The sequence below is a fragment of the Thermus sp. FJN-A genome, assembly GCF_054655095.1.
In genome coordinates this window covers 107,875-162,443 of record NZ_BAAHSC010000167.1, presented here as the reverse complement: position 1 = coordinate 162,443, position 54,569 = coordinate 107,875, and the positions used below count along the sequence as shown (strand labels likewise).

Here is a 54,569-nt window from a genome sequence, read left to right as displayed (position 1 = left end):
AGGGCCAGGCGGGCCCTCAGCACCTCCGCGTTCCCCGTGAGGTGGTAGGTGCCCTTCTCCTCGTAGAGGAAGAAGCTCTTCACGTCCAGAAGCCCCTCTTGCAGGTAGTACTGGGGGTAGTAGAGGGGGAGCCGGCCGTAGCCCGCCAGGCGCAGGGGGAAGAGGGTGCCCTGGGCCTGGGCCTCCCCCAGGCGGATCTCCACCTGGTAGCCGGGGTAGCGGAAGGCCACCTCCGCGGGGGTGGCCTCCTTGAGGCCGGGCAGGGAGACCTCCCCCCGGGCCAGGACGCGGAAGTCCTCCAAGGCGCCCTCGAGGCCCAGCCGGGCCCGCCCGGGGAAGGGGGCGGAGAGGAGGAGCTCCCCCTGGGCCTGGGCCCCCCCGTTCAGGGCCAAAAGCCCCTCGGGCAAATACCCCGCCACCGGTCCCAGGCGGAAGCGGAAGTCCCGGAAGGCCATCTGGAAGCCCTCGCCCCTGAGGCGAAGGGTCAGGCTCCCCGAGCCCTCCGGGCGGTAGGGCTTGAGGGCGGGCACCACCTGGAGCACGGGGGTGAAGACCGTGTCCTTCAGGCTCAGGTAGAGGTCGCTCCCCTCCCGGCTCCAGTACCCTCCGCCCTCCCAGGTGCCCTGCCCGGAGAGGTGGAGGTGGTCCACATGAAACCGCCCCCCTTGGAAGCGGAAGGCCGCCCGGCCCCTGAGCTCGTCCCCCGCCCCCAGGAAGCGGAGGCTTTCCCCCACCAGCACCCCCTCCCCTCCCCAGGGGTCGGCGAGGGGCAGGCGGAGCCGCACCGCCCCCGTCCAGTAGGCCTCCCCCTCCAAAGGCCCCGCCACCGCCGCGAGGAGGAGGTGGAGGGGAAAGGCGCGGGGGGTGGCGAAGAGGTCCAGCCTTCCCCCCTCCAGGTCCACCCGGAAGGGGCTCTCCCCCAGGCGCCCCTCCCCCCGGAGGAGCCCCGGGCCCAGGGCCCCCGAGAAGGCGAGGGGAAGGGAGATGCCCGCCACCTCCGCGTGGCCCTCGAGGCTCCCCCGGGCCTCCCCCCCCTCCAGGAGGAGCCGCCCCGAGACCCGCCCCTTGAGGTAGGGGGCGTAGCGGCCCACGAAGTCCTCCAGCACCGCCCGCTCCAAGAGGAGCTCGCCCCTGAGGGGAAGGAGGCTCCCCCGGGCCGCCACCCGGCCCACATCCCCCTCCAGGACCCCCTCCACCCGGTACCCCTCGCCGAAGACCCGGGCCCGGAAGCGGCTCCCCAGGGGAGGGAGGGGCAGGTCCACGCGGAGTTCCCCCGCAGGGGGGTAGGCGAGCTCCCCGGCCAGGTACGGCCCCTCCGCCCTCAGCCTGGCCTCCAAAAGCCTCCCCGAGACCTCCAGGACCTCCTCCCCCGCCCGGTACCGGGCCCAATACGCCCCGGTGAGGTCCACCTCCCCCTCCAGCCTCCCCGCCCCCGCCGCCCACCAGGGCCAGGCGGGGTGCTCCCCAAAGAGCCGGACCCCCTCCCCCGCCCCCTCCAGGCGCAGGGCGAAGCCGTGGAGGGAAAGGGAAAGCGCCCCCTCCAACCTCCTTTCGGCGTAGCGCAAGGCCCCCTCCCCTTCCGGGCTCGTGAGGGCGAGGGAAAGGTCCTTCAGGTCCACCTCCCCCTCCAGGGGAAGCCCGAGGCCCGGGACGCGGTAGGCGAGGAAGAGCCTTCCCCCTTCCCCCCGGGCCTCCACCCCCTCCGGCACCGACCGGGAAAGGAGCCGCGCCCTGCCCCCCGCCTCCCGCGCCGCCAGGTCCAGCCAAAGCCCTTCCACCTGAAGCCTGGGCCAAAGGAGACGCACCGCCTCCCCCAGGACCTCCCCCTCAAGCTCGGGAACCCCCCGCCCCGAAAGGGCCACCCACCCCTCCCGGAAGAAGAGCCTCCCCCGCCAAGCCTCCTTCCAGGCCACCTCCCCCTCGAGGTCCCCAAGGAAGGCGAGGCGGAGCCCCTCGGCGCCAAAGCTCCCCGAGAACCCGGCCTCCCGGCCGAAGGCGGCAAGCCGCCCCGAGGCCAAGACCTCCCCCCACGCCCCCTCCACCCGCCCCCAGAGAGCGAGGGGCCCGTAGCGGAACCCCTCCAGGTCCAGGGCGACCCCCTCGGGCCCCACCTCCCCCCGCACCCCTTCCCCGGAAAGGCCCACCCGGAACCCGGGAAGCCCCTCCAGGGCGAGGGCCACCTCCCCATACCGGTACGTCCCGGAAAGCCAGACCCCCGGATAGACGCCCTCCGCCTGGAGCTCCCCCAGGCCCAAAGGAAGCGCCCCCGCGTACCGGTAGGCGAGGCGGAAGGGATTTAGCTCAAGCCGCCCCGCAAGGGGAAGGCCCTCCCCCTCCAGGTCCAGGCCGAGCCCCCGCCCGAGGAGGCGCACCGCCCCGTAAGGGGTGGCAAGCCGCCCCTCCCCCACGACCTGCCCCAGGTACCCCTCGGGAGCGGTGTAGCGGTAGCTCCCCGAAAGGACAAGCTCCCCGTGGGCGAGCCTTCCCGAAGCCTCCAGGGAGAGGCCGGGGCAAGGCCCTAAGGGCGCGGGCAGGCAGAACCACCCTTCCCAAGCCCCTTCCCAGGCCCCCTCCCCAAGGAGGCGGAAGCGCCCCTCCCCCAGGTCCACCTCCCCGGCCACCGCCCCCCCGGAAAGGGGATAGCGGAGGGAAAGCCTCCCGGAAAGCCCCTCGGCGTACCGGGCCTCCCCGAAGAGGCGCGGCCCCCGGAGGCGCAGGACCACCCCTTGGGGACCGTAAGCCGCCTCCAGCCCTTCCCCCAGCACCTCCCCGGCCAGCTCCGCCCGCAAGGGGGAGAGCCAAACCGCCCCCGCAAGCCTCCCCTCCGCCCGCGCCAAGGCCAGGGGGATGGGGCCCTCCCAGGGCCCGTCCGCCCGGGCCTGGACCCGGAGGGGAAGCCCGAAGGGGGTGAGGTCCTTGTCCAGGTGTAGGAAGAGGTGCCCCCCTTCCAGGGCGAGCTCCACCCCTTCCGCCTCCGCCCGGAGGAGGAGGCCCTCGAGGTCCGGCGCCCCGCCCCGGTAGCGGTAGGCGAAGCGGAAGGGCACCTCCGCCCCCTCGCCCCGGAGGACCCCACCCCCCGCCAGGTCCAGACGGGGCAGCTCCCCATGGAAAAGGGCCGAGGCCTCCAAATGAGCTTTCCCCAAGGACCGGGCGTAGCCCGCCTCCCCCTTCAGGGCAAGCCCCTCCAAAGCCGCCCTCCCCCGGACCTCCCCCCACGCCCCCTCCCCTTCCAGGGAAAGGTGCAAGGGGCCCGCCCCCTCCCCCCGGAGGCGGAGGCCCAGGCCCTGGGCCTCCAGGGTCCCCCTATACCCTTCCGGGCCAAGGCCCAGGTCCGCCCGCACCCGGACGCCCCGGACCTCCGCCTCCCCCTGGGCCGAGACCCAAAGCCCCCCCTCGTACCGGGCGGCCAGGGCCAGGGGGGCCTCCCAGACCGCCTCCGCCCTAAGCCCCTCCCCCTGGAGGCGCAAGGGGCCCTCCTGCTCCAGGTAGGCGAGGCTCCGCAACCACCCCTCCCCCCGGTAGCGGGCCCCCCGCCAGCGGAGGGCGAGCTCCCCTTCCGCATAGGGGGAGGCGTGGCGCAAGACGCCCTCCCCCTCGAGGGCCAGGAGGTCCAGGCGCCCGGAAAGCCGGGTCTCCCCAAACCCCTCCCGGGCGTAGCGGGCCTCCAGGACCAGGTCCTCCAGGGAGCCCGCCAGCCGGGCCTCCCCTTCCCGGTAGCGGAAGGCCCCCACCACCTCCCCCTTCGGGCCCGGCCCCAGGCGCAAGGACCCCTCCCCCCTGACCTCCCCCAGGCCCCATAGCCTTCCGTCCTTGGGGGCCCAGGCCAGGCCCAGGTCCCGCGCGGGCAGATAGAGGCTCAAGGCCCCCTCCCGGTAGGCCACCTCCAGGGCCTCCCCCCCGTACCGCAACCGGGCCCAAGCCTCCCCCTCCCCGTCCAGGGAGACCCTTCCCCCGGCCTCCCCCGCCAAGGCCAGGCCGAAGCGCTCCGCCAAGGGTGCCACGTCCCAGAGGGCCAGGACCACCGTCCCCTCCTCCAGGACCACCTTCCCCCCGGGGTAACCCACGGCCAGGAAGGGCCTTCCTTCGTATCCCCCGCGGAAGGCGAGGGGAAGCCCGGCCCAAGACCCCTCCCCCTCCGCCGCCACCCCCAACCCCTCCCCCTGGAACCGGCCCCAAAGCCACCCCTCCTTGCCCCCAAGGGCGAAGGGCAGGCGGAAGCTCCCCCGGTAGCGCAACCCCTCCCCCTCCAGCCGCACCGGGCCCTCCAGGGCGTAGCGCACCCCGGCCTCATGCCACACCCGCCCCCGGAAGGGCACGGGCTCCAGGTAGGGCACCCGGGCCTCCCCCTGGAGGTCCAGGGACAAAGCGTCCCAGGGCCCGCCCCCCGCCGCGGCCAGGCGCACCGCCACGCCCCCCTCCCGGTAGGCCCCCTGGAGGGCCACCTGAAGCCCCGCCGGGGACACCCGCCCCTCCCCCTGCAGGTAGGGCCCGAGGAACCGCACCCGGGCCTCGAGAAGCCCCTCCCCGGCCAGGAGGGCCTCCCCGTAGGGGGAGATGAACCGCAGCCTCCCTCCCCGGGTGCCCCAGGTGCCCGTAGCCCTCAGGGGCAGGCCCAGGGGAGCCAGGTCAAACCCCTCCGCCCTGAGGAGGAGGGAAAGCCCCCCCTCGTAGCCCCCCAGGAGCCTGAGCCCCGGGGCCGTCCCCACGAAGCGCAAAGCCGCCCCCCGCCCCGTGAGGCCAAGCCGCAAGCCGGGCCTCTCCCAGAAGGCCTCCCCCCGGTAGGCCAGGCCCAGGAGGTCCACCCGTCCCAAGACCTGCCCCGGCCCCAAGAGGGGAAGCGCAAGGCGCCCGGAGAGGAACAGGTCCCGCCAGGCCCCCTTCCCCTCCACCGCCCCGTACGGGGTGGCAAGGCGCACCCACCCCTCCTCCACGCTTCCCCCCGCCTTAAGCCGCCCCTCCTGCCCCCGGTAGCGGAAGGGGAGGTCCAGGGAAAAGGGAAAGCCCTCCCGGAAGGCCACCCGCCCCACCCCGGCCACCTCGAGGCCCCCCCGGTCCAGGCGGAAGGCCAAGGGGGGGAGGGCCAGGCCCTCAGGCAAGGGCGGGCGCACCTCCCCCTCTAGGCGCAGGTCCGGGTAGACCTCCCCTCCCCCCTCCACCAGGCCGGTAAGGGCCAGGGAAAGCCTCTCCCCTTCCCCCCGAAAGACCCCCCGCACCCCGTAGGGGGTCTCCACCCGGGCCAGGCCGGAAAACCCCGGCCCCCAGCCCAGGTCGGCCCAGAGGCGCAGGGGGCCGAGCTCCGCCCGCCCCACCAGGCGGAGCCCCTCCCGGTAGGTGAGGCGGAGCTCCTTCGCCTCCAGGGCCAGGCCCGGGCCCGGGTCGTAAGCCCCCCGGAAGGGGAGTTCCCCCAAGGGCGTCTGGACCTTTCCCGAGATCTCCGCCCCCAGGCGGCGCAACCGGGCCTCCGCCTCCAGGTACCGCCCTTTCAGGGAGAGGCTCCCGGAAAGCCCCCCGTCCCGGTAGCGGGCCTCCCCGGAAAGCCTCAGCCGGTCCAGGGCCTGGATGGGCAGGTCCCGGAGGCGCAGGGCCAAAACCCCATCCCGGTAGCTCCCCTCCCCGTGGGGACTACGGAAGCGGAAGCCCGCCGCCTCCTGCCAGAGCTCCACGGGGAAGGAGGCGTAAGGGGAGCTATAGTGGAGCCCCGCCCGCAACCTGCCCCCGCGCAGCCGCCCCGCCCCCTCCAGGCGCCCCACCGCCAAGGGGGTGGGGGCAAGGCTCAGGCCCAGGTCGCCCCAGGTGCCCCTAAAGGCGAGGGGGCCGAGCCGCCCGGCCACCCGCTCCCCCTCCCCGGCCACCTCCCCGGAGAGGTCCAGGGGGAGGAAGGGGGGAAGCCTGACCTCCGGGCTCCTCACCTGGGCCCAAAAGCGGCTCCCCTCGCTCCGGAAGGCCACCTGGGCCAAGCCCTGGAGGGGGCTCGGCCAGGCCACCCTCCCCTCCCCCTGGGTGCGGTTCCCCTGGCCCGTGAGGTGAAGGGTGCTTCCCCGGGTGTCCCGGAGGGAAACCCGGTAGTCCTGCCCCCGGAGGTCCAAGGCCAGGCGGTAGTCCCGGTCAAAGAGCCGCCCCTCCGCCTCGGCCGCCAGGGCGAAGACCCGGTGGAAGGAAAGGGTCCCCCGGTGGCGGAAGGGCTGGGACAAAAACCGCCCCTCCCCCTGGAAGCGTCCCCAAACCCGCACCTCCCCCCAGCCTTCCCCTTCCAGGGATAAGGCCCCCTCCCCCTCCACGGGGAGGTGGAGGCCAAAGTGCCGGGCCAGGGCGGGAAGCCTGGGCCTGCCGGAGAGGGAGAAGCGGTAGCGCTCCCTCCCCAGGTCCACCTCCGCCCGGGCGGCGAGGGGCCCCTCGAGGCCCACCCCCCTAAGCGCCGCCTCCACCCTCTCCCCCCGCAGGCGGATGGGCCCCTCCACCCCCGTGAGGCGGAAGCCCACGAGCTCCACCACCCCTCCCTCCACCCGGGCCTCCCCCTCCATCCCCCCGGGCCCGAGGCGAAGGGCCCCGGCCACCTCCCCCCCCTTCAGGCCCTCATAGAAGAAGGAAAGCCCCCGCACCTCTCCCCTGAAGCCCACCTCCCAGGCGGAGAGGTCCGGGGAAAGCGCCCTCGCCTCCCCCTGGAAGCTCCCCCCGGGGAGCCTTGCGAGGAAGGCGTAGGGGTTCTCCCCCACCAGCAAAAGGCGCAAAGGGGGCAGGAAAAGCCGCCTCCCCTCTGGCAACACCACCTCCGTGTCCTCCAGGCGGAGCTGGCGGAAGACCACCTTCAGGGCGGGGGGCGGCCCTGGCCTTTCCGGGAAGAGGGCCTCCCAGGTGGGGCGGAGCCTGGCCCCCTTCAGGGCCAAGGAGAGGGGGAGCTCCCGGCGGAACAGGCCCAAAAGGTCATAGCGGAGGTCCACCGCCTCCGCCTCCAGGGCGAGGCCTTGGCCCTGAAGGCGCACCCCCTTCAGGCGGAGGCCAAAGAGGAGGTGCCCCCCCACCTCCCCCACCTGCCCCTGGAAGCCGGCGAGGCCAAGCCCCCACACCGCCGCCGCCCGGAGCAGGGGGGGCCAGGCCAACAAGAGGAGGAGGGCCAGGAGCAAGCCCAAAAGCCAAAGCCCCCGCCGCATCCCCTTCAGCATAGGCACGGGAGATGAAAAGCGCGTGGCAAGCCCCCTAGAATGGACCCATGCCGCGCCTGGTGGCCTTGGTGAAGGGAAGGGTGCAGGGGGTAGGGTACCGGGCCTTCGCCCAGAAAAAGGCCCTGGAGCTAGGGCTTTCCGGCTACGCGGAGAACCTGCCGGACGGCCGGGTGGAGGTGGTGGCCGAGGGACCGGAGGAAGACCTCCTGGCCTTCCTCCACCACCTCAAACAGGGCCCCCGTCTGGCCCGGGTGGAGGCGGTGGAGGTGCAGTGGGGGAAGGAGGCGGGGCTAAAGGGCTTTCACGTGTACTGAGCCCAGGCCTGGGGCCGGACCCCCGCCCGGAGGAGGGCCTCCGCCAGGGCCTCCTTGAGCTCCTTAAGCCCCGTGCCCTTTACCGCGGAGACCGGGATCCCGCCGAGCCGCTCCCGCAGGTAGTAGACGTCGTAGGGGGCGGCGCGGTCCGCCTTGGAAAGGGCCAGGACCCGGGGGGCCTCCACCCCGAGGTCCCGCAAGAGGGCCTCCACCACCCGGTAGCGCCCCAGGGCTCCCTCCTCCGAGGCGTCCAGGACGTGGACCAAGAGGTCCGCCTCCCGCACCTCCTCCAGGGTGGCCCGGAAGGCGGTGAGGAGTTCCTCGGGCATGTGGCGGATGAAGCCCACCGTGTCCGTGAAGAGCACCTCCCCCACCCCGGGCAGGAAGCCCCGGCGGGTCAGGGGGCGCAGGGTGGCGAAGAGCTTGTCCTCCCCCGGCTCGCCCCCCCGGGCGAGGGCGGAGAGGAGCGTGGTCTTGCCCGCGTTGGTGTAGCCCACCACGGCGATGAGGGGTATCCCCCGGCGCTTCCTTTGCCGCCTCGCCTCCTCCCGCCTCTTGGCGTACTCCTCCAGCTTGCGGGAGAGGTGGGCCACCCGGGCCAAGAGGCGCCTCCGGTCCACCTCCAGCTTGGTCTCCCCCGGGCCCCGGGTGCCGATCCCACCCCCCAGGCGGGAGAGCTCCTTGCCCTTGCCCACCAGGCGGGGCAGGAGGTACTTGAGCTGGGCCAGCTCCACCTGGGCCTGGGCCTCCGGGGTCTTGGCGTGGAGGGCGAAGATGTCCAGGATGAGCTGGGTCCGGTCCAGGACCTTGAGGCCCGTGGCCTTCTCAATCTCCCTTGCCTGGGCCGGGGAGAGCTCCAGGCCGAAGATGAGGGTGGAGGCGTTCTCGTGGTAGGCGAGGCTTTTGAGTTCCTCCAGCTTGCCCAGGCCCACCAGGTACCGGGGGTCCAGGTGCTGGCGGAAGACCAGAACCTTGCGCACCGGCACCCCCCCGGCGGTGCGGGTGAGCTCGGCGAGCTCCTCCAGGCCCGCCTCCGCCTCCGGCCCCTCCCCCAGGTCCACCCCCACCAGGATGGCCCTTTCCCCACTCCCGTCCTGAAGCTCCCGCACCCGGGCCTGGCGGGAAAGCTCCTCCTCCAAGGCCTCCACCTGGGCCCTTAGGTCCAGGTCCAGGTACTGGAAGTAGGGCTTGGGGGGAAGGATCCGCCAGTCCTCCTCCTGGGCCTGGGGCGGGGAGAGGAAGGCCAGGTGCAAGGTGGTGGGCCTCCCCTCCTCCACCTCCAGGGCCGCCAGGTTGTCCAGGCGGTTCAGGAAGAGCACGGAAAGGTCGGGCCGGGAAAGGCCGCCCTTGGCCAGGTGGGTGTGGAGGAGGCGGTAGCCGGAAAGCCGCCGCTCCGCCCTGGCCCCCTCGGGGATGGGAAGCTCCTTGGCGTCCCCCACCCCCACCCGCACCACCCGGCCCTCCCGGTCCAGAAGGAGGCTGATGGGCCTTCCCACCTCCTGGGAAAGCCCCGCCAGGGCCTGGGCCAGCTCCGGGGTGAGCACCCGCTCCTTGGGCACCCGCCTCCGGTACAGGTTGGAAAGCTTTCTGAGCTCGCTCTTCTTGAGCCCTTCCGTCCTGCCGAAGATCTTCTCCAATGCACCCCCAGTATACCCGAAAAGGGGGGCTGGGGCGTAGAGTGGAGTGCGTGCGCGGGCTGGTGCTGGCCCTCCTTCTCCTCTCCCCCGCCCTGGGCAAGGGGGGCTACGCCTGGATCGTGGTCCTGGGGGCGGCCCAGTACGGGGGCCGCCCCTCCCCCGCCCTGGAGCGGCGCCTCGAGGCGGCCCTGGCCCTGTATCGGCAGGGCGTGGCCCCGAGGATCGCCGTGGCCGGGGGGAAGGCCCCCGGGGACCGGTTCAGCGAGGGCGAGGTGGGCTGCCGCTACCTGCGGCAACGGGGGGTGCCCCAGGAGGCCCTCCTCTGCGAGACGGAAAGCCAGAACACCTACGAGAACCTCCTCTTCCTCAAGCCCCACCTCTCCGGCCCCCTCCTCCTGGTCACGGACGCCCCTCACCTGGGGCGGGCCCTCCTCCTGGCCCGGCTCCTTGGCCTTCAGGCCGAGGGACACCCCGTCCCCGGCCCCTACCCCTTGGGGTACTGGGCCCGGGAGGCCTTCTACCGCCTCTGGCTCTACCTGGGCTTGAGGCCCCTCCCCGGGGGGTACGGCCTCAAGAACCCTCCAAGCGTTTCACGGAGTCCAGATAGCCCTCCAAGAGGGCCCTGAGCTGCCCCAGGAAGAGGGCCTTCTCCTGCCTGGCCCGCTCGATCTCCCCCCGGAGGCGCTTAAGCTCCTCCGCCGCCTCCCGCAGCACCTGCTCCTTGGCGGCCAGGGCCTCCTTCTTGATGAGCTCCGCCTCCCGCTCCGCCTGCGCCTTGAGCTCCCGGGCGATCTTCTCCGCGGCCACCACCGCCCGCTTCAGCTCCCCCTCCGCCTCCTTGAGGCGGGCGTTCTCCTCCTCGAGGGCCTGCACCCGCTGGTGCAGGCCCTCGTTCTCCCGGATGAGGCCCTCCATGACCTCGGCCACCTGGGCCAGGTAAGCCCTGACCGCCTCCCTCTGGTAGCCGCGAAAGGCCCTGGGGAACTCCTGGTAGCGCACGTCTAGGGGGGTTAGGTCCATGCCGTCCCTAGTCTACAAAAAGGGCCCGGCCCACCCGCACCAAGGTGGCCCCCTCCTCCACGGCGATGGGGAAGTCGTCGGACATCCCCATGGAGCGCTCGGTGAGGCCATAGCGGTCGGCGAGCCAGGAAAGCCTCCGGAAGATGGGGCGCACCACGCCTTCAGGGCCCATGGGGGGCACGGTCATGAGGCCCAGGACCTCCAGGTGGGGCATCTCCCGGAGGCGGGCGAGGAGCTCGGGAAGCTCCTCCTCCAAGACCCCGTGCTTCTGGGGCTCCCGGCCCAGGTTCACCTCCACCAGGACCTTAAGCCGCATCCCCGCCTTCTCCCCCACCTTCTCCAGGGCCTCCGCCAGGCGCAAGGAGTCCAGGGAGTGGACGAGGGCAAAGCGGGGGGCGAACTTGGCCTTGTTGCGCTGGAGGGGGCCCACCAGGTGCCACTCCGCCCGGAGGAGCTCTATCTTCCTCAGGGCCTCCTGCACCCGGCTTTCCCCCAAGGGGAAGTCCCCGTGGGCCAAGACCTTCTCCCGGATCTCCTCCACCGTGCGCCCCTTGGTGACCGCCACCAGCCGGACCTCCTCCGGGCGCCGCCCCGCGCGGCGGCAGGCCTCTGCGATGCGCTCCAGGACCTGGGGAAGCCCCATATACCCCTATTCCAACAGCACGGGTGGCCTCAGAGGGCGGCGAGAATGCCCCGCAGGTAGCGGCGGAAGACGGGGCCCGCCTTGGCCGCCACCGCCAGCACCTCCTCCTCGGTGGCGTGGTGCTCCCGCTCCGGCACCGCCATGTCCGTGATGGTGGAAAGCCCCAGGACCCGCGCCCCCAGGTGGCGGAGGGCGATGACCTCGGGGACCGTGGACATGCCAATGGCGTCCGCCCCGAGCTCCCTTAGGAGCCTTAGCTCCGCCCGGCTGGCGAAGCTCGGCCCCATGAACCAGGCGTAGACCCCCTCGAAGAGGTGGAGGTCCTGCTTGCGGGCCACCTGGCGGGCAAGCTCAATGAGCCCTGGGTCGTAGGCCTCGAACATCACGGGGAAGCGGGGGCCCAAGCGCTCGTCGTTCGGGCCCCTTAGGGGGTTCGCCCCGGCGAAGTTGATGTAGTCCAGGTGGAGCATGATGCCCCCCGCCTGGAAGCGGGGGTTCAGCCCCCCGGCGGCGGAGGTGAGGAGGAAGGTCTTCGCCCCCAAGAAAAACCCCACCCGCACCGGGAAGACCACCTCCTCTGCGCTGTAGCCCTCGTAGTAGTGGACCCGGCCCTGGTAAACCAGGACGGGCTTGCCCTCCAGGTGCCCCAGGACGAGCCTCCCCGCATGCCCCGGGGCGGTGGAGCGGGGGAAGTGGGGAATCTCCGTATAGGGGATCTCCGCCACCTTCTCCACCTCCTCGGCCAAGGGGCCGAGCCCCGAGCCCAGCACGATGGCCACCTCGGGGAGGAAGTCGGTCCTGGAACGGATGTGGGCCACGGCCTCCTGGATCCTCTCGTAGACCTCCATGGCCGCCATTTTACTCTCACTCCCCGTTCACCCGCTTTCGGTAAGCTCTAGGCCATGAAGCGCCTTTTGGCTTTGCTCTTTCTGGGCCTTCTGGCCCTGGCCGCCCCCATCCGGGAGGTGGTGGTGGAGGGAGCGGACCCGGTCCTCCAGGCCCTGGCCCGGGCCGCCTTGCCCTTCGGGGTGGGGGACGAGCCCGGGGACCTGGAGGCGGCCCGGAAGGCCATCCTGGCCACGGGCTACTTCCGGGAGGCCCGGCTTTCCCTGGAAGGGGAGGTCCTCAGGGTGGTCCTGGTCCCCTACCCCCCCATCGCCGAGGTCCGGGTGGAGGCCAAGGCCTTCCCCCAGGACCGCCTCCTCACCTTCTTGGAGAACTTCGCCATCGGCAAGGAGGCCACCTACAACCCCTTGAGGGCCCAGGAGGCGGCGAGGGCCCTGGCCCAGGCCTTCCGGGAAAACGGCTTCCCCTTCACCCCCAAGGTGGAGGTGGAGGCCAAGGAGGAGGCGGGGAAGATCTCCCTCACCTTCCGGGTGGAGGAAGGCCCCGAGGTGAAGGAGGTCCGCCTCCTGGGGGTGAGCCTCCTCCCGGAAGACGAGGCCCTGAAGCCTCTCCAAGCCCTGAAGGGGCCCTTTGACTTCGCCAAGTACCAGGAGGCCCTGAGGGCCCTGGCCCAGCGCTATGAGCAGGCGGGCTACCGCTTTAGCGGCCCCGACCCCCAGGCCAGCGCCCTGGAAGGGGGCGTCCTCACCGTGCGGGTGCGGGAGCTCAAGGTGGTCCGGGTGGAGGGGGAGGGGCTGGACCTTTCCGCCTTCCCCTTGCGGCCGGGGGACTACCTGCGCTACGACCGCCTCCTGGAAGGGGTGCAGGCCCTCTCCCGGGCCCTTTCCCGGGTGGTGAACTTCACCCTGGTGCCGGAGGGGGAGGGGGTGGCGGTGCGCCTGCAGCCGGGCCCGGAGGGGGGGAGGATCGAGCGGGTGGAGCTTTCGGGAAACACCGCCTTCCCCACGGAGGAGCTCCTCGCCCTCCTGCGCCTGAAGCCCGGGGAGGTCTACACCCCCGCCCTCGCCCAGGAGGACGCCCGGCGCCTGGCCCAGTACTACGGGGAGAAGGGCCTCGAGGTGGCCGACGTGCGCTATGGCTTCCAGGAAGGGGTCTTCCGCCTGGAGGTGGTGGAGCTTAAGATCGGGGGCTACCGCCTGGAGTGGCAGGGAAGCCCCCGCACCCGGGAGGAGGTGATCCTGCGGGAACTTCCCAAGCCGGGAAGCCTCTTCAGCGTGCCCGAGCTCCGCCGGGCCATCGCCCGCCTCATGGCCACGGGGCTTCTCGCCGAGCCCCCGGGGGTGCGCCTGGCCCCCGGGGAGAAGGAGGACCAGGTGGTGGTGGTCCTCTCCCTGAAGGAGGCCAGGACCGGGCTCTTCCAGCCCGCCCTGGGCTGGAGCTCCCTGGAGGGCTGGTCGGGAAGCCTCTCCTTCAAGGAGACCAACCTCTTCGGCCTGGCCCACCAGGTAAGCCTGGACCTGGCCTTCGTGCAGAACGAGGCCCGGGACAACCTCTCCTTCTCCCTGGCCTACACCGTGCCCTGGCTCTACCTGGACTACCTGGACCTGAAGGAGGTGCGCACCAACCTCTCCCTGAGCCTCTTCTCCACCCCCATCGGCAACAACAAGCTCCTCCAGGGGAGCACGGACACCGGCTGGGAGTACACGGAAAGGCGCACCGGGGGGGGCTTTAGCCTCTCCCGCCCCTTGGCCCGGGACCTGGAGAACCTGCGCCTCTCCCTGGGGCTTTCGGTCAGGCGCTCCACGTATGCCCTCGAGGTCTACGACCCCAACGCCCCCTGCGACCCCGCCCAGACGGACCCCAGCGACCCCAGCTACTGCGACGGCACCGGCTACAAGAACCCCTCCCTGGCGCAAAGCCTCCTCCCCACCCCCGGCTGGACCCTGCGCCTGGACACGGGGGTGAGCTACCTGGAGGTGGACGACCCCCGCTTCCGCACCCAGGGCTACGAGGCGAGCCTGGCCACCGGCCTCGGCCTCTCCCTGCCCGACACGGGGGGCCGGAGCTTCTTCGTGCCCCTGGTGGCCACGGGCAAGACCTACCTGGGCCTGGATCAGGAAAAGCGCCAGGCCCTGGCCTTCCGCCTCTCCGCGGGCACCCTCTTGGGCTTCCCCCCGGAGAGCGAGCGCTTCTTCCTCTCCGGCGGGGGCGCGGAGGCCTTCCTCCTCCGGGGCTACGAGGACCGCAAGTACGGGGGGCTCTCCTTCGCCACGGGGAGCGTGGAGTACCGCTACAACTTCAACCTCTCCCCCCAGGGGGGCACCAACCTCTACGGCATCCTCTTCGCCGACTTAGGCCTCGCCGACAACACCGGGGGCCTCAAGTGGGGGGCGGGCCTCGGCTTCCAGCTGGACCTGGACGTCTTCGGGGCCCTCCTCCCCTCCCTAAGGCTGGACTACGCCTTCAGCCCGGAAAGCCCCACGGGGAGGCTCCACTTCCGCATCGGGCCCATGTTCTAAGTACCCCGGGACGTATACTGGCCTTAGCCGCCATGAAGGCCTACCTCGGCCTCTACACCGCCCGCCTGGAGACCCCGGCCCGGAGCCTCAAGGAAAAGCGGGCCCTCATCAAGCCGGCCCTGGAAAGGCTGAGGTCCCGCTTCCCCGTGTCCGCCGCCAGGCTTTACGGCCTGGACGCCTGGGGGTTTGAGGTGGTGGGCTTTAGCGTCTTGGGCAACGACCACGCCTGGGTGGAAGCCACCCTGCGGGAAGCCGCTCGCTTCCTGGCGCAAAACGGGAACTTCCGCGTGGCCCTGGAGGAGTTCCGCCTCGAGGCCTTTGAGCTGGACGGAATGGTCTAAACCACCTCCACCGCGAAGGCCACCGACCCCCCGGTCCCGTGGCAGATGGCGGCGAGGCCCCGCTCCTCCCCCTTCACCCGGAGGGCATTCAGGAGGGTGACCAGGATCCTGGCCCCGCTCGCCCCGATGGGGTGGCCCAGGGCCACCGCCCCCCCGAAGACGTTGAGCCTCTCGTAGGGCACCCCCAGGAGGCGGCTGAAGAGGACGTTGTTCAGGGCGAAGGCCTCGTTGTTCTCAAAGAGGCCAAAGTCGGCGACCCGCATCCCCAGGCGGTCCAGGAGCTTTTTGGCGGCGGGGACGGGGGCCTCGGGGAAGCGCCAGGGCTCCCCGGCGGCCCAGGCCCCGCCCAAAACCTTGGCCAGGGGCTTGAGGCCGTGGGCCTTCACCGCCTCCTCCGAGGCGAGGAGGAGGGCCGCCGCCCCGTCGGAGATCTGGCTAGAGTTCCCCGCCGTGAGGACCCCGTCCTTCCGGAAGGCGGGCCTCAGGGCGGCCAGGGAGTCCGGGGTGGTCTCGGGGCGGATGCCCTCGTCCTTCTCCACCGCCACGGGGCCCTTCTTCCCGGGCACCTCCAGGGGGGCGATCTCCCAGGCGAAGTGGCCCCCCTCCGTGGCCTCCGCCGCCCGCCTGTGGGAGAGGTAGGCGGCCTCGTCCACCTCCTCCCGCGTCACCCCGTAGTCCTGGGCGAGCCTCTCCGCCTGCTCCCCCATGGCCTCCCCCGTGAAGGGGTCGGAAAGCCCGTCCCGGAGGAGGATGTCCTGCAGGTTCTCCGGGGCCCCCAGGAGGAACTTGTACCCCCACCGGGCCCGGTGGCTGAGGTAGAACCCCGCCTGGCTCATGGACTCCATCCCCCCCGCCAGGACCAGGCGGGCCTCCCCCGTGCGCAGGAACTGGAAGGCGTTGAGGACCGCCATCATCCCCGAGGCGCACACCATGTCTACCTGGTACCCGTCCACCTCCTTGGGGATGCCCGCCCTTAGGGCGGCCTGCCTCGGCAGAAGCTGCCCGTGCCCGGCCCGGAGCACGTTCCCGAAGACGTAGAGGTCCAGGGCCTTCCCCTCCACCCCCGCCCGGGCTAGGGCCTCCCGCATGGCGTGGGCGCCCAGCTCCACGGGGCTTAGGTCCTTCAAGGCCCCCCCGAACCTGCCGATGGGGGTCCTGGCCGCGGCGACGATGTAGACCTCTTGCATGGCCCCATCATACCCCCCCGTTTGGGGGATGCGCACCCGGGGGGCGGACCCCTAAAGTGGTTTAGCGAAATGGCTCCTTGGGCGAGGCAGGGCTTCAGCGTGCTGGAACTTCTCGTGGTCCTGGCCGTCCTGGGCATCCTGGGCGGTCTTGCCTACACCAACTACAGCGCCGCTTACCGCCTCGGGGCGGCGGGGGCCGAGCTCAGGACCTTCCTCCTCGCCACCCGCACCGAGGCCATCCGCAGGGGGACGGGGGTGGCGGTGGTCCCGGAGGGCCGGGGGCTCGTAAGCTGCGTGGACGAAAACCGAAACCGGGCGTGCGACGCAGGGGAAGCCGTCCTGCGCCGGTTTGACCCGGGTGGGTACGGGGCGGCCCTGGATCTGAGGAGTGGCTTCTCCCCCGGCCTTCGCTTCAACGCCCTGGGGAGGCCCAACACAGGGGCGCGCCTGGCCCTGCGCCTGGGCGGACGGACCCTCACCCTGTGCGTGGGCATGGGAGGAAGAGCGCGGGAGGTGAGCGGCGATAGGTGCCCGTAAAGGCTTTACCTTGCTGGAGGTGCTCCTGGCTTTGGGGCTCCTCGCCGTGGTGGTGCTGGCCTTCGCCTCTCTGCAGGTGACGAGCCTGCGCGGGGGCCGGCAAGGCCGGGAGCTCCAGGCCGTGGTCCGGGAGATGGAAAACTTCATGGAAAGACTGAGACAGGACCCCCAGGGCGTCGCCACCCTTTGCAACGGCCCCCTGACCCTCGGGGGAAGGCGGGGCACCTGCACCGCCGTCCCCTGTGGCGTGGCCCAGGACGGCGGCCTCACCTGCCCCACCTCGGGGGACGCGCGGGCCTTCCAGGTGGTCCTGGAAGTGGAAGGAAAACGGCTGGAAACGGTGGTGTATCGGCCATGAGAAGGCACGGGTTCTCGCTCCTAGAACTCCTGCTGGCCTCCGCCCTCCTGGGGAGCCTCTTCCTGGTGGTGCTGGCCCTGGAAAACTCCAGCGCCACCCTAAGGGAGCGGGAAAGGGCGAGGGGGCGGCTCGCCGACGAGCTTAGCCTCACCGCCCTTGCCCTGGCCCGGGAGCTTTACACCGTGGGCTACCGCCTCACGGGCCAGGCCCTGGTCCTAAGCCCAAGCCCCGAGGGGGACGGGCTTACGGGCTGGTTCCTCTGCGAGGCGGGGATGGAGGAGGTCTGTGGGGAAAGCCTGGGGCAGGTCAGGGGCACGGGCTACGGGGTGAGCCAGGGGGTCCTCCGCTGGAGCGCCTGCACCGGCGAGGGGTGCACGCCCTCGCCCACCAACCCCGTCTTGGGAGGGGACGAGACCCGGGTAGAGGCCTTCCGGGTGGCCTACCTGGAAGGGGGCACCTGGAAGCGCCAGGCGCAGGCCGTGAACCTGAGGGCCGAGGGCGCAACCCCGAAGGTGAGCGCCTTGGCCCTCTACCTCCTGGCCTCCGTCCCCGTGCGGGGCGGCGCCCCCGCCTTCACCCCGGGGAGTACCCTGAGCTACCCGCCCGGGCTTTCCCCTGGCCTTCTGGCTCTGCCCCCTGCGGCAGGCGACGGCCGCCTGCGTGCGGAGAAGCTGTGGCTCGTGCAGACGCCGAACCTGGCGCGCTGAAAGGAGGTGTGGGATGAACGCAAAAGGCATAGCGCTGGTGGTGGCCCTCGTGGGAATGATGGCGGTCCTCGCCCTCTCCCTGGCCATGGTGCAAAGCGCCCTAGGCAACCTTAAGACCGGAAGCGACCTCCTGAACCGGGCCCAGGCCCGCCAGCGGGCGGAGGCGGGCGTGGACCACGCCCTGGTCTACCTCCACGGCAAAACGGCCTTAAGCGCACCCCAAACCCTCTCGGGCCAAGGCTACCAGGTCGTCCTCACCCCCCAGGGGGCCCAGGGGGACGAGATCCGGGTGGAAAGCCAGGGCCAGATGGGCCTCGCCCGGCACACCGCCGTGGCCGTGGTGCGCCTCCAGAGCGTTCCCACTCAGGCGCAAAACCCCCTGTTTGGCCAGGGATGGATCAGCGGCGAGCGCATCACCATCAACGGGGGGGTGGACCTCTGGGGAAGCCGGCTCCACGCCGACCAAGGCTACGCCAACCTCTCGGGCCAGATCCGGGTGTGCGACGAGGACGGAAGTAACTGCCGCGGGATTGACCAGGTCAACCCGCCGCCCATCACGGGGGGACAAGGGGTAACGGGCACCCAGTGCAACGCGAGCGGGAACAACGGGGTGGTCTGCAACGGCTCCGCGCCCAGGTACCAGGTCTGCCCGGTGTACCAGACCCCCTCCGACCCCAACCTTACGTGCCTGGACGCCGTCACGGGCAGAGCCGTGCGCTGGGACCAGGCGACCCGCATCCAAAGACCCGACGTGGACGCGATCAGCCAAGGGAGCCTAGGGGTCCGCGTCGCAAGCCCCTTTCAGGACGCCCAAAACAAAGGCCTTTGCCAGCACACCTTCACCTCCCTGGACCCCGGCCAAGCGGGCGAGCTGCTGGCCTTCCTTGCAAGCACGGGCGTCACACCCCTCACAAATGACGTCAACGCCCTCCTGGCCCAAGCCCTTCCCCTCTTCTCCGGAAGCAGGGTCTGCGTCCAGGGGAACGTCACCCTTCCCGCCAGCACCACGCTCCGCGACGTGACCTTCTACGTGGGGGGCACCTTCCAGGTGAACGGCGCCGCCACGCTGGAAAGGGTCAAGGTGGCGGCCCAGGGTGGGCTGGACCTGGGAAACGTGCAGGCGACGGACAGCAAGTTCTTCGCGAACGGCACCGTCAACCTCAACAACGACGCCGCCTTCAAGGGCGACTCCACCCTCGCCTCCAGGCAGTCCCTCAACTTTAACGGCGGGGCCGACCTGCTGAACAACCGCGCCCTCCTGGTGGTGAGCGAGGGGGACATCACCTTCAACGGCCGGGCGAACACCCACGCCTTCATGTGGGCGGGGGGGACCATCACCTTCAACGGTACCGGAGCCTTTATCGGCGGAGCGGTGAGCCTCGGGGGCACCATCCGAAACGGCGGGGGGCAGTTCTACATCCAAAACTCCAACGCCCTCAACAGCGACCTGCCCAACACCCAGACCGACAGCACCCCCCGGCCCGTGGTCCTGAGCCGGAGGTGATCCCCAGGCCCGCCCCAGGCGGTGGGGTGGGCCTGGCCTTCACACCGCTTTCACACCCTTCCCCCATCCTGAGAATGACCCCCCAAAAGGGGGGGTTGACAAGGAGGAGGGGCGGGCGGAAGAATGAACCCAGGGAGGAGGTGAGAGAGGGGTAAGAAGGCTGAGAAAGGCAAGGCCAGGTAAGAGGCGGGTAAGTCGGCTTCAGGCACTCATGGCCGCGCGATACATGAAAGCGCGGGAAACCCTAAGGAGAGAAGAGGTATGCGGAACGCGAAAGGCTTCACCCTGGTTGAGCTCCTGATCGTCGTCGCCATCATCGGCATCTTGGCGGCGGTGCTGGTCCCAAACCTCTTGAACGCCCGAAGGACGGCCGTGGAAAGGGCCGCCCAGGCTTACGGGCAGAACGTCTACAAGGCTGCGTTCGCCTATGTTTCTGATAACCCCAACAATACTGTACAAACAACAAACGACTGCAAGAACGGTTATAGCGCCGGTAGCTATTCCGTACCCGCTCCTGGGACTGGCGTAATTGATGACTGCAAGGTGGAAAACGCCGGCGATAACACCCCCAAGGTGACGGTTAAGAGCAAGTTCGGCACTACCTACACCTTCCCCTAAGCAGTCAAAATTAGGAACAGAGGAAGGGGGCTTAACCCTTCTTCCTCTGTTCCTTTAATGCGGATAGTGTGGACGCACCCCAAAGGGCCCACATAGCTCCTTCCGCCTCGGGAATAGAAAACCACGCAAGGAGGAAGAGGTGCAGGCCCAAAAGCCCCAGCGCTCCGGGGCTTAGGCTGGGCAAGCTCCGAAGGGCTAGGAAAAGGAGGGCACCGTACAAGGCAAGGCCCGACAATCCCCACTTGAGCCCCACTTCCAGAAACTGATTATGGGCTCGGAAGCTGTAAATTCTTAGGACCACAAGTTTCCCGTCGGGGCCTCTTAGAACAAAAACAGGATCGCCGTGGGGTGCGTTGCCCACCTTCTCAAGCCGGGCTCCGAAATACCCGAACTCCTCCTCTATAAAGTTTTCCAGGCTGGCCTTGGTCAGGTACCGAGGCCAGCGGTGCTCAAACACCCCTCCGCCCCAGCCGAAGAGGGGCCTCGCAGCGATGCCCCCCAAAGCCGCCTCCCAGTAGTAGAGCCGGGTCCAGAAGGTGTGCCCGCTCGCCAGCTCGGCCCGCACCCCCTGAGGGTTGAGGAAACGCACGGCGCCCCACCCCAGGCCCACCCCCAAAAGGCCCAGGACCAACACCCAAACCCCCGCCCGCCGCCGCCAGAGGAAGACCGCCACCCCCACCCCCAGGAGGGCCAGGACCCCAGACCGGTTGAAGGTAAGGCCCAGGGCCACCGCCATGAGGAGAAGAAGGGCCCCGGAGGCGGTGCTCCGCCTCTGAGCGAAAAACCCTGCCGCCACCCCAAACCCCAGGGCGAAGTACCCGGCCAGGTGCCCCTTGCCGGGAAAGGTCACCATGGGAAGGTTGCCGGGGCTGGTGGGGTAGTAGAGGCCCCGGTGAAGCGCCACCTCGGCCAGAGCCCCGAGGGCCAACACCACAGCCCCTCCCAGCACCCCCAGGGCCACCCTGTGGCCCAAGCCTGGGTCAAAGAGGAAGCGAAGGTAGCCCAGAACGAAAACTCCCACCATCAAAAGCCCCCACACCAGCCCATCCGAATAGTCCACCACCGAACCCGTGAGGGCCACCTGGGGCTCGGGGGAGAGGGCCGTGGAAAGGCCCATCCAAAGGGCAAGAAAAAGGGCGAGGAGCAAAGGGGGGTGGGCCCGCAGGAACCGGGGCAGGTAGCGGAGATGCGCAAGGTGCACCTGGGGATGAGCGGTGAGCTCCAGAAAGAGGCCTCCTAGCAGAAAGAGGAAGGTAAAGTAGTGCTTGGCCAGCACCACCCCGGCGTGGCTAGCCCCGAAGGGCCAGACCACAAGGGGATAGAGGAAGGCGAAAAGGGGCCACCACCAGCGGCGCAGGAAGTTCATAGGGGCATTCTATTGCATGGGACTGCGCACCCCCTTAGGGAGGCAGTGCGCCCTAGCCCTAGGCGTGGCCAGGGCGGTGTAACCCCTCACCCCGGAGGCGTACCCAGCCCCAGAGCGGGAGGCCCCGGTATCGTGGAGGGCTTCATGGCCGGGGCGGGCAACCGCTTGGCGCCGAACCCAGCCTCCCCAGGCCCGGGAGGAGGCCGCCCTTCCCCATCCCAGGCCCCCCGGCCTGTGCTAACCTGAAGGCAATGACCACGGAAGAACGCCTCTACAAGCTGGAGGGGATCGTGGAGGGGGTCATGGCCACCCTCCCAGGCCAGGTCACCTCCCTGGAGGCACGGGTGGACCTCCTCCGCCAGGAGGTCAAGGCGGAGATCGGAGGCCTGCGCCGGGAGGTGGAGGAAAAGTTCAACAGCCTGCGCCGGGAGGTGGAGGAAAAGCTCGTCGGCCTCCGCCAGGAAGTGAGGGGGGAAATCCAAAGCCTCCGCCAGGAGCTCAAAGGAGAGATCCAGAGCCTCCGCCAGGAGGTGAAAGCGGAAATCCAGGGCCTGCGGCAGGAAGTGAAGGCGGAGATCAACACCGCCTTCAACAAGCTCATGCTCTACTTCACCGCCGTGGCGGCGGCCCTGGCCGTCCTCACCTTCCTCCGCTGAACCCCCGGGCCGAGCACCCCCTCTAGCGGCCTCACGCCCTGGGAAGCCTGGCCCTGCGCGTCCGAGATGGAGCCGCCAGTTCTGATGCAGCAGGGCCTTTTCTAGCGGTAAACTCTAGTCATGGGCGCGGCCAAGGCGGTGCGGCCCCTCAGCCTGGAGGAGTACCTGGCCCTGGAGCGGGAGGCCCCGGTGAAGCACGAGCTGGTGGAGGGCTTCCCCCACGCCATGGCCGGGGCCAGCGACCGGCACAACCGGGTGGTGGTGAACCTGGTCTTGGCCCTGGGCCCCCTGGCCCGGAAGCGGGGCTGCCGCCTCTACGCCAGCGACATGCGGCTCAAGGTGGACGCGGCCACGGTCTACTACCCGGACCTCATGGTGGTCTGCCAGGAAGACCCCGGGGAATACTACAAGGAGAAGCCCTGCCTGGTGATAGAGGTGCTCTCGGACTCCACGGAGGCCACGGACCAGAGGGAAAAGCTCCGCAAGTACCTGAGCCTGCCCACCCTCCAGGCCTACCTCCTCCTGGACTCCCGCACCCCTCGGGCCTTCGGCTATTACCGGGAGGCGGAGGGCTGGGTGTACCGGGAAGCGGAGGAAGGCACGCTTCCCCTCCCCTGCCTAGGGGGACGCCTGGACCTCGCCGAGGCGTACCACGGCCTCTAGAGGGCCACCCCCTCGTAGAGGGCGGAGAGGGGAAAGCGGGCCTCCAGGCAAGGCACCTCCACCTCCCCCTCCTCCCACAGGCGGTAGAGCCAGCCCTCCCCCTGGCGGAAGTAGCCCTCCACCCGCCTCTCCCGGGAGTCCACCAGGAGGTAGGCCTCTAGGCTCGGGATCTCCCGGTAGCGCCAGAGCTTCTCCCGGCGGTCTATGGCCTCGGTGCTCTCGGAAAGCACCTCCACCACCAAACAAGGCCGCTCCTTGTAGAGGGGGTGGGGGTCCTCCCCGCACACAGCCATGAGGTCCGGGTAGTAAAAGGTGCGGGAGGAGACCCTTAGCTTCATGTCCGCCACGAAGAGCTTGCACCCTTTGGCGCGGGCAAAGGGCCAGAGGTGGGCAAACAGGTTGCCCACCACTAGGTTATGGGCCTCCGTAGCCCCCGCCATGGCGTAGGGCACGCCCTCCAAGAGCTCGTGCCGCACGGGGGACTTCTCCTCCAGGGCCAAATAGGCCTCGGCGTCCAAAAGCTCCAAGGGCCTCGCCGCCTCGCCCATGGGGCCATTGTATCCTGGCCTGGGGAGCTTAAGCGCTGCGCTCCAGGTCCCCCTCGAGGGCCCCCACGGGCTCCACGTAAAGGGGCGCGAAGGGCACCTCCTGGAAGAGGCGCACCCGGCCCAAGCGAAAGGCCTCGAGGAGGGCGGCGAAACCCACGGCCTTCTCGCTCCAGGTGGTGAGGGGAAGACTCTGGAAGGCCACCCGGCCCCGGATGGCCCCCTTAAGCCGCTCCCAGGCCTCCCGCACCCCGAAGCCCTCCCGCGCCAGGAGCAAGACCGCCTTGCGGAAGGGGCGGACCGCCTCCTGCAAAGCCTTCGGGGGAAGCCGCAGGGCGGGCCTGGGCACGGGGGGTGGGGCCACGGGGAGGAGGCGGGCCCGCCTCTGGAGGCGCTCCTCCAGGAAGGCCACGGTCTGGGAGAGGTCCACCAGGACCCGCACCAGGGGGGCCTCCTCCCCCTCCTTGGGGGCGAGGGCCTTCTCGGGGGCAAGCTTCAGGAGCAAGAGCTCGGCCAGGAGGGGCAGAAGCTCGGCCCTGGCCCTGAGGTCCTCGGGCACCTGGGCCAGGGCCTGCTCCACGATGGCGAGCACGGGCAGGCCCCGGGGGGAGAGCCGGCCCCGCCTGAGGGCCTCCCGGAGCTCTTGGGGCGTCCCGGAAAACCCGGGGAAGTCCAGGCGGATCACCGGGGGACGGGGTGCCTCTTGGGCAGGAGGAGGCCCACCTTTTCCCGCACCTCCTCCATGGTGGCCTGGGCCACAGCCCGGGCCCGCTTAGCGCCCTCCAGCAGAGCGTCCATCACGTAGTCCGGGTCCCGCTTCAGGGCCTCGGCCCTTTCTCGGATAGGGCGGAGGGTGCGCATGAGGTGCTCGAAGAGGATCTCCTTCACCACCAGGGTGCCGATCCCCGCCTTGCGGTACTCCTCCTTCAGGGCCTCCACCAGCTCCTTGGGGGCGAAGTAGGAGAGGTAGGTGAAGACGATGGTCCTCTCGGGGTTCCCGGGGTCGGAGAGGCGGATCCGCTGGGGGTCATCGGGGAGGTGGCGGATCTTCTCCCAGATGCTCGCTTCCGGCTCCAGAAGGCCGATGGTGTTCCCCAGGGACTTGCTCATCTTGGCCTTGCCGTCAATGCCGGGGACCCTCGGGGCCTCGGGGTTGAGGAGGGCCTGGGGTTCGGGGAAGGTCTCGCCGAAGAGGTGGTTGAAGCGGCGGGCGATCTCCCGGGTGAGCTCGATGTGCTGCACCTGGTCCTCCCCCACGGGGACGGTGTCCGCCTTGTAGATGAGGATGTCCGCCGCCTGCAGCACGGGGTAGAGGAGGAGGCCACTCCAGACGGTTTCCTGCTTGCTGGCCTTGTCCTTGAACTGGGTCATGCGGGTGAGGTCCCCCAAGGGGGTGAGGGTGGTGAAGACCCAGGCGAGCTCCGTGTGCTCGGGGACATGGGACTGGACGAAGAGGGTGACCCGCTCGGGGTCAAGCCCTGCCGCCATGTTCACCAGGGCCGCCTCAAAGGTGCGCTGGGCGAGGGTGGAGGGGTCGTAGGCCAGGGGGTTCGTGAGGGCGTGGTAGTCCACGATGCAGAAAAAGGCCTCCCGGCCCAGCCGCTCCCCGATCTCCACCCACTGCTTGATGGCCCCCAGGTAGTTGCCGATGTGGATCTCCCCCGAGGGCTGGATGCCGGAAAGCACCCGCTTCATGGCCCTAGTGTAGCAAAAGGCCAGGCCCCCTTGCGGGGGCCTCCTGGTGCCGGGGGCGGGACTTGAACCCGCACGTCCGCGAGGACACACGACCCTGAATCGTGCGCGTCTACCAATTCCGCCACCCCGGCAGACGCAAGGGTCATTGTAGAAGGGGCCCGGCCTTTCGTCAAGCTTGACCCGGAGGGGGAAAGCCCTTAGGCTAAGGGGCAATGCGGCGGGGCATCCTGCTAGACCTAGGCCGGGCGGGCCCGGCTTAGGGAGGCCTTTCCGCTTTCCCCCGGGCCTTGAGAACCCGGGGGCTTTTTGTAAGGGGAGGGAGAGAATGGGAAAGACGCTCTACGAGAAGGTGTGGGAGGCCCACGAGGTGAGGAAGCTCAAAAGCGGCCAGAGCCAGCTTTTCATAGACCTTCACCTCCTGCACGAGGTCACGAGCCCCCAGGCCTTCGGGATGCTCAAGGACCTTGGCCTTCGGGTACGCTACCCCCACCGCACCTTCGCCACCGTGGACCACATCGTCCCCACCCACGACCGCACCGAGCCCTTCCAGGACCCTCTGGCCCAGAGCATGCTGGAGGCCCTCAGGGCGAACACAAGGGAGCACGGCATCACCTTCTTTGACCTGGGGAGCGGCGACCAAGGCATCGTCCACGTCATCGGGCCCCAGCTCGGCCTCACCCAGCCCGGGATGACCATCGCCTGCGGGGACTCCCACACCTCCACCCACGGGGCCTTCGGGGCCGTGGCCTTCGGCATCGGCACGAGCCAGGTCCGGGACGTCCTCGCCACCCAGACCCTCGCCGCCCAAAAGCTCAAGGTGCGGCGGATCAACGTGGAGGGAAGGCTCGCCCCCGGGGTCTACGCCAAGGACGTGATCCTCCACATCATCCGCCACCTGGGGGTGAAGGGGGGCTTGGGCTACGCCTACGAGTACGGGGGAAGCGCCGTGGAGGCCATGGACATGGAAAGCCGCATGACCCTCTGCAACATGTCCATTGAGGGGGGCGCCCGCATCGGCTACGTGAACCCCGACGAGACCACCTTCCGGTACCTCGAGGGCCGCCCCTACGTCCCCAAGGGGTCCGAGTGGGAGGAGGCCAAAAGGAGGTGGCTCGCTTGGCGCTCCGACCCCGACGCCTCCTACGACGACGTGGTCACCTTCCGCGCCGAGGAGATCGCCCCCACCGTCACCTGGGGCATCACCCCGGGCCAGGCCATCCCCATTGACGGCAGGATCCCCCTCCTGGAGGAGTTGCCGGAGGAGGAGCGCCCCGTGGCCGAGGAGGCTTTGGCCTACATGGGCTTCAGTCCGGGCCAGCCCATCAAGGGGGTGCCCATCCAAGTGGCCTTCATCGGAAGCTGCACCAACGCGAGGCTTTCCGACCTCCGGGAGGTCGCCCGCTACCTCAAGGGGCACAAGGTGAAGAAGGGGGTGCGGGCCCTGGTGGTGCCGGGCTCGGAGTGGGTGGCGAGGAAGGCCGAGGAAGAGGGGATCGCCGAGGTCTTCCGCGAGGCGGGGTTTGAGTGGCGGATGCCCGGCTGCTCCATGTGCCTGGCCATGAACCCGGACCGCCTCGAGGGGGACGAGCTCGCCGCCAGCAGCTCCAACCGCAACTACAAGGGGAGGATGGGAAGCCCCAGGGGCCGCACCGTCCTCATGAGCCCCCTCATGGTGGCGGCGGCGGCCGTGGCCGGGGAGATCGCCGACGCCCGGGAGGTCTTTGGCCTCGGGAGGTAAGCCATGCTGGAGAAGTTCACCGTAATCCGCGGCAGGGCCGTGCCCTTGAGGGGCGAGGACATCGACACGGACCGCATCATCCCCGCCCGCTTCATGAAGGCCCTCACCTTTGAGGGCCTGGGCCGGTACCTCTTCTACGACGAGCGCTTTGACGAGAGGGGCAACCCCAAGCCCCACCCCCTGAACGACCCCCGCTACCAGGGGGCAAGCATCCTCCTGGTGGAGGCGGGCTTTGGCTCGGGCTCTAGCCGCGAGCACGCCCCCCAGGCCATCAAGCGGGCCGGGTTCAAGGCCCTCATCGGGGAGAGCTTCGCGGAGATCTTCTTCGGGAACGCCACCGCCATCGGCCTCCCCTGCGTCACCCTGGCCCCCGAGGACCTGGCGGCCCTCTTCCGGGCGGTGGAGGAGGACCCAGGGCTTTCGGTGGAAATAGACCTGGTGGAGAAGGAGGTGCGCTTCGGGAACCGCACCGCCCCCCTCTCCATCCCGGAGGCCGCCCGGGAGGCCCTGGTGGGGGGGCTTTGGGACCCCATCGGGGAGTTACTGGAGGCCGGGGAGCTTCTGGACCAGTTTGACCGGAGGCTCCCCTACCCCAGGAGGTCGGAATGAGGGTGGCGGTGCTCCCGGGGGACGGGATCGGCCCCGAGGTGACGGAGGCGGCCCTGAAGGTCCTTAAGGCCCTGGACGAGGCGGAGGGCCTGGGCCTCGTCTACGAGCGCTTCCCCTTTGGGGGGGCGGCCATAGACCACTTTGGCGAGCCCTTCCCCGAGGTCACGCGCAAGGGGGTGGAGGAAGCGGAAGCGGTGCTCCTGGGAAGCGTGGGCGGGCCCAAGTGGGACGGGCTTCCCCGGAAGATCCGCCCGGAGACGGGGCTTTTGGCCCTGAGGAAGAGCCAGGACCTCTTCGCCAACCTCCGCCCCGCCAAGGTCTTCCCCGGGCTGGAAAGGCTTTCCCCCCTCAAGGAGGCGGTGGCCCGGGGGGTGGACCTCCTCATCGTCCGGGAGCTCACCGGGGGGATCTACTTCGGCGAGCCCCGGGGGATGTCGGAGGCGGAGGCCTGGAACACGGAGCGCTACAGCAAGCCCGAGGTGGAGCGGGTGGCCAAGGTGGCCTTTGAGGCGGCGAGGAAGCGCCGGAAGCACGTGGTGAGCGTGGACAAGGCGAACGTCCTCGAGGTGGGGGAGTTCTGGCGCAAGACCGTGGCGGAGGTCCACGGGGGGTATCCGGACGTGGCCCTGGAGCACCAGTACGTGGACGCCATGGCCATGCACCTGGTCCGCTCCCCTGCCCGCTTTGACGTGGTGGTCACGGGGAACATCTTCGGGGACATCCTCTCGGACCTGGCGAGCGTCCTCCCGGGCTCCCTAGGCCTCCTCCCCTCCGCCTCCTTGGGGCGGGGGACCCCGGTCTTTGAGCCGGTCCACGGCTCCGCCCCGGACATCGCGGGCAAGGGCATCGCCAACCCCACCGCCGCCATCCTCTCCGCGGCCATGATGCTGGAGCACGCCTTCGGCCTGGTGGAGCTGGCGCGGAAGGTGGAAGACGCGGTGGCGAAGGCCCTCCTGGAGGCCCCGCCCCCCGACCTCGGGGGGAGCGCGGGCACGGAGGCCTTCACGGAGAGGGTTCTCCGCCACCTGGCCTAAAATGGGGCTATGATCCGGCACCGCTTCAGCGCCGAGGACTTCCACCGCATGGCCGAGGCGGGCATCCTCGGGGAGGACGACCGGGTGGAGCTCATCCGGGGGGAGGTGGTGGAGCTGAGCCCCGTAGGCAAGCGGCACGCATACGTCCTGAACGCTCTGGTGGACCTCTTGGCCCCTCTACGGGGTAAGGCCTTGCTCTCGGTGCAAAACCCCCTCCTGCTTTCCCCGGACACCGAGGTCTATCCGGACCTCGCCCTCCTCCAGCCCCCGAGAACCCGGTACCGGGACCGCCTGCCCGAGGGGAAGGATGCCCTCCTGGTGGTGGAGGTGGCGGACACCTCCCTCCGGTACGACCTCCAGGTAAAGCTTCCCCTCTACGCCCAAGCCGGAGTGCCCGAGGTGTGGGTGGTGGACCTGGAGGGGAAGCGGGCCCTCGTCCACCGGAAGCCCGAGGCGGGGGCCTACCGGGAGGCCCTGGCCTTGGGGCCTGGGGCCAGGCTTTCCTTCCTGGGCGTGGAGATCCCCCTGGAGGAGCTCCTATGAGAAGGACCCTGATCCTCACCGGGGCGAGCCGGGGCATCGGGCGGGCCCTGGCCCTGGAGCTCGCCAAGGAGGGGTATGATCTGGTGCTGAACGCCCGCTCGGAGCCATCCCTTTCGCAGGTGGCGGAGGAGGTGAGGGCCCTGGGGGCCAGGGCCGAGTGGGTGGCGGGGAGCGCCGGCAAGGCCGAGGTGGCCCAGGCCCTGGTGGAGCGGGCGGAGGCCCTGGGCGGGTTTTACGGCTACATCCACAACGCCGGGGTCCTGCACCCCGGGCCCCTGGTCTACGAGATCGCCGAACCCCTCTTCCTGGAGGTGCTGGAGGCCAACCTCCTGGCCGGCTACCAGCTCGCCCGCTTCGCCTACCCCAGGCTCCGGAAGCAGGGGGAGGGGCTCGCCGTCTACGTGGGCTCGGGGGCGGCGGAGAGCAACCTCCCCGGCATCGGGGCCTACGCAGTGGCCAAGGCCGCGGAGGAGCACCTGGCCAGGCAGCTCGCCGCGGAGGTGCCCGAGGTGGTGTGCTTCGTCTACCGCCCCGGGGTGGTGGAGACGGAGATGCAACGCCAGGCCCGGGAGGCCCAGGGAAGCGCCGCGCCCGTGCTCCACCAGGTGTTTAGGGGCTACAAGGAGGAAGGCCTTTTGCAAACCCCGGAGAAAGCCGCCAGGGCCCTGGTGCGCCTCTTGGGCCGGGCGAGGGCCTTTCACGGGAAGATCGCCAGCTGGAGGGAAGCATGAGGTCAGACCGGATCAAGAAGGGCGTGCAGCAGGCGCCCGCCCGGGCCATGCTCCGGGCGGTGGGGGTAGGGGACGAGGACTTCGGAAGGCCCTTTGTGGGGGTGGTGAACACCTTCACCGACGGCATGCCCTGCAACTTCCACCTGCGAAGCCTGGCCCTCCACCTCAAGGCCGGGCTCAAGGAGGCGGGGCTTTTCCCCTTTGAGTTCGGGGCCCCCGCCATCTCCGACGGGATCAGCATGGGCACCCCGGGCATGCGGGCGAGCCTCGTAAGCCGCGAGGTCATCGCCGACAGCGTGGAGCTCGTCGCCCAAGGCTACCTCTACGACGGCATGGTGGCCCTCTCCGCCTGCGACAAGACCATCCCGGGAACGGCCATGGGGGTGATCCGCAGCGGCGTCCCCGGCATGGTCCTCTACGGGGGGACGATCGCCCCCGGGGAGTGGCGGGGCCGGAAGCTCACCATCGTGGAGGTCTTTGAGGCGGTGGGGCAGAGGGCCGCGGGGAAGATCGGCGAGGAGGAGCTTTTGGAGATTGAACGCCGGGCCATCCCCGGCCCCGGGGCCTGCGGCGGCCAGTACACCGCCAACACCATGGCCATGGCCCTCGAGGCCTTGGGCCTCTCCCCCGTGGGCTACAACGCCATCCCCGCCGTCCACCCCGAGAAGGCCAAGGCCACCAAGGAGGCGGGAAGGGTCCTGGCCTGGGCCATAGAGAACGACTGGAAGCCCAAAGACTTCCTCACCCGGAAAAGCTTCCTCAACGCCATCGCCGCCGTGGCCGCCACGGGGGGGAGCACCAACGCCGTCCTCCACCTCCTCGCCCTGGCCAAGGAGGCGGGGGTGGAGCTCAGCCTGGACGACTTTGACCAGATCTCCCGCAAGACCCCGGTGATCGCGGACCTCCGCCCTTGGGGCACCTACACCGCCTGGGAGCTCTACGAAGCCGGGGGGACGGCCCTCGTCTTCAAGCGGCTTCTGGAGGCGGGGCTCCTCTTTGGGGAGGAGAAGACCCTCACGGGCCGCACCCTGGCGGAGGAGGTGGAAAGGGCCTACCGGGAACAAGAGGGGCAGAAGGTGGTCTTCCCCGTGGAGAAGGCCCTCAAGCCCCACGGGGGGCTCGTGGTGCTCAAGGGGAACCTCGCCCCTAAAGGCGCCGTCCTCAAGCTCGCGGGGACGGAGCGCACCTCCTTTGAGGGGCCGGCCCGGGTCTTTGACTCGGAGGAAGCGGCTATGGAGAAGGTCTTGAAGGGCGAAATCCGCCCCGGGGACGTGGTGGTCATCCGCTACGTGGGCCCCAAGGGGGCGCCGGGGATGCCCGAGATGCTCTCGGTGACGAGCGCCATCGTGGGGGAAGGCCTAGGGCCGGAGGTGGCCCTCCTCACCGACGGCCGCTTCTCCGGGGGCACCCGCGGCCTCATGATCGGCCACATCGCCCCCGAGGCCTTCGTGGGCGGGCCCATCGCCCTCCTGGAGGAGGGGGACCGCATCCGGATTGACGTGGAAGGCCGCCGCCTCGAGGTCCTCCTTCCCGAGGAGGAGCTGGAAAGGCGGAGGGCCCGCTGGCGGCCCCGACCCCCCGCCTTCACCCACGGCCTCTTCGCCCGCTACGCCGCCCTGGTGCGCCAGGCGGACGAGGGGGCGGTGCTGGAAACGCCCCACCGCGGCTAAAGCCGCGGTGGGGGCCCCAAAGGCCCCCTTTAGGGCCGCCTCACCTGGTCGGGGGTGAGGTTTAGGCCCCGCCCCCCGGCCACCTCCCCCGGGGAGATGGGCTCGCCCTTGACCTGCAAGAGGGCCTTGAGGTGGTTCAGGAGGGCGGCCAGCTCCTCGTTCTTGAGCTGGGCAAAGCCCGGCATGAGGCCTGCCTCCCCCTTCTTGCCGTAGAGGACCACCAGGACCAGGTAGCGCCGGCCCTCCGGGGTGGCGAAGAGGGGGGCCACCCCCTGGAGCCCAGGGTAGGGCCGGACCCCCTGGGCCTTCTCCCCGTGGCACACGGCGCAGGTACGGCCCCAAAGCCCCTCCGCCCCCTGGCCCAGGGCCTCGGCCAGAAGAAGCGCCACCAGGGCCAGCGCTCGCCTCATGGGCCCAGTATAGCCCGCCTTTCCCTGCCCCGCCTTTAGCGGGCCTTCACCTCGGTCCAGACCCGGTCAAAGAGGGCGATGTCGGGGCCCAGGTCCTTCAGGTACTCAAGCTTCCGCCGCACCTCCTCCGGGGGGAAGACCGTGGGGTCCTCCCGCACCGCCTGGGGCAGGAGGGGGATGGCGGCGGCCACGGGGGTGGCGTAGCGGGTGTAGGCCGCCAGGGCCGCGGCGTTTTCCGGCTCCAGGAGGAAGTCCATGAAGCGGTAGGCCAGGTCCTGGGCCGGGCCCCGGGCCAGGACCACCATGGCGTCGGTCCACAGGGTGCTGCCCTCCTTGGGGAGGGCGTAGCGGAGGCGGCTATCCTCCTCGCGGGCCTGGAGGACATCCCCCGAGTAGGCGAGGGCCAAGGCGGCGTCCCCCGCCAGGATGCGGTTCAGGGCCTCCACCCCCCCGGCGAAGCCCACGGAGCGCCGCTTGGCGGCAAGGAGAAGCTCCTTGGCCCTTTCCAGGGCCTCTGGGTCGGTGGTGTTCACGGAGTGGCCCAGGTACCTGAGGGCAGCCCCAATGGTCTCCCGCATCTCGTCCAGGAGGAGGAAGGGCCCCACCTGGGCCTTGGGGTCAAAGAAGACGGCGTAGGAGTCCACGGGACCCTGGACCAGGTCCTCCCGGTAGGCGATCCCCGTGGTGCCCCAGAGGTAGGGGACGGAGTACCGCAGGCCGGGGTCGTAGGGAGGGTCCTGGAAGAAGGGGTCCAGGTTGGCCAGGTTCTTGAGCCTGCCCTTGTCCAAGGGGGCGATGAGCCCCTCCCGGGCCATCTGCAGGACGTAGTAGTCCGGGGCCACCACCAGGGAGAACTCCCGGTCCGCCCCCGCCTTGAGCTTGGCCAGCATGGCCTCGGGGGACTCAAAGGTGTCCAGGACCACCTTGGCCCCGGTTTCCGCCTCGAACTTCCGGATAAGCTCCCCCGGGATGTAGTCCGCCCAGTTCAGGAAGTAGAGGGTAGCCGCCCCCGGGGTTCCCTTAGGCCGGAAGAGGAAGACCCCCAGGAGGACCAAAACCGCCAAGAGCCCAAGGATGGCCATCCGCCTCATACGCGCCTCCGGCTAAGAGCATACCCCAGGGCCAGGAAGAAGGCGGAAAGGCCCACCACCAGGGTGGAGAGGGCGTGGACCTTGGGGCTCACCCCCAGCTTCACGCTGGAGTAGATGTAAAGGGGCAGGGTGGTGGCCCCGGGCCCAGCGGTGAAGAAGGTGACCACGAAGTCGTCCAGGGAGAGGGTGAGGGCGAGGAGCGCCCCCGCCGCCACCCCGGGCCAGGCCAGGGGCAAAGTCACGTGGAAGAAGGTCTGCCACCCCCTTGCCCCCAGGTCCCGGGCCGCCTCCTCCAGGCCGGGGTCCAGGAGGAGGAGCCTGGAGCGCACCACCAGGGTCACGAAGGCCACCTGGAAGGTGATGTGCCCCAGGATCACCGTGAGGAGGGAAAGCCGGGGGAAACCCAAGAGCTCCCGGGCGAAGGCGAAGAGGAGCAAAAGGGAAACCCCCATCACCACGTCCGGCACCACCACGGGAACGTAGAGGAGGTAGCGCAAAAACCCCTTTCCCGGGAAGCGGTAGCGCACGAGCCCCAGGGCGAGGAGGGTGCCCAGGACCGTGGAGACCAGGGTGGAGACGAAGGCCACGGTCAGGGTGTTCAGGAAGTATTCCAGTACCCGCGGGTCCTGGAAGAGGGCCCGGTACCAGTCCAGGGTGAAGCCCGTGAAGCGCACCCCCCGGCGGCTCTCGTTGAAGGAGAGGGCCACGATGACCAGGATGGGCAGGTAGAGGAAGAGGTAGACCAAAAGGGCGTGGAGGGAGAGGAGCCGCCTCATACCAGATCCTCAAGCCCCCTTTCCCCCTGGAGGCGGGCGTAGAGGTAGAGGCTGAGGAGGACAAAGCCCATCAGGAACACGCTCAAAGCCGCCCCGAAGGCCCAGTCCCGACTGACGCCGAACTGCTGCTGGATGAGGTTGCCGATGAGGACCACCCGCCCCGCCCCCAGGAGGTCCGCCACCACGAAGGTGCCCATGGCGGGGATGAAGACGAGGACGCTTCCCGCGAAGAGCCCGGGGTAGGTCTGGGGAAGCACCGCGTGGAGGAAGGCGCGAAAGGGCCTCGCCCCGAGGTCGTAGGCCGCCTCCAGAAGCTGCCAGTCTATGCGCTCCACGCTGGCGTACACGGGGAGGACGAAGAAGGGCAAAAAGGTGTAGACCGTGGCCAAAAGCACGGCGAAAAAGGAGGGGTAGAAGGCGTAGGGCTCGAGGCCAAAGGCCTGCAAAAAGGCGTTCACCAAGCCTTCCCGCTGCAGGAGGACGAGCCAGGCGTAGACCCGGATGAGGAAGTTGGTGAGGAAGGGGAGGAGGAGCAAGAAGAGGAGGAGGTCCCGCCTGGGGTGGCGGGCGATGTGGAAGGCCAGGGGGTAGCCCAAAAGGGCGGAGAGGAGGGTGGCCAGGGCCCCCACCAGGAGGCTTTGCGCGAAGGTCTCCAGGTAGGCGGGCTGGAGGATGCGGGCGTAGTTGTGGAGCCCTAGGGGGCCCTGAAGCTCCCCGTAGGGCCCCCGGGTGAGGAAGGAGGCCAAAAGCACTAGGAGGGTGGGGAGAAGGACGAAGAGGAAAAGCCAAAGCCCCCCGGGGCCCACGGTCACCAGCACGCGGAAAAGGCGCTGCAGGGGGGTCGCCGCTTCATTCATGGACCACCACCAGGTTCTCCGGGGGAAGGTAGCAGAGCACCTCTTCCCCGTAGGCGAACTCCTCGGCCCCCGGCTCCTGCAGGTCCTGGTTCAGGGTGTAGGCCAGGAGCCGCACCTCTCCCGCTCGCAGGTAGTACTGGTTTTCCGCCCCCGTGTAGACGATCTCCTCCACCACCGCCCGCACCAGGTTCTCCCGAGCGGGAAGCCCGTTGGCCGCCGGGTAAAGCCGGATCTTCTCCGGGCGGATCACCAGAAGGGCTTCCCGCTCCAAGGGGGCTTTAAGGCGCAGGGGCCCCAAGGGGGTTTCCGCCCCCGAGGGGTGGGGCCTTGCGGGAAGAAAGTTGGAGCGGCCCAGGAAGTCCGCCACGAAGCGGTTTTTCGGCCGCTCGTACACCTCGTCGGGGAGGCCCAGCTGCTCTATGCGCCCGGAGCGCATGACCGCGATGCGGTCCGACATGACCAGGGCCTCCTCCTGGTCGTGGGTCACGAAGATGAAGGTCTTGCCGAGGCGCCTCTGGAGCTGCATGAGCTCCACGCGGAGCTCCTGGCGGAGCTTGAGGTCCAAGGCGGAAAGGGGCTCGTCCAGGAGGAGGACCTCGGGTTCCAGCACCAGGGCCCGGGCCAGGGCCACCCGTTGCCTCTGTCCCCCGGAAAGCTCCCGCGGGTAGCGCCTCTCCAGGCCCACGAGGTCCACGAGCTCCAGGGCCCAGGCCACCTTCCGCCGCACCTCCGCCGGGGCCAGGCCCTTCATCCGCAGACCGAAGGCCACGTTGCCCTCCACGGTCATGTGGGGGAAGAGGGCGTAGTTTTGGAAGACGGTGTTCACGGGGCGGTCGTAGGGGGGCACCCCGGCCATGTTCCGCCCGGCGATCTCGATGCGGCCCGCATCCGGGGTGTCAAACCCGGCCAGGAGCCTCAAGAGGGTGGTTTTGCCGCAGCCCGAGGGCCCTAAGAGGCTGAAGAACTCGCCCCTGTACACCTCCAGGTCCACCCCGTCCAGGGCCACCACCCCGCCGAAGGCCTTGCGCACTCCCGAAAGGCGCACCAGCACGTCCCCGGCCACGGGGCCCAGTTTAGCAGCCTAGGGGGCCACGCGGTCCCGGTGCACCAGGAGGACGAGCCCCAGGGAGAAGAGGGTGGCCACCAGGCTGGAACCCCCGTAGGAGAAGAGGGGAAGGGTGAGGCCGGTCACGGGCATCACCCCCAGGGCCACCCCCAGGTTGACCAGCACCTGGAAGCCCAACATGCCCCCCACCCCGGCGAGGAAGAGGCGGTCGGAAAGCCTCGGGCACTCCAGGGCCAGCCCCAGGAGGCGGACCAGGAGGAGGGCGTAGAGGCCGAGGAGGGCCACGGTGCCCACGAACCCCCACTCCTCCGCCCAGACGGCGAAGACGAAGTCCGTGTGGCGGAAGGGCACGAAGCCCAGCTGGGTCTGGGTCCCCTGGCCGTAGCCCTTCCCGAAAAGCCCCCCGGAGCCGATGGCGATGGTGGACTGGATCACCTGGAACCCCTGGCCCAGGGGGTCGCGGTAGGGGTCCAGGACGATCAGCACCCGCTCCTGCTGGTAGGGCTTCAGGTTGGGCCAGACCAGGGTGGGGAGCAAAAGGGCCAGGGCCAGCCCCCCCACCAGGAGGTGCTTCCCGGGGAGGCCCCGGACGAAGAGGACGCTGAAGGCCCCGAAGAGGACCACCAGGGTTCCCCCCAGGTCCGGCTGCAGGAGGAGGAGGAGGGCCACCGGGGCCACTAGGAGGCCGGGGAGGAGGTAGTCCCACACCCGGCGCAAGGGGCGGCCTTCCAACAGCCTGGCCAGGGCCAGCACCAAACCCAGCTTGGCCAGCTCCAGGGGCTGGAACTGCAGGGGGCCTAGGACGAACCAGGCCTTGGCCCCGTTGATCTCGCGGCCCAGGGCCAAGACCGCCACCAGGAGGAGGAGGGAGAGGGCGTAAAGGGGGTAGGCCAGGGCGAAGACCGTCCTGCGGGAAAGGAACTGGACCCCCACCAGGAGGAGGAGGCCCAGGGCGAAGGCCACCCCCTGGCGGGAGAGGAGGCTTGGGTCGGGGGCGGCGCTTTTCAGGTTAAAGAGGCCCAGGACCACCAGGGCCACGGCCAGGAGGGCCAGGCCCCAGTCGTAGGCCAGGAGGTTGGGACGCCTCAGGACCATGGGCCTAGCGCAAGGGGATGTCCGCCACCAGGACCATCTTTTCCCCCCGCTCCTCCAGGGCCACGGAAAGCCCCTCCTCCTGGGCGGGGAAGTAGCGGCGGAGGACCTCTAGGAGGTCCCGCTTCAGGCTTTCCACAAGCCCGGGGGAAAGCTTGGCCCGGTCGTAGGCCAGCACCAGCTTGAGCCGTTCCTTGGCCCTGTCCTTGCTCTTCTTCCTCCACCACATCAGCGGTTCCCCCCAAAGAGCCTGCGGATGACCCCCAAAAGCCCCTGGGCCTCCTCCAGGTGGCGGAAGGGCACCTCCTCGCCCCGGAGGCGGCGGGCGGTGTCCATGTAGGCCAAGGCGGCGGGGCTACTCCCCTTGAGGACCAAGGGCTCCCCCTGGTTGGTGGAGATGAGGACCTGCTCGTCCTCGGGGATGATGCCGATGGGCTTGAGGCCCAGGATCTCCACCACGTCCTCCACGGAGAGCATGTCCCCCCGGGAGACCATCTTGGGGCGGAGGCGGTTGATGACGAGGAAGTTCTCCCGGATCTCCCGGGCCTCCAACAGGCCGATGATGCGGTCGGCGTCCCGGACGCTACTGACCTCGGGGTTCACCACCACCAGGGCCCCTTCCGCCGGGGTGGCGGCGGTCTGGAACCCCTTCTCTATGCCCGCGGGGGAATCGATGAGCACCCGGTCGAAGCCCTCCTCCGCAAGAAGCCGCCCCACCAGCTCCCGGAACCGGGCCGGGTCCAGGGCCTCCTTGTCCTTGGTCTGGGAGGCGGGGAGGAGGTAGAGGTTCTCCACCCGCTTGTCCCGGATGAGGGCCTGGCGCACCTTGGCCCGGCCTTCCAGGACGTCAATCAGGTCAAAGACCACGCGCCCCTCGAGGCCCATGACCACGTCCAGGTTGCGCAGGCCCACGTCCACGTCTATGACCGCCACCTTCTCCCCCAGCTTGGCCAGGGCCGCCCCCAGGTTGGCGGTGGTGGTGGTCTTCCCCACCCCGCCCTTTCCCGATGTCACCACGATGGCTCTCGCTTTCACCGTACCCCCTCCTGCGCCGCCTCCAACACCTCTTCCAATCCGCGCAAGAAATCCAAGACCCGCTTGCCCCGCGGGGTTAAGGTGTATTCTACCCGGGGCGGCACCTCGGGGTAGGCCCGCCGCTCCACGAACCCCAGGAGGTGGAACTCCCTCAGCCGCTCCGCCAGGGTGCGGGGGGAGAGGACCAAGAGGCTCTCCAGGTCGGAGAAGCGGGAGGAGCCCCGGCTGAGGGCGAAGAGCACCTCCGGGGCCCCGCGCCGGGCCAGGACCTTGAGCACCTTACGGGCGTTCTTGGACAGGGCCATGGCCTAATGCTATCAAAGCCTACCGTAGCTAGGAAGCCCGGAAGCGAGGGAAAAGGGGTATCCTGAAAGGCGTGGAGCAGGACTCGAGGCCCGACTGGCGGGATTTCCTGGCCCTGGTGCTGGCGGCCTACAGCCTCCTCTTGCCGCCCCTCCTCCTGGTCCTGGGGGCGCTTTTCCTCTTCCTTCTCCTGGTGCGCGTTTTCCTGTAAAACTAGGGCATGGAAGGCCTGTTTGAGTCCCTACCCGAAGGCTACCGGGAGAAGCTGGGCCGCCCCGGGGAGTACCCCTACACCCGGGGCATCTACCCCCGCATGTACCTGGACAGGCTTTGGACCATGCGCCAGTACGCGGGCTTCTCCACCGCCGAGGAGTCCAACGCCCGCTACCGATACCTCCTCGCCCAGGGCCAGACGGGCCTATCCGTGGCCTTTGACCTCCCCACCCAGCTCGGCCTGGACCCCGACCACCCCATGAGCGTGGGGGAGGTGGGGCGGGTGGGGGTGTCCATCGCCACCCTGGAGGACATGGAGAAGCTTTTTGACGGCATCCCCCTGGACCAGGTCTCCACCAGCATGACCATCAACGCCCCGGCCATGATGCTCCTGGCCCTCTACCTCCTGGTGGCGGAGGCGCAGGGGGTTTCCTGGGACAAGGTCTCGGGCACGGTGCAAAACGACATCCTCAAGGAGTACTTCGCCCGGGGCACCTACATCTACCCCCCCGGACCCTCCATGCGCCTGGTGACCGATATCTTCGCCTTCTGCGCCGAGCGCGTCCCCAGGTGGAACACCATCAGCATCTCCGGCTACCACATCCGCGAGGCCGGGGCCACCGCCGCCCAGGAGATCGCCTTCACCCTGGCGGACGCCAAGGCCTACGTGCGGGCCGCCTTGGCGCGGGGTCTGGACGTGGACCGCTTCGCCCCGAGGCTCTCCTTCTTCTTCGCCGCCCACGGGGACATCCTGGAGGAGGCCGCCAAGTTCCGCGCGGCAAGGCGCCTTTGGGCAAAGATCATGCGGGAGGAGTTCGGGGCCAAGGATCCGAAAAGCTGGATGCTCCGCTTCCACACCCAGACCGGGGGCTCCACCCTCACGGCCCAAGAGCCCCTGAACAACGTGGTGCGCACCGCTTACCAGGCCCTGGCGGCGGTGCTCGGGGGGACGCAAAGCCTCCACACCAACGCCTACGACGAGGCCCTGGGCCTGCCCACGGAAAAAAGCGCCCTTTTGGCCCTCCGCACCCAGCAGGTCCTGGCCTACGAGAGCGGGGTCACCCGGGCCGTGGACCCCTTGGGGGGCAGCTTCTACGTGGAGCACCTTACCGAGTCCTTGGCGCAGGAGGCGGAGAGGCTCCTCGCCGAGATCGACGCCCTGGGCGGGGCGGTGGCCGCGGTGGAGGCGGGCTACTTCCAACGGGCCATTGAGGAGTCCGCCTGGCGGTTCCAGAAGGAGGTGGAGGAGGGGAGGCGGGTCATCGTGGGGGTTAACCGCTTCTTTGACCCCAATAGCCCCCTGAACGAACCCACCCCGGTGCAGCGCATAGACCCCGAGCTCCACGAACGGCGGAAGCGGGAGCTCGCCACCTTTAAGGCGAAGCGGGACGGGGAGAGCGTCCGCATTGGCCTGGAAAGGCTAAGGGAGGCGGCAAGGGGGCAGGAGAACCTCTTCCCCTACGTGCTGGAGGCCTTCCGCCGCCGGGCCACCCTGGGGGAGGTCTGCGGGGTCTTAAGGGAGGAGTGGGGGGAGTACCAGCCCCCCCGCTAGGAGAAGCCCATGGAAGGCGAAGCCGAGCTCTGGAACTTTTTGGAGAGGCACCTGAGGAGCATCTACGAGGGCGACTGGGCCACGTACGAGGCCACCACCCACGAGGAGCTTTCCCTTTACGAGTGGTTCGTGACCCCCCACCGCCTGGACGGCCTTCCCTTCCACCGCTTCATGGTGGAGAAGAACTGGGCGACCCGGGGCAGGCCCTACCGGATAGACCTCCTGGAGAAGCGCCTCCAGCGCTACGGGGAGGTGGCCATCTTCAGCTACACCCTCCTCCTCACCGTGGAGGAGGAGGGCAGCTTAAGGCACCAAACGGTCAACGAGAGCCGGGTGGCGGTGCGCTTCCCCGAGGGCTGGAAGGTGGTGCACGTGCACAAGAGCCCGGCCGGGTAAGGCCCCGGCCGGGGTCCCGGCGCGGGGTGGTCCTACACCCCTTCCTTGAGCCGTTCCACCACCCTGTGGTCCTCGAGGGTGGAGGTATCCCCCTTGATCTCCTTTTCCCCGGCGGCGATCTGGCGCAGGAGGCGGCGCATGATCTTGCCGGAGCGGGTCTTGGGCAGGGCATCCGTGAAACGCACCTCGTCCGGGCGGGCAATGGGCCCGATCACCTTGGCCACATGGGCCTTGAGCTCGTCCCGCAAGGCATCGGAGGGAGCATGTCCTTCCTTCAGGGTCACGAAGGCCACGATGGCCTCTCCCTTCAAGGGGTCGGGCCGGCCCACCACCGCCGCCTCGGCCACCGCGGGATGGGAAACCAAGGCGGACTCAATCTCCATGGTACCGAGCCGGTGCCCGGCCACGTTTAGAACGTCGTCCACCCGGCCCAGGATCAGGTAGTAGCCATCCTTATCCCGACGGGCCCCATCCCCGGTGAAGTAGTTGCCGGGGTGCTGGCTGAAGTACTGCTGCAGGAAGCGGTTGGGATCCCCCCAGACGGTGCGGAGCATGCTGGGCCAGGGACGGGTGATGCAAAGGTCCCCGCCCTCGTCGGGATTCTCCACCGGCTTGTGCTCGGAGTCCAGGATCTCCGGCTTCACCCCGAAGAAGGGCTTCCCCGCATGCCCAGGCTTCATGGGATGCGCCCCGGGCAGGTTGGTGATCATGATGCCCCCGGTTTCCGTCTGCCACCAGGTGTCCACGATGGGACAACGGCCCTTCCCGATCACCTGGTAGTACCAGAGCCAAGCCTCGGGGTTGATGGGCTCCCCTACGGTGCCCAAAAGGCGCAAGGAATCCAGCCGGTGCTTCAAGGGCCAACCCTCGCCCCACTTCATGAAGGCCCGGATGGCGGTGGGAGCGGTGTAGAGGATGTTCACCCCGTACTTGTCCACGATCTGCCAGAAGCGGTCGGGCTCGGGCCAGTTGGGGGCTCCCTCGTACATCACCGTGGTGGCTCCGTTCAGAAGGGGCCCGTAGACCACGTAGGAGTGGCCGGTGATCCAGCCCACGTCGGCGGTGCACCAGTAGACATCCTCGTCCTTCAGGTCAAAGACCAGCTTGGTGGTGAGGTAGACGTAGGTCATGTAGCCGCCCAGGGTGTGGAGCACCCCCTTGGGCTTCCCCGTGGAACCCGAAGTGTAGAGGATGAAGAGGGGCTCCTCCGCCTCCATGGGCTCGGGGTCGCACCGGTCCGAGACCGCCTCCATGAGCTCGTGCCACCAGTGGTCCCGCCCCGGGACCATGGGCACTTCCTCCCCGGTGCGGCGCACCACCACCACGTGCTCCACGCTCCCCGCCTCCCTTAGGGCCTCGTCGGCGTTCTGCTTGAGGGGCACGATGCTCCCGCGCCGGTAGCCGCCGTCCGCGGTGATGAGCACCTTGGCCTCCGCGTCCTTGATGCGGTCCGCCAAGGCCCCCGAGGAGAACCCCCCGAAGACCACGGAGTGCACGGCCCCGATGCGGGTGGCCGCCAGCATGGCGATGGCCGCCTCGGGGATCATGGGCAGGTAGATGGTGACCCTGTCCCCCTTCCTGACCCCCAGGCGCTTCAGGACGTTGGCGAACTTCTGCACCTCGCGCCAGAGGTCGTAATAGGTGAGGACCCTCTCCTCCCCCGGCTCCCCCTCCCAGATGAGGGCGGCCTTGTTCCGGCGCCAGGTGTTCACGTGGCGGTCCAGGGCGTTGTAGGCGAGGTTCGTCTTGCCCCCCACGAACCACTTGGGGTGGGGCAGGTCCCCGTCCAGGACCTTCTGCCAGGGTTCAAACCAGTGGAGTTCCGAGGCCACCCGGCCCCAGAAGCCCTCCGGGTCCCTGAGGCTTTCCTCGTAGAGGCGCTCGTACTCCTCCTCGCTCTTGATGTGGGCCTGCTGGCGGAAGGCCTCGCTGGGGTAGAAGATCCGCTCTTCCTTGAGCACGCCTTCAATCCGGTCCATCTTCCCCTCCCTTGGCCTTGAGGATAGGCCGGCTCCTTCCGCGGGGTCAAGAAAAGGGGGGTTTTTCACCATTTGCCAAAGCCCGCCTTTCTTGACAGGGTCCGACTGCCCCACGGAAGATGGGCGCAAATGGCCAGGAAGAGGAGCCTCTCCACGGTCCAGGCCGCCTTGCGCATCCTGGCCTACCTGGCCGAGCACCCCGAGGGGGTGGAGGTGAAGGAGGTGGCCCGCCTCCTGGGGAAGAGCCTTTCCACCGCCTATGCCCTCCTCAACAGCCTGGCGGAGGAAGGGTTCGCCGTGAAGACGGAGCGGGGCTACCGCCTGGGCACGGCCAGGCCGGTCCCGGCGGAGGGGTCCAAGGACCCCTACCTGGGCGAGGCCCTGGAGGAGCTTTACCTGCGCACCCGGGAGCGGTGCTACCTGGCCCTCCTCACCCCGGAGGGGGTGAGGCTCAGGACCCGGGGCCGGCAGGGCCAGCCCCACCCCCTGGGGGAAACCCTCCCGGAGGAGGCCCACGCCCTGGCCCTGGGGAAGGTGCTCCTGGCCTTCGGGGCCCTGTCCCCTCCCCCCTTGCGCCCCCGCACCCCCTACACGCTCACCGAACCCCTGGCCCTGGAGGAGGAGCTCAGGCGGGTCCGGGAGTCGGGCCTAGCGGTGGAGATGGAGGAGTACGCCCCGGGGCTTTCCGCCTTGGCCGCCCCCCTCTTCGGCCCCCGGGGGGAGCTTTTGGGGGCTCTGGGGGTGGTGGTGCCCGCGCGGCGCTTCCCCTTCGCCTTCAGCCGCCTGGCCCGGGCCCTGGCCGAGGTGGCCCAGGTCTCCCCCCACCTATCCCCCCCCAGCCCTCCCCCCCTTCCCCCGCCCGTGGAGGTGGCCACCCCCACCCAGGCCGTGGACCCACCGCCAGGCCTGGCCCGGGAGGCCAACCTGCGCGACTTCCAAGAGGCCTACCGGGCGAGCCTCGAGGACCCCGAGGCCTTCTGGGGGGGCTTCGCCCGGACCTTCGCCTGGGAGAAGCCTTGGGAGGCGGTCCACGACCCGGAGGCCCGGGCCTGGTTCCCGGGGGGGTGCACCAACGCCGCCCTGAACGCCCTGGACCGCCACCTCCCGGAAAGGGCCCAGCAGGTGGCCCTCCTCACCCTGGACGGGGAGGGGGCCTTGGCCAAGTGGACCTACCGGGAACTCCAGGACCTCTCCGCCCGCCTGGCGGGCGTGCTCCGGGGCCTGGGGGTGGGCCCGGGGGACCGGGTGGCCCTTTACCTGCCCACGGGGGCGGAGGCGGCCATCGCCCTCCTGGCCCTGGCCCGGCTCGGGGCGGTGCACGTGGCCCTGCCCGTGGGCCTGGGCCCCGAGGCCCTGCGCCAGCGCCTCCTGGGAAGCCAAGCCCGGCTCCTCATCGCCGCCGACGGCTATTACCGCCGGGGGCAGCTCGTGCCCTTGCGCCCCGTGGTGGAGGCCGCCCTTTCCGGCCTGGACCTCCCCGTCCTCTGGCACGCCCGGGGCACCACGGAGTTCCTGGAGAGGGCCACGGAGGGGAAGCCCCAGGAGCCCCTCCCCGTCCCCGCCTCCCACCCCCTCTTCGTCCTCTACACCTCGGGCTCCACGGGCACCCCCAAGGGGGTGGTCCACGGCCACGGGGGGTACATGGTGGGGGTGGCCTGGGCCCTCCGCTACCTCTTTGACCTGAAGCCGGGGGAAGTTTTTCACACCACCGCCGACCTCTTCTGGGTGGTGGGCCACTCCTTCGGCCTCTACGCCCCCCTCTTCCTGGGCGGCACCAGCCTCCTCCTGGAGGACCGCCCCGACCACCCAAGCCCCGCCGCCTTCTACGAGCGCCTAAAGCGCCTCGGGGTGGACCTCCTCCTCACCTCCCCTACCTTCTTGCGTACCCTGCGCCGCCACGGGGAGGCTAGGCCCACGGGGCTCCGCCTGGTGGGGAGCGTGGGCGAGGCCTTGGCCCCGGAGGTGTGGGGCTGGGCCCGGGAAAACCTGGCCTGGCCCCTGGATAACTGGTGGCAGACGGAACTCGGGGCCCCCGCCCTGGCCACCCCCCTCCCCCTCCCCGCCAAGCCCGGGTACGTGGGGGTACCCCTGCCCGGGGTGGAGGCCCGTGTGGTGGACGGGGAAGGAAGGGTCCTCCCCCCGGGAAAGAAGGGCCACCTAGTCCTCCTGCGCACGGGGCCGGCCCAGATGGTGGGCCTCCTGGGGGGGGAAAGCCCCTGGCGGGGAGGGCTCTACTGGACCGGGGATCTCGCCACCATGGACGAGGAGGGGTACTTTCGCATCCTGGGCCGCTCCGACGAGATGATCAAGGCGGGGGAGGCCAGGCTCGGCACCGCCGAGGTGGAGGCCATCGCCCTCACCCACCCGCAGGTGGCCGAGGCGGCCGCCATCGGCCTCCCGGGGGAGGAGGGGGAGGAGATCGTGGTCTTCGTGGTGCCCAAAAAGGAGGTCTCCGAGGAGCTGAAGCCCCTCCTGGCGGAAAAGCTCAAGGCCCACCTCCTGCGGCACCTGGGGCCCGTGCCCCCGCCCCGCGTCCTCTTCGCGGAAAACCTCCCCCGCACCCGGAGCGGCAAGATCCTGAGGCGGCTCCTCAAAGCCCAGCTCTTGGGCATGGACCCCGGGGACATCTCGGGGCTGGAGGAAGACTATGGCGGTGGAAAAGCTTCTTAGGGAGGAGGAACGGCTTTGGGCCCCCGAACCCTTGCGGGAGCAGGCGAACCTCAAGGACTTCTTCCAGGCGTACCGGAAGAGCCTCGAGGACCCCGAGGGGTTCTGGGGGGCCTGGGCGGGGCGCTTCTACTGGGAAAAGCCCTTCGAGAGGGTCCTGGAGTGGAACCCGCCGGAGCACCGCTGGTTTGTGGGCGGCACCACCAACGCCGTCTACAACGCCCTGGAACGCAACGTGGAAAGGGGCCTCCGCCACAAGGTGGCCCTCCTCTACCTCGCCGAGGACGGCCGGGAGGAGAAGCTCACCTACGGGGAGCTTTTGGACCGGGTGCGCCGCCTGGCCACGGGGCTTAGGCGCCTCGGGGTGGGAAAAGGGGACCGGGTGGTGATCTACATGCCCCTCACCCTGGAAGGGGTCCTCGCCATGCTCGCCACCGCCTACATCGGCGCCATCCACAGCGTGGTCTACGCCGGGCTCGGGGTGGCGGCCCTGAGGGAGCGCATCCTGGACGCCGGGGCCAAGCTCCTCATCGCCGGGGACGTGAGCTACCGCAGGGGCAAGGGGGTGGACCTCCGGTCCATCGTGGAGGAGGCGATTAAGGACCTTCCCCTCGAGGTCATCTGGTTCCAGCGGGCCTATAAGGCGGAGCTTCCCCAGGGGCATTACGACTTCCACGAGCTCCTTTGGAACACCCCCCCGGAGGCCCGGGCGGAAATGGTGGACGCCGAGCACCCCCTCTTCATCCTCTACACCTCGGGCTCCACGGGGAAGCCCAAGGGCGTGGTCCACGTCCACGGGGGGTATATGGTGGGCACCACCTACCACCTGCGCACCTTCTTTGACGTGAAGGACGAGGACGTCTTCTGGGCCACGAGCGACATCGGCTGGATCGTGGGCCACTCCTACATCGTCTACGCTCCCCTTCTGGAGGGGATCACCTCCGTCCTCCGGGAAGGGGCCCCCGACCACCCCGACCCCGGGGCCCTCTGGCAGGCGGTGGAGCGGTACCGGGTGAACGTGATGTTCACCGCCCCCACGGCGGTGCGCATGTTCATGAAGTACGGCCCCGAGTGGCCCAGGAAGTACGACCTCAGCTCCTTGCGCCTCATCGCCGTGGCCGGGGAGCCCTTGAACCCCGAGGCCCTGAAGTGGGCCTACGCCCACCTGGTGGACGGGGGCAGGCGGGGCTTCGTGGCGGACAACTGGTGGCAGACGGAGCTCGGCGGCCCCACCCTGGGCACCCTCCTGGTCCTCCCCGCCAAGCCCGGCTTCGCCGGGGTGGCCCTCCCCGGGGTGGAGGCGGCGGTGGTGGACGAGGAGGGGAGGCCCGTGCCCCCGGGGCAGGGCGGCCTCCTCGTCCTCAAGCGGCCCTTCCCCCACATGATGCGCACCGTCTGGGGCAACCACGAGCGCTACCTGCAGTACTGGTGGGAGGTCCCGGGAGGGTTCTACGCTGCCGGGGACGTGGCGAGCCAAGACGAGGAGGGCTACTTCTGCGTCCTAGGCCGGGCGGACGATGTCCTGAACGTAGCCGGCCACCGCATCGGCACCGCCGACGTGGAAAGCGCCCTGGTCTCCCACCCCGCCGTGGCCGAGGCCGCGGTCATCGGCGTCCCCGACCCCCTCAAGGGGGAGGCCATCAAGGCCTTTGTGGTTCTCCGGCTTGGGCAAACCCCTTCCGAGGAGCTTAAGGAGGCCATCATCCAGCACGTGCGCCGGGAACTTGGGCCCATCGCCACGCCGAGCGAGGTGGTCTTCCTGGACAAGCTCCCCAAGACCCGCTCCGGCAAGATCCTGAGGCGGCTCCTCAAGGCCAAGGAGCTGGGGAAGGACCCGGGGGACCTGTCCACCCTCGAGGAATAGCCCTGGGGCCGGGGCTTCCCCGGCCCCAAAACGCTTCCCCCTGAGAAAACCCCGCCTTTTTCGCATGGCCGCAAAGGGAAGTTTTCTTGACACCCCCCTCATCCTTCCCTAAGATGGCCGCCAACCGCGAGGGAAGCTGGGTTGCGGAGGCGCACGGGGCGCTTCCCGAGCGGGGGAGGGAGCTATGCAAGAGGCATACTGGAAGGCCAACACCTCGCTGATACGGAACCTGCTCATCATCTGGGCCCTGGTTTCGTACGTCTTCGGTATCCTCCTGGTGGAGCCCCTAAACGCCATCCGCCTGGGAGGGCTTCCCCTGGGCTTCTGGTTCGCCCAGCAGGGCAGCATCTACGTCTTCGTGGCCCTCATCTTCTACTACGCCTGGAAGATGGACCAGTTGGACCGGCAGTATGGGGTGCACGAGTAGGGGGGGAAGATGAGCGTTGAACTCTGGACTTACCTTTTGGTGGGCATCACCTTTGCCCTTTACATCTACATCGGGTACGCCTCGAGGGTGCGGGAGACCGCGGGGTTCTACGTGGCCGGCCGGGGGGTGCCCGCCATCGCCAACGGAGCCGCCACCGCCGCCGACTGGATGTCTGCGGCCAGCTTCATCTCCATGGCCGGCCTCATCTCCTCCATGGGCTACGACGGGGCGGTGTACCTCATGGGTTGGACCGGGGGGTACGTGCTCCTGGCCCTTCTCCTCGCCCCCTACCTGCGCAAGTACGGCAAGTACACGGTGCCCGACTTCATCGGCGACCGCTACTACTCCCACACCGCCCGGGCGGTGGCCGCCATCGCCACCATCTTCATCTCCCTCACCTACGTGGCGGGGCAGATGCGGGGCGTGGGCATCGTCTTCAGCCGCTTCCTCCAGGTGGACATCGCCACCGGGGTCATCATCGGGGTGGCGGTGGTGGCCTTCTTCGCCGTGCTGGGGGGCATGAAGGGCATCACCTGGACCCAGGCGGCCCAGTACACGGTGCTCATCGTGGCCTACCTGATCCCGGCCATCGCCATCGCCAACGTCCTCGCAGGCAACCCCATCCCCCAGCTGGCCTTCACCTTCAGCGACCTGGTGAGCCGGCTGAACCAGATCCAGGTGGACCTGGGCTTCACCGAGTACACCAAGCCCTTCCAGGGCAAGCCCATGATCGACATCCTGGCCATCACCCTGGCCCTGATGGTGGGCACCGCCGGGCTTCCCCACGTGATCATCCGCTTCTATACCGTGCCGGACGTGCGCTCCGCCCGCTACTCCGCCGGCTGGGCCCTTCTTTTCATCGCCCTCCTCTACACCACCGCCCCGGCGTTGGCGGCCTTCGCCCGCTACAACCTCATTTCCACCCTGAACGGGAAGACCCTGGAGGAGGTGCGGCAGATCGACTGGGTGGCCAAGTGGGAGAAGACCAAGCTCCTGGCCTTCGTGGACAAGGACGGGGACGGCAAGGTGACCATCGCCCCAGGCCGGGCCTTCGCCCTAAAGGGCGGCAGGCCCGACTTCAACACCCCGGACGAGAAGAGCAAAAACGAAGTCCACATTGACAACGACATCATCGTCCTCTCCACCCCCGAGGTGGCCCGCCTGGCCCCCTGGGTGATCGCCCTGGTGGCCGCAGGGGGTCTGGCGGCGGCCCTCTCCACGGCGGCCGGCCTGCTCCTCGCCATGTCCAGCGCCATCTCCCACGACATCTACTACCGCATCCTCCGCCCCAACGCCACCGAGGCCCAGCGCCTCCTGGCCGGGCGCATCGTGATCCTCCTCGCGGTGATCCTCGCCGGCTACTTCGGCATCAACCCCCCGGGCTTCGTGGCCCAGGTGGTGGCCTTCGCTTTCGGCCTGGCCGCGGCGAGCCTCTTCCCCGCCATCCTGTTGGGCATCTTTGACAAGCGGATGAACCGGGAGGGGGCCATCGCCGGCATCCTCGTGGGCCTGGTCTTCACCGCGGTGATGATCGGGATGATGCGGGCTCCCCAGATCTTCGGGGCCCCGGCCCCTGTCATCCCCAACCTCTTCGGGATCAGCGCCGAGGGCGTGGGGGTCATCGGGATGCTGCTGAACTTCTTGGTGGCCTACGTGGTCTCCCGGGCCACGCCCCCGCCCCCGGAGCACATCCAGCACCTGGTGGAGGATATCCGCATCCCCAAGGGCGCAGGCCAGGCCGCAGAACACTGAAGGCGCAAGGGGCCACCCCCATGCTGGCCCCAGCCAGCATGGGGGTTTCGCCTGACCCCCAAAGCCAGAAGAGCAGGGAGTAAAGACACGCATAAAATGTCCCCATGGGGATCCTCTACCTGCGGTTCTACCTAGGAAGCCTGGTGGCCCTCTTCGGCTTCTACCTCACGGGCCACTACCTCTTAGGCTTCCCCTTCCCCACCCCGGCCATCCTGGGCCAGGTGGCCCTGGGGGCCCTGGTGGGGGTGGGCCTCGGAGTCCTCTACCACCGGGTCTGGCCCCTCCCCCCTCCCGGGCTTGGCCGGGTGGTGCGGCTCTTCGTCCTCCTCCCGCCCGCCTTCATGCTGGGCATCGGCCTCCTCGTCCTCCTCCAGGCCCAGGTGGCCCTGCACCTCCTGGTGCCCCTCCTGGCCTGGCTCACCCCCGACTATGGACCCAAGAACGACGCCACCCCTGAAGGCCCTTCCTGAGGCGGAACGGGAAGCCCTCCTAAAGGAAGCCCGGGAGGAGGCCCACCCCCCGGGCACCCGCTTCCTGGAGCAGGGCGGGGCCCCGGCCCAGGCCCTCTACCTGGTGCTGGAGGGGCAGGTGGCCCTCCTGGACGGGGAGGAGGAGGTGGGGACCCTCGAGGCCGGGGACTTCTTCGGCTTCCCCTCCCTCCTCTCCGGGGAACCCCCCACCTTCAGCGTGGTGGCCAAGACCCCGGTGCGGCTCCTCGTCTTCCCCGAGGGGGCCTTCCGGAGGCTCCTCCTCTTCCCCGAGGCCGCCCGCTTCTTCGGCCAGGGATTGGTGGAGCGGGTGCGGCTCAGGGAGGCCCCCGACCTCTCCTTCTTCAGCCCGGTGGGCAGGCTGGTAAGGCGCCCGCCCCTCTTCGTGGCCCCCTCCGCCAGCGTCCAGGAGGCGGCCCAAAGGATGCGGGAAGAAGGGGTTTCCAGCCTCCTGGTGGCGGGGGAGCCCCCGGGCATCCTCACCGACCGGGACCTGCGGAACCGGGTGCTGGCGGAGGGCCGCCCGCCCAGCACCCCGGTGGCCGAGGTGATGACCGCCCCCCTCTTCGCCCTCCCCGCGGACACCCCCATCTACGAGGCGGTGGCGGCCATGGTGGAGCGGGGCATCCACCACCTGCCCCTTCTTGAAGGGGGACAGGTGGTGGGGGTGGTGACCCACACGGACCTCCTCCTCCACCAGGCGCAAAGCCCCCTGGTCCTCCTAAGGCGCATTGAGCGCCTGGAACTGGAGCGGTACAGCCTCGAGGTGGCGAACCTGGTGGAGGCCCTCTTCCACAAGGGCCTCGGGGGGCTGGAGATCGGCCGGGTGGTGGCCTCCTTGAACGACGCCCTCATCCGCCGCCTGGTGAAGGAGGCGGAGGCCGCCTTGGGGCCGCCCCCCATGGCCTACGCCTTCATGGTCTTCGGCTCGGAGGGACGGAAGGAGCAGGCGCTGCTCACCGACCAGGACAACGCCTTGGTCCTGGAGGAAGGGGGCCACGAGGCCTACTTCCAGGCCCTGGCGGAGCGGGTGGTGGGGGGGCTCGTGGAGGCGGGGATTCCCCCTTGCAAGGGAGGGTACATGGCCACCCGCTGGCGGATGCCCCTTTCCCAGTGGCAGGCCACCTTCCGCCGGTGGATGGAGGCCCCCGAGCCCCAGGCCCTCTTGGAGACCCAGATCTTCTTTGACCTGCGGAAGGCGGCGGGAAGCCTCTCCCTCAAGCCCCTGGAGGAGGTCCTCCTGGAGGGAAGCCAGAGGGGGGTCTTCCTCTACCACCTGGCCCAGGCGGCCTTAGCCTTCCGCCCCCCCTTGGGCCTCTTCGGACGGGTGCGCACCGAGGAGGGCTTCGTGGACCTGAAGCGCTCCGCCCTCGCCCCCATCGTGGCCCTGGCCCGGCTTTACGCCCTCCTGGGGGGAAGCCTCGCCAAGGGCACCCTGGAGCGCCTGCGGGCCGCCAGCGAGGCGGGCACCTTAAGCCCGGAGGGGGCGGAGCGGCTCGCCGAGGCCTACCGCTTCTTCTTCGGCCTGCGCCTTATGCACCAGCTAAAGGCCTTTCGCGAGGGTAAGGAGATCGGCAACCGGGTTCTTTGGTCCGCCCTTTCCCCCGGGGAAAAGCGGCAGGCCCTCGAGGGGTTCCGGGCGGTTCTGGAGGTGCAGGAGAGCACCATAAGCCGCTTCCAGCTGCGATGAGAGAAAAGGCCTTGGCCCTCTTCCTCCTGGCCCTCTTTCTCTTCCTCTTCCCCCTGGACCTCCTCCTGCGCGAGGCGAGGGGGCCTTGGGGCCTGCCGCCCCTCTACCTGTACCTCTACGGGGCCTGGGGCCTGGTGGTCCTCCTGGCCTACCGCCTCTTCCGCAAGCCATGAGCCCTCCCCTCCTCCTGGCAAGCCTCTTCCTCTACCTGGGCCTCCTCTTCCTGGTGGCCCTCCTGGGGGAGGGGCGGGGAAGGGCGCTGGCCTTAAGCCCCTGGACCTACGCCCTCTCCCTGGCGGTCTACGCCACCGCCTGGACCTTCATGGGCAGCGTGGGGCGGGCCGCCACGGAAGGGGCCACCTTTCTGCCCATCTACCTGGGCCCCACCCTGGTCCTCCTCCTCTGGCCCTTCCTGCACGGGAGGCTCCTGGCCTTGGCCCGCACCCACCGCCTCACCTCCTGGGCGGACTTCCTCTTCCTGCGCTACCGCCACCCCCTCCTGGGCCCCCTGGCCGCGGCCTTCCTGGTGGTGGGCCTCCTCCCCTACCTGGCCCTGCAGCTCAAGGCCATCGCCCAGGCCTTCCTCTTCCTGAGCGGGGAGAAGGGGCCCCTGGCGGACGTGGCCTTCCTCACCGCCTTGCTCCTGGCCCTCTTCGCCATCCTCTTCGGGACCCGCCGCCTGGACCCCTCGGAAAGGCACCAGGGACTGGTCCTGGCGGTGGCCTTTGAGTCCCTGGTGAAGCTCTTGGCCCTCCTCCTGGTGGGGGGCGTGGTCCTGGCGCGGCTGGGGAACCCCTTCCCCCAGGCCCAGCCGGAGCTTTTCCCCCTCCTCCTCCCTCCCCAGGGGCTTCCCGGCCACCTGGCCTGGGCCAGCCTGGTCCTCCTCTCCGGCCTGGCCTTCCTCTTCCTGCCCCGGCAGTTCCACGTGAGCGTGGTGGAGAACGTGGACCCCAAGCACCTCCCCCAGGCGGCCTGGGCCTTCCCCCTCTACCTCCTCCTCATCAACCTGCCGGTGGTGCCCCTGGCCCTCCTGGGCCGCCTCCTCCTCCCCGGAGAGAACCCCGATCTTTACGTCTTGGCCCTGCCCCTGGAAGCGAATAGCCCCCTCCTGGCCCTCCTGGCCTTCCTGGGCGGGGTTTCCGCGGCCACGGCCATGGTGGTGGTGGAGGGCCTGGCCCTCTCCATCCTGGTCTCCAACCACCTCCTCTCCCCCCTTCTCCTCCGCTTCAAAGCCCTAGGAAGCCTCCTCCTTTGGCGGCGGCTTTCCATCCTGCTGGTGATGCTCCTGGCTTACCTCTACTTCCGCCTGGCCGGGGAGGCCTACGCCCTGGTGGCCATGGGGCTCATTTCCTTTGTGGCCGTGGCCCAGCTGGCCCCCGCGGGGCTTTTGGGCCTCTTCTGGAAGGGCGCCACCCCCCAAGGGGCCCTGGCCGGCCTCCTCGGGGGCATCCTCCTTTGGGCCTACACCCTCTTCCTCCCCGCCCTGGCCCGCTCGGGCTGGTTGCCCCCGGGCTTCCTGGAAGGCCCCCATCCCCTGTTGCGCCCCGAGGAGCTTTTGGGCCTGGAGGGCCTGGACCCCATCACCCACGGCTTCCTGGCCAGCCTCACCCTCAACCTGGCCCTCACCCTGGGGGTCTCCCTCTTCACCCGGCAGGAGGCAGCCGGGGCGGGCCGCACGGGGGAGGTGGAGGAGCTGGCCGCCCTGTTGCGGCGCGTCCTGGGCCCCGAGGCGGAGGAGGGCTTCTTGCGCGAGGCCAGGGGCCTCCGGGGACCGGAGGCCGCCCTCCTGGCGGAGGCCTGGCTGGCGGGCTCCGTGGGCCCGGCCACCGCCAGGCTCCTCCTCCTTTCCGCCACCCGGGAAGCCCCACCCCAGGCCCTCCGGGAGGAGGTGGAGGAGGCCGCCCGGGAATCGCGGGCCCTCAGGGCCTACGCCCAGGCCCTGGAGGAGGCGCGGCGGGAGCTCTCCCAAGCCTACGAGCGCCTAAAGGCCCTGGACCAGGCCAAGGACGAGCTTTTGGCCGCGGTTTCCCATGAGCTCAAGACCCCCCTCACCTCGGTGCGGGCCCTGGCGGAGATCCTCGAGGCCCACCCCGACCTGCCCGAGGAAGAGCGCCGACGCTTCACCGCCCTCCTGGCCAAGGAGGCGGGGCGGCTTTCCCGCCTGGTGGAGGAGGTCCTGGCCTACACCCGCCTGCAGGCGGGGCTTCCCCTGCGCCGCGCCCCCACCCACCTCAAGGCCCTGGCGGAGGAGGCCCTGGCCCTGGCCCGCCCCCTGGCCCAGGGGCGGGGGCTTAACCTGGAGGTGGACCTGGCGGAGGTAGAGGCCTTCACCGACCGCGACCGGGTGCTCCAGGTGCTCCTCAACCTCCTGGAAAACGCCCTGCGCCACGCCCAAAGCCGGGTGCGGCTGGAACTTAGGCTAAGGGAGGGGGAGGCCCTTTTCCGGGTGGCGGACGACGGCCCCGGGGTGCCCGAGGAGGCCAGGCCCTTGGTGTTTGAGCCCTTCCAGAGCTTTTCCGGGGGCACCGGGCTCGGCCTCTTCCTGGCCCGGAGGTTGGTGGAGGGCCTGGGGGGGCGAATTTGGCTGGAGGAGGGCGAGGGAGCGGCGTTCGCCTTCACCCTGCCCTTGGAGGTGGCCCATGAGGATCCTGGTGGTGGACGACGAGGAGAGCATCCTGGTTCCCCTGGAGTTCCTCCTGAAGAAGGCGGGCCATGAGGTGGTCCTGGCCCGCACGGGGGAGGAGGCTTTGGAGCGGCTTGAGGAAGGGGCCTTTGACCTGCTGGTCCTGGACCTCATGCTGCCCGGGCTGGACGGCTTCGCCGTCTTGGAGCGGCTCGCCCTTAAGCCGCAAAGGCCCAAGGTCCTGGTCCTCACCGCCCGCGGGCGCGAGGCGGACCGGGCCAAGGCCCTGGCCCTGGGAGCCGAGGCCTTCATGGCCAAGCCCTTCGGCATCCAGGACCTCCTGGCCCAGGTGGAAGGGCTTCTGGAGGGGGCGTGAGGGAGGCCTGGCGCTTCCTAGGGGCCCTTCTCCTGGGGCTCCTCCTGGTGGGGGGGACGGTGGGGCTCGGCCTCTTCCTCCTCCTCCGGGGGGAGGAGGCCCTGGCCCGGGAGCTCCTGCGGGTGGCCGGGGCCAAGCTCCCCCTCCTCCTCTTCCTGGCCCTCGCCTTCTTGGCCGTGCTCTCCGCCCTCCTCCACCCCCTCTTCCTGGGCTACCTGGCGGCCACCCGGGCCCTGGGCCAGGAGGCCCAGGTGCTCCTGGCCAACCCCGGCCACCGCCTGCCCCTCCGGGGCCCCCTGGAGCTCCAGGCCCTGGCCCGGCTCATCCACCGGCTGGCGGAGGAGAAGGCCGCCCTGGAGAAGGAGGTGGAGGCCAAGGTGGCCGAGGCCAAAGCCCTCCTGGAACGGGAGCGGGAGGTGTTGGCCGCCCTCATAACCCATCTCCCCCAGGGGGTGGTCCTGGCCGACCCCAAAGGCCAGGTGAGGCTCTACAACCCCCCGGCCCGGAAGCTCTTGGGGGAGGGCCTCGGGGTGGGCAAAAGCCTCTTCTCCCTCCTGGACCGGGGGCTTTTGGTCCACGCCCTGGGCCTCCCGGGGGAGCGCTTCCTGACCCAGGGCAAGGAGGGACCCCTTGCCCTGAGGGTGGTGCCCCTGGGGAAAGCGGAGGGGTTTTTGGTGCTCCTGGAAGAGCCCCAGGAGCACCGGGGCCCGGACGAGGCCACCCTACACCGCCTAAAGGACAAGCTTGCGGGGCTTAAAGCCCTGGTGGAGCTTCTGGAGGGCGAGGCGGGCGAGGGGGCCCGTCCCCTGGCCCGGGCCGCCCGGGAAGCGGCGGAGGAGCTAGCGGGGATGCTCCAGGGCCTGGAGGCTCCCCCCCAGGCAGCCGAGGTCTTGGCGGAAGACCTCCTCTCCCTCCTGGCCAAGGCCCTGGAGGCGGGGGCGGGGATCCACCCCGGCCTCGCCCTGGCGGAGGGGGCCAAGGGGCTCCGCGTCCGGGCGGACACCTACGCCCTAAGCCAGGGCCTCACCGCCACCCTCCGGGAATGGGAGGAGGTCTTCCTGGAGGCCAGGGAACGGGAGGGCCTCCTCCAGCTCACCCTGGTCTTCCCCCACCCCGCCCCCAAGCCCCATCCCCAGCTGCGGAAGGGGGTGGAGGGGGCCGGGGGAAGCCTTTGGCGGGAGGAAAACCGGCTCCATATCCTCCTTCCCGCCCGCGAGGCCCCACCCCTCCCCGTCCCCGAAGGCCCCCCGCCCCGGGCGGCGGTCTTTGAC

At 69.8% G+C, this 54,569-nt stretch carries 50 protein-coding genes and 1 tRNA gene (2 of these 51 only partly in view); 30 read left to right on the top strand and 21 right to left on the bottom strand.

Annotated elements, in window-relative coordinates:
• Positions 1–7,148, bottom strand: partial view of a translocation/assembly module TamB domain-containing protein gene (locus tag ACYQ0J_RS03800; RefSeq protein ID WP_460170847.1) — the 5' portion only. It extends 925 nt beyond the left edge of the window; only the first 7,148 of its 8,073 coding nucleotides appear in the window; its start codon is at positions 7,146–7,148; its stop codon lies off the left edge, out of view.
• A 59-nt stretch (positions 7,149–7,207) separates the two neighbouring features.
• Here ACYQ0J_RS03800 and ACYQ0J_RS03795 point away from each other — a divergent pair, with 59 nt between their 5' ends.
• Complete coding sequence (locus tag ACYQ0J_RS03795) at positions 7,208–7,474, top strand: acylphosphatase (RefSeq protein WP_460170846.1); 267 nt, start codon at positions 7,208–7,210, stop codon at positions 7,472–7,474.
• On the opposite strand, the gene hflX is transcribed toward ACYQ0J_RS03795, so the two are convergent.
• Positions 7,462–9,111 (bottom strand): GTPase HflX, encoded by a 1,650-nt coding sequence (gene hflX, locus ACYQ0J_RS03790; protein ID WP_460170845.1) that lies wholly within the window; start codon positions 9,109–9,111, stop codon positions 7,462–7,464. The genes ACYQ0J_RS03795 and hflX overlap by 13 nt on opposite strands.
• Between hflX and ACYQ0J_RS03785 the strand changes: the two genes are divergently transcribed.
• Complete coding sequence (locus ACYQ0J_RS03785) at positions 9,111–9,737, top strand: YdcF family protein (RefSeq protein WP_460170844.1); 627 nt, start codon at positions 9,111–9,113, stop codon at positions 9,735–9,737. The genes hflX and ACYQ0J_RS03785 overlap by 1 nt on opposite strands.
• On the opposite strand, the gene ACYQ0J_RS03780 is transcribed toward ACYQ0J_RS03785, so the two are convergent.
• From ACYQ0J_RS03780 to ACYQ0J_RS03770, 3 genes are read right to left on the bottom strand one after another with little or no spacing between them, the layout of a single operon-like run.
• Positions 9,682–10,131, bottom strand: a complete 450-nt coding sequence (locus ACYQ0J_RS03780) for a DivIVA domain-containing protein (RefSeq protein WP_460170843.1) — start codon at positions 10,129–10,131, stop codon at positions 9,682–9,684. The two genes, ACYQ0J_RS03785 and ACYQ0J_RS03780, sit on opposite strands and share 56 nt — an antisense overlap.
• Before the next feature lie 7 nt (positions 10,132–10,138).
• Entirely contained in the window at positions 10,139–10,774 is a 636-nt protein-coding gene (locus ACYQ0J_RS03775; RefSeq protein ID WP_460170842.1) for a YggS family pyridoxal phosphate-dependent enzyme, read from the bottom strand.
• A 29-nt stretch (positions 10,775–10,803) separates the two neighbouring features.
• On the bottom strand, positions 10,804–11,631 hold the full coding sequence (locus ACYQ0J_RS03770; protein ID WP_460170841.1) for a purine-nucleoside phosphorylase: 828 nt from the start codon (positions 11,629–11,631) through the stop codon (positions 10,804–10,806).
• A 45-nt stretch (positions 11,632–11,676) separates the two neighbouring features.
• Here ACYQ0J_RS03770 and ACYQ0J_RS03765 point away from each other — a divergent pair, with 45 nt between their 5' ends.
• Positions 11,677–14,139, top strand: coding sequence for a BamA/OMP85 family outer membrane protein (locus ACYQ0J_RS03765; RefSeq protein WP_460170840.1), 2,463 nt, complete (start codon positions 11,677–11,679; stop codon positions 14,137–14,139).
• Between the two features lie 32 nt (positions 14,140–14,171).
• Entirely contained in the window at positions 14,172–14,480 is a 309-nt protein-coding gene (locus ACYQ0J_RS03760; protein WP_460170839.1) for a DUF503 domain-containing protein, read from the top strand.
• On the opposite strand, the gene ACYQ0J_RS03755 is transcribed toward ACYQ0J_RS03760, so the two are convergent.
• Positions 14,477–15,667, bottom strand: coding sequence for a thiolase family protein (locus ACYQ0J_RS03755; RefSeq protein WP_460170838.1), 1,191 nt, complete (start codon positions 15,665–15,667; stop codon positions 14,477–14,479). The two genes, ACYQ0J_RS03760 and ACYQ0J_RS03755, sit on opposite strands and share 4 nt — an antisense overlap.
• 69 nt (positions 15,668–15,736) lie before the next feature.
• Here ACYQ0J_RS03755 and ACYQ0J_RS03750 point away from each other — a divergent pair, with 69 nt between their 5' ends.
• The 5 genes from ACYQ0J_RS03750 (at position 15,737) to ACYQ0J_RS03730 (ending at position 19,391) form a co-directional block, all read left to right on the top strand.
• On the top strand, positions 15,737–16,204 hold the full coding sequence (locus ACYQ0J_RS03750; RefSeq protein ID WP_460170837.1) for a GspH/FimT family protein: 468 nt from the start codon (positions 15,737–15,739) through the stop codon (positions 16,202–16,204).
• A 19-nt stretch (positions 16,205–16,223) separates the two neighbouring features.
• On the top strand, positions 16,224–16,562 hold the full coding sequence (locus ACYQ0J_RS03745; RefSeq protein ID WP_460170940.1) for a prepilin: 339 nt from the start codon (positions 16,224–16,226) through the stop codon (positions 16,560–16,562).
• Entirely contained in the window at positions 16,559–17,269 is a 711-nt protein-coding gene (locus ACYQ0J_RS03740; RefSeq protein WP_460170836.1) for a prepilin-type N-terminal cleavage/methylation domain-containing protein, read from the top strand. The genes ACYQ0J_RS03745 and ACYQ0J_RS03740 overlap by 4 nt, the downstream gene beginning before the upstream one ends.
• A gap of 13 nt (positions 17,270–17,282) precedes the next feature.
• Positions 17,283–18,773: a pilus assembly PilX family protein gene (locus tag ACYQ0J_RS03735; protein ID WP_460170835.1), complete on the top strand. Its 1,491-nt coding sequence runs from the start codon at positions 17,283–17,285 to the stop codon at positions 18,771–18,773.
• A gap of 261 nt (positions 18,774–19,034) precedes the next feature.
• On the top strand, positions 19,035–19,391 hold the full coding sequence (locus ACYQ0J_RS03730) for a type II secretion system protein (RefSeq protein WP_460170834.1): 357 nt from the start codon (positions 19,035–19,037) through the stop codon (positions 19,389–19,391).
• Positions 19,392–19,422: 31 nt separating this feature from the next.
• Here the strand turns inward: ACYQ0J_RS03730 and ACYQ0J_RS03725 are convergent, their stop codons facing one another.
• Positions 19,423–20,757, bottom strand: coding sequence for an O-antigen ligase family protein (locus ACYQ0J_RS03725; protein ID WP_460170833.1), 1,335 nt, complete (start codon positions 20,755–20,757; stop codon positions 19,423–19,425).
• Positions 20,758–21,008: 251 nt separating this feature from the next.
• Between ACYQ0J_RS03725 and ACYQ0J_RS03720 the strand changes: the two genes are divergently transcribed.
• Both ACYQ0J_RS03720 and ACYQ0J_RS03715 read left to right on the top strand, forming a co-directional pair.
• Entirely contained in the window at positions 21,009–21,413 is a 405-nt protein-coding gene (locus tag ACYQ0J_RS03720) for a DUF1640 domain-containing protein (RefSeq protein WP_460170832.1), read from the top strand.
• A 120-nt stretch (positions 21,414–21,533) separates the two neighbouring features.
• Complete coding sequence (locus ACYQ0J_RS03715) at positions 21,534–22,076, top strand: Uma2 family endonuclease (RefSeq protein WP_460170831.1); 543 nt, start codon at positions 21,534–21,536, stop codon at positions 22,074–22,076.
• Here ACYQ0J_RS03715 and ACYQ0J_RS03710 read toward each other — a convergent pair.
• The 4 genes from ACYQ0J_RS03710 to ACYQ0J_RS03695 form a co-directional block, all read right to left on the bottom strand.
• Positions 22,073–22,624 carry a Uma2 family endonuclease gene (locus ACYQ0J_RS03710; protein ID WP_460170830.1) on the bottom strand — a complete coding sequence of 184 codons (552 nt, stop codon included), beginning with the start codon at positions 22,622–22,624 and terminating at the stop codon, positions 22,073–22,075. The two genes, ACYQ0J_RS03715 and ACYQ0J_RS03710, sit on opposite strands and share 4 nt — an antisense overlap.
• Before the next feature lie 28 nt (positions 22,625–22,652).
• Entirely contained in the window at positions 22,653–23,306 is a 654-nt protein-coding gene (locus tag ACYQ0J_RS03705) for a chromosome segregation protein ScpA (protein ID WP_460170829.1), read from the bottom strand.
• Complete coding sequence (gene trpS / locus ACYQ0J_RS03700; protein ID WP_460170828.1) at positions 23,303–24,316, bottom strand: tryptophan--tRNA ligase; 1,014 nt, start codon at positions 24,314–24,316, stop codon at positions 23,303–23,305. The genes ACYQ0J_RS03705 and trpS overlap by 4 nt, the downstream gene beginning before the upstream one ends.
• A gap of 44 nt (positions 24,317–24,360) precedes the next feature.
• Positions 24,361–24,447: transfer RNA gene (locus ACYQ0J_RS03695), tRNA-Leu, on the bottom strand.
• Positions 24,448–24,641: 194 nt separating this feature from the next.
• Here ACYQ0J_RS03695 and leuC point away from each other — a divergent pair.
• From leuC to ilvD, 6 genes are read left to right on the top strand one after another with little or no spacing between them, the layout of a single operon-like run.
• Positions 24,642–26,054: a 3-isopropylmalate dehydratase large subunit gene (leuC, locus tag ACYQ0J_RS03690; RefSeq protein WP_460170827.1), complete on the top strand. Its 1,413-nt coding sequence runs from the start codon at positions 24,642–24,644 to the stop codon at positions 26,052–26,054.
• A 3-nt stretch (positions 26,055–26,057) separates the two neighbouring features.
• Entirely contained in the window at positions 26,058–26,663 is a 606-nt protein-coding gene (leuD, locus tag ACYQ0J_RS03685; RefSeq protein WP_460170826.1) for a 3-isopropylmalate dehydratase small subunit, read from the top strand.
• Complete coding sequence (gene leuB, locus ACYQ0J_RS03680) at positions 26,660–27,697, top strand: 3-isopropylmalate dehydrogenase (protein ID WP_460170825.1); 1,038 nt, start codon at positions 26,660–26,662, stop codon at positions 27,695–27,697. The genes leuD and leuB overlap by 4 nt, the downstream gene beginning before the upstream one ends.
• 9 nt (positions 27,698–27,706) lie before the next feature.
• The gene (locus ACYQ0J_RS03675) at positions 27,707–28,240 is read left to right on the top strand and encodes a Uma2 family endonuclease (RefSeq protein WP_460170824.1); all 534 of its coding nucleotides are present in this window, start codon (positions 27,707–27,709) and stop codon (positions 28,238–28,240) included.
• Positions 28,237–28,971: an SDR family NAD(P)-dependent oxidoreductase gene (locus ACYQ0J_RS03670; protein WP_460170823.1), complete on the top strand. Its 735-nt coding sequence runs from the start codon at positions 28,237–28,239 to the stop codon at positions 28,969–28,971. Before ACYQ0J_RS03675 ends, ACYQ0J_RS03670 begins: the two co-directional genes overlap by 4 nt.
• Positions 28,968–30,641 carry a dihydroxy-acid dehydratase gene (ilvD, locus tag ACYQ0J_RS03665; protein ID WP_460170822.1) on the top strand — a complete coding sequence of 558 codons (1,674 nt, stop codon included), beginning with the start codon at positions 28,968–28,970 and terminating at the stop codon, positions 30,639–30,641. Before ACYQ0J_RS03670 ends, ilvD begins: the two co-directional genes overlap by 4 nt.
• A gap of 29 nt (positions 30,642–30,670) precedes the next feature.
• Here ilvD and ACYQ0J_RS03660 read toward each other — a convergent pair whose 3' ends face one another.
• The 9 genes from ACYQ0J_RS03660 to ACYQ0J_RS03620 are packed head-to-tail and all read right to left on the bottom strand — an operon-like array spanning position 30,671 to position 37,273.
• Positions 30,671–31,051 carry a c-type cytochrome gene (locus ACYQ0J_RS03660; RefSeq protein ID WP_460170821.1) on the bottom strand — a complete coding sequence of 127 codons (381 nt, stop codon included), beginning with the start codon at positions 31,049–31,051 and terminating at the stop codon, positions 30,671–30,673.
• A gap of 35 nt (positions 31,052–31,086) precedes the next feature.
• Positions 31,087–32,142 (bottom strand): polyamine ABC transporter substrate-binding protein, encoded by a 1,056-nt coding sequence (locus tag ACYQ0J_RS03655; RefSeq protein WP_460170820.1) that lies wholly within the window; start codon positions 32,140–32,142, stop codon positions 31,087–31,089.
• A complete protein-coding gene (locus tag ACYQ0J_RS03650; protein ID WP_460170819.1) occupies positions 32,139–32,918 on the bottom strand; it encodes an ABC transporter permease in 780 nt (259 codons plus the stop codon). The genes ACYQ0J_RS03655 and ACYQ0J_RS03650 overlap by 4 nt, the downstream gene beginning before the upstream one ends.
• Positions 32,915–33,775, bottom strand: coding sequence for an ABC transporter permease (locus ACYQ0J_RS03645; protein ID WP_460170818.1), 861 nt, complete (start codon positions 33,773–33,775; stop codon positions 32,915–32,917). The genes ACYQ0J_RS03650 and ACYQ0J_RS03645 overlap by 4 nt, the downstream gene beginning before the upstream one ends.
• Positions 33,768–34,838 (bottom strand): ABC transporter ATP-binding protein, encoded by a 1,071-nt coding sequence (locus ACYQ0J_RS03640; RefSeq protein WP_460170817.1) that lies wholly within the window; start codon positions 34,836–34,838, stop codon positions 33,768–33,770. Before ACYQ0J_RS03640 ends, ACYQ0J_RS03645 begins: the two co-directional genes overlap by 8 nt.
• Positions 34,839–34,856: 18 nt before the next feature.
• Positions 34,857–35,936 (bottom strand): rod shape-determining protein RodA, encoded by a 1,080-nt coding sequence (gene rodA / locus ACYQ0J_RS03635; protein WP_460170816.1) that lies wholly within the window; start codon positions 35,934–35,936, stop codon positions 34,857–34,859.
• Positions 35,937–35,940: 4 nt separating this feature from the next.
• Entirely contained in the window at positions 35,941–36,162 is a 222-nt protein-coding gene (minE, locus tag ACYQ0J_RS03630; protein WP_460170815.1) for a cell division topological specificity factor MinE, read from the bottom strand.
• Positions 36,162–36,968 (bottom strand): septum site-determining protein MinD, encoded by an 807-nt coding sequence (gene minD, locus ACYQ0J_RS03625; RefSeq protein WP_460170814.1) that lies wholly within the window; start codon positions 36,966–36,968, stop codon positions 36,162–36,164. Before minD ends, minE begins: the two co-directional genes overlap by 1 nt.
• A complete protein-coding gene (locus ACYQ0J_RS03620; protein ID WP_460170813.1) occupies positions 36,965–37,273 on the bottom strand; it encodes a winged helix-turn-helix transcriptional regulator in 309 nt (102 codons plus the stop codon). The genes minD and ACYQ0J_RS03620 overlap by 4 nt, the downstream gene beginning before the upstream one ends.
• Positions 37,274–37,344: 71 nt before the next feature.
• Between ACYQ0J_RS03620 and ACYQ0J_RS03615 the strand changes: the two genes are divergently transcribed.
• Genes ACYQ0J_RS03615 through ACYQ0J_RS03605 form a run of 3 tightly spaced genes read left to right on the top strand, consistent with a single transcriptional unit; the run spans position 37,345 to position 39,432 of the window.
• Positions 37,345–37,482: a hypothetical protein gene (locus tag ACYQ0J_RS03615; RefSeq protein WP_460170812.1), complete on the top strand. Its 138-nt coding sequence runs from the start codon at positions 37,345–37,347 to the stop codon at positions 37,480–37,482.
• 9 nt (positions 37,483–37,491) lie between these two features.
• Positions 37,492–39,036, top strand: a complete 1,545-nt coding sequence (locus ACYQ0J_RS03610) for an acyl-CoA mutase large subunit family protein (protein WP_460170811.1) — start codon at positions 37,492–37,494, stop codon at positions 39,034–39,036.
• A 9-nt stretch (positions 39,037–39,045) separates the two neighbouring features.
• Positions 39,046–39,432, top strand: a complete 387-nt coding sequence (locus ACYQ0J_RS03605) for a nuclear transport factor 2 family protein (RefSeq protein WP_460170810.1) — start codon at positions 39,046–39,048, stop codon at positions 39,430–39,432.
• 32 nt (positions 39,433–39,464) lie between these two features.
• Here the strand turns inward: ACYQ0J_RS03605 and acs are convergent, their stop codons facing one another.
• A complete protein-coding gene (gene acs, locus ACYQ0J_RS03600; RefSeq protein WP_460170809.1) occupies positions 39,465–41,411 on the bottom strand; it encodes an acetate--CoA ligase in 1,947 nt (648 codons plus the stop codon).
• Between the two features lie 129 nt (positions 41,412–41,540).
• Between acs and ACYQ0J_RS03595 the strand changes: the two genes are divergently transcribed.
• The 10 genes from ACYQ0J_RS03595 to ACYQ0J_RS03550 form a co-directional block, all read left to right on the top strand.
• Positions 41,541–44,081 (top strand): AMP-binding protein, encoded by a 2,541-nt coding sequence (locus ACYQ0J_RS03595; RefSeq protein ID WP_460170808.1) that lies wholly within the window; start codon positions 41,541–41,543, stop codon positions 44,079–44,081.
• Positions 44,059–45,942, top strand: a complete 1,884-nt coding sequence (locus ACYQ0J_RS03590; RefSeq protein ID WP_460170807.1) for an acetate--CoA ligase — start codon at positions 44,059–44,061, stop codon at positions 45,940–45,942. The genes ACYQ0J_RS03595 and ACYQ0J_RS03590 overlap by 23 nt, the downstream gene beginning before the upstream one ends.
• Before the next feature lie 184 nt (positions 45,943–46,126).
• On the top strand, positions 46,127–46,369 hold the full coding sequence (locus tag ACYQ0J_RS03585; RefSeq protein ID WP_460170806.1) for a DUF4212 domain-containing protein: 243 nt from the start codon (positions 46,127–46,129) through the stop codon (positions 46,367–46,369).
• 9 nt (positions 46,370–46,378) lie between these two features.
• Positions 46,379–48,121, top strand: a complete 1,743-nt coding sequence (locus ACYQ0J_RS03580; protein ID WP_460170805.1) for a sodium:solute symporter family protein — start codon at positions 46,379–46,381, stop codon at positions 48,119–48,121.
• 104 nt (positions 48,122–48,225) lie between these two features.
• Positions 48,226–48,591, top strand: a complete 366-nt coding sequence (locus ACYQ0J_RS03575; RefSeq protein WP_460170804.1) for a hypothetical protein — start codon at positions 48,226–48,228, stop codon at positions 48,589–48,591.
• Complete coding sequence (locus tag ACYQ0J_RS03570) at positions 48,551–50,299, top strand: DUF294 nucleotidyltransferase-like domain-containing protein (protein ID WP_460170803.1); 1,749 nt, start codon at positions 48,551–48,553, stop codon at positions 50,297–50,299. The genes ACYQ0J_RS03575 and ACYQ0J_RS03570 overlap by 41 nt, the downstream gene beginning before the upstream one ends.
• On the top strand, positions 50,296–50,472 hold the full coding sequence (locus tag ACYQ0J_RS03565) for a hypothetical protein (protein WP_460170802.1): 177 nt from the start codon (positions 50,296–50,298) through the stop codon (positions 50,470–50,472). Before ACYQ0J_RS03570 ends, ACYQ0J_RS03565 begins: the two co-directional genes overlap by 4 nt.
• Positions 50,469–53,015, top strand: coding sequence for an ATP-binding protein (locus ACYQ0J_RS03560; RefSeq protein ID WP_460170801.1), 2,547 nt, complete (start codon positions 50,469–50,471; stop codon positions 53,013–53,015). The genes ACYQ0J_RS03565 and ACYQ0J_RS03560 overlap by 4 nt, the downstream gene beginning before the upstream one ends.
• Positions 52,939–53,298, top strand: coding sequence for a response regulator transcription factor (locus ACYQ0J_RS03555; RefSeq protein WP_460170800.1), 360 nt, complete (start codon positions 52,939–52,941; stop codon positions 53,296–53,298). Before ACYQ0J_RS03560 ends, ACYQ0J_RS03555 begins: the two co-directional genes overlap by 77 nt.
• Positions 53,295–54,569, top strand: the 5' portion of a protein-coding gene (locus ACYQ0J_RS03550) for a 3'-5' exonuclease (RefSeq protein ID WP_460170799.1). 615 nt of this gene lie beyond the right edge of the window; 1,275 of the gene's 1,890 nt are visible here — the first part of the coding sequence; it begins with the start codon at positions 53,295–53,297; its stop codon lies off the right edge, out of view. Before ACYQ0J_RS03555 ends, ACYQ0J_RS03550 begins: the two co-directional genes overlap by 4 nt.

Excerpts from the sequence above, each read along its gene's own strand:
- ACYQ0J_RS03795 (WP_460170846.1), top strand. The coding sequence starts at position 7,208 with ATGCCGCGCCTGGTGGCCTTGGTGAAGGGAAGGGTGCAGGGGGTAGGG.
- ACYQ0J_RS03785 (WP_460170844.1), top strand. The coding sequence starts at position 9,111 with ATGCACCCCCAGTATACCCGAAAAGGGGGGCTGGGGCGTAGAGTGGAG.
- ACYQ0J_RS03780 (WP_460170843.1), bottom strand. The coding sequence starts at position 10,131 with ATGGACCTAACCCCCCTAGACGTGCGCTACCAGGAGTTCCCCAGGGCC.
- ACYQ0J_RS03775 (WP_460170842.1), bottom strand. The coding sequence starts at position 10,774 with ATGGGGCTTCCCCAGGTCCTGGAGCGCATCGCAGAGGCCTGCCGCCGC.
- ACYQ0J_RS03770 (WP_460170841.1), bottom strand. The coding sequence starts at position 11,631 with ATGGCGGCCATGGAGGTCTACGAGAGGATCCAGGAGGCCGTGGCCCAC.
- ACYQ0J_RS03765 (WP_460170840.1), top strand. The coding sequence starts at position 11,677 with ATGAAGCGCCTTTTGGCTTTGCTCTTTCTGGGCCTTCTGGCCCTGGCC.
- ACYQ0J_RS03760 (WP_460170839.1), top strand. The coding sequence starts at position 14,172 with ATGAAGGCCTACCTCGGCCTCTACACCGCCCGCCTGGAGACCCCGGCC.
- ACYQ0J_RS03755 (WP_460170838.1), bottom strand. The coding sequence starts at position 15,667 with ATGCAAGAGGTCTACATCGTCGCCGCGGCCAGGACCCCCATCGGCAGG.
- ACYQ0J_RS03750 (WP_460170837.1), top strand. The coding sequence starts at position 15,737 with ATGGCTCCTTGGGCGAGGCAGGGCTTCAGCGTGCTGGAACTTCTCGTG.
- ACYQ0J_RS03740 (WP_460170836.1), top strand. The coding sequence starts at position 16,559 with ATGAGAAGGCACGGGTTCTCGCTCCTAGAACTCCTGCTGGCCTCCGCC.
- ACYQ0J_RS03735 (WP_460170835.1), top strand. The coding sequence starts at position 17,283 with ATGAACGCAAAAGGCATAGCGCTGGTGGTGGCCCTCGTGGGAATGATG.
- ACYQ0J_RS03730 (WP_460170834.1), top strand. The coding sequence starts at position 19,035 with ATGCGGAACGCGAAAGGCTTCACCCTGGTTGAGCTCCTGATCGTCGTC.
- ACYQ0J_RS03725 (WP_460170833.1), bottom strand. The coding sequence starts at position 20,757 with ATGAACTTCCTGCGCCGCTGGTGGTGGCCCCTTTTCGCCTTCCTCTAT.
- ACYQ0J_RS03720 (WP_460170832.1), top strand. The coding sequence starts at position 21,009 with ATGACCACGGAAGAACGCCTCTACAAGCTGGAGGGGATCGTGGAGGGG.
- ACYQ0J_RS03715 (WP_460170831.1), top strand. The coding sequence starts at position 21,534 with ATGGGCGCGGCCAAGGCGGTGCGGCCCCTCAGCCTGGAGGAGTACCTG.
- ACYQ0J_RS03710 (WP_460170830.1), bottom strand. The coding sequence starts at position 22,624 with ATGGGCGAGGCGGCGAGGCCCTTGGAGCTTTTGGACGCCGAGGCCTAT.
- trpS (WP_460170828.1), bottom strand. The coding sequence starts at position 24,316 with ATGAAGCGGGTGCTTTCCGGCATCCAGCCCTCGGGGGAGATCCACATC.
- leuC (WP_460170827.1), top strand. The coding sequence starts at position 24,642 with ATGGGAAAGACGCTCTACGAGAAGGTGTGGGAGGCCCACGAGGTGAGG.
- leuD (WP_460170826.1), top strand. The coding sequence starts at position 26,058 with ATGCTGGAGAAGTTCACCGTAATCCGCGGCAGGGCCGTGCCCTTGAGG.
- leuB (WP_460170825.1), top strand. The coding sequence starts at position 26,660 with ATGAGGGTGGCGGTGCTCCCGGGGGACGGGATCGGCCCCGAGGTGACG.
- ACYQ0J_RS03675 (WP_460170824.1), top strand. The coding sequence starts at position 27,707 with ATGATCCGGCACCGCTTCAGCGCCGAGGACTTCCACCGCATGGCCGAG.
- ACYQ0J_RS03670 (WP_460170823.1), top strand. The coding sequence starts at position 28,237 with ATGAGAAGGACCCTGATCCTCACCGGGGCGAGCCGGGGCATCGGGCGG.
- ilvD (WP_460170822.1), top strand. The coding sequence starts at position 28,968 with ATGAGGTCAGACCGGATCAAGAAGGGCGTGCAGCAGGCGCCCGCCCGG.
- ACYQ0J_RS03660 (WP_460170821.1), bottom strand. The coding sequence starts at position 31,051 with ATGAGGCGAGCGCTGGCCCTGGTGGCGCTTCTTCTGGCCGAGGCCCTG.
- ACYQ0J_RS03655 (WP_460170820.1), bottom strand. The coding sequence starts at position 32,142 with ATGAGGCGGATGGCCATCCTTGGGCTCTTGGCGGTTTTGGTCCTCCTG.
- ACYQ0J_RS03650 (WP_460170819.1), bottom strand. The coding sequence starts at position 32,918 with ATGAGGCGGCTCCTCTCCCTCCACGCCCTTTTGGTCTACCTCTTCCTC.
- ACYQ0J_RS03645 (WP_460170818.1), bottom strand. The coding sequence starts at position 33,775 with ATGAATGAAGCGGCGACCCCCCTGCAGCGCCTTTTCCGCGTGCTGGTG.
- rodA (WP_460170816.1), bottom strand. The coding sequence starts at position 35,936 with ATGGTCCTGAGGCGTCCCAACCTCCTGGCCTACGACTGGGGCCTGGCC.
- minE (WP_460170815.1), bottom strand. The coding sequence starts at position 36,162 with ATGTGGTGGAGGAAGAAGAGCAAGGACAGGGCCAAGGAACGGCTCAAG.
- ACYQ0J_RS03620 (WP_460170813.1), bottom strand. The coding sequence starts at position 37,273 with ATGGCCCTGTCCAAGAACGCCCGTAAGGTGCTCAAGGTCCTGGCCCGG.
- ACYQ0J_RS03610 (WP_460170811.1), top strand. The coding sequence starts at position 37,492 with ATGGAAGGCCTGTTTGAGTCCCTACCCGAAGGCTACCGGGAGAAGCTG.
- ACYQ0J_RS03605 (WP_460170810.1), top strand. The coding sequence starts at position 39,046 with ATGGAAGGCGAAGCCGAGCTCTGGAACTTTTTGGAGAGGCACCTGAGG.
- acs (WP_460170809.1), bottom strand. The coding sequence starts at position 41,411 with ATGGACCGGATTGAAGGCGTGCTCAAGGAAGAGCGGATCTTCTACCCC.
- ACYQ0J_RS03595 (WP_460170808.1), top strand. The coding sequence starts at position 41,541 with ATGGCCAGGAAGAGGAGCCTCTCCACGGTCCAGGCCGCCTTGCGCATC.
- ACYQ0J_RS03590 (WP_460170807.1), top strand. The coding sequence starts at position 44,059 with ATGGCGGTGGAAAAGCTTCTTAGGGAGGAGGAACGGCTTTGGGCCCCC.
- ACYQ0J_RS03585 (WP_460170806.1), top strand. The coding sequence starts at position 46,127 with ATGCAAGAGGCATACTGGAAGGCCAACACCTCGCTGATACGGAACCTG.
- ACYQ0J_RS03580 (WP_460170805.1), top strand. The coding sequence starts at position 46,379 with ATGAGCGTTGAACTCTGGACTTACCTTTTGGTGGGCATCACCTTTGCC.
- ACYQ0J_RS03575 (WP_460170804.1), top strand. The coding sequence starts at position 48,226 with ATGGGGATCCTCTACCTGCGGTTCTACCTAGGAAGCCTGGTGGCCCTC.
- ACYQ0J_RS03570 (WP_460170803.1), top strand. The coding sequence starts at position 48,551 with ATGGACCCAAGAACGACGCCACCCCTGAAGGCCCTTCCTGAGGCGGAA.
- ACYQ0J_RS03565 (WP_460170802.1), top strand. The coding sequence starts at position 50,296 with ATGAGAGAAAAGGCCTTGGCCCTCTTCCTCCTGGCCCTCTTTCTCTTC.
- ACYQ0J_RS03560 (WP_460170801.1), top strand. The coding sequence starts at position 50,469 with ATGAGCCCTCCCCTCCTCCTGGCAAGCCTCTTCCTCTACCTGGGCCTC.
- ACYQ0J_RS03555 (WP_460170800.1), top strand. The coding sequence starts at position 52,939 with ATGAGGATCCTGGTGGTGGACGACGAGGAGAGCATCCTGGTTCCCCTG.